General features: G+C 69.1%; 54 protein-coding genes (1 of these 54 running past the window's edge). 25 read left to right on the top strand and 29 right to left on the bottom strand.

The genetic code is table 11. The features are described from left to right. On the top strand, positions 1-227 hold the 3' portion of the coding sequence (locus BM013_RS37350; protein WP_093135103.1) for a GlxA family transcriptional regulator. Its footprint begins 748 nt before the window's first position; 227 of the gene's 975 nt are visible here — the last part of the coding sequence; its start codon lies off the left edge, out of view; its stop codon occupies positions 225-227. A 27-nt stretch (positions 228-254) separates the two neighbouring features. Here BM013_RS37350 and BM013_RS37345 read toward each other — a convergent pair whose 3' ends face one another. The 6 genes from BM013_RS37345 to BM013_RS37320 are packed head-to-tail and all read right to left on the bottom strand — an operon-like array spanning position 255 to position 7,192. After that, the gene (locus tag BM013_RS37345; RefSeq protein WP_093135100.1) at positions 255-653 is read right to left on the bottom strand and encodes a RidA family protein; all 399 of its coding nucleotides are present in this window, start codon (positions 651-653) and stop codon (positions 255-257) included. Beyond that, positions 650-2,272 carry an AMP-binding protein gene (locus BM013_RS37340; protein WP_093135097.1) on the bottom strand — a complete coding sequence of 541 codons (1,623 nt, stop codon included), beginning with the start codon at positions 2,270-2,272 and terminating at the stop codon, positions 650-652. Before BM013_RS37340 ends, BM013_RS37345 begins: the two co-directional genes overlap by 4 nt. 5 nt (positions 2,273-2,277) lie before the next feature. After that, positions 2,278-3,471 carry an acyl-CoA dehydrogenase family protein gene (locus BM013_RS37335; protein WP_093135095.1) on the bottom strand — a complete coding sequence of 398 codons (1,194 nt, stop codon included), beginning with the start codon at positions 3,469-3,471 and terminating at the stop codon, positions 2,278-2,280. A 4-nt stretch (positions 3,472-3,475) separates the two neighbouring features. Continuing rightward, the gene (locus BM013_RS37330; protein WP_093135092.1) at positions 3,476-4,330 is read right to left on the bottom strand and encodes an enoyl-CoA hydratase family protein; all 855 of its coding nucleotides are present in this window, start codon (positions 4,328-4,330) and stop codon (positions 3,476-3,478) included. Further along, positions 4,327-4,806, bottom strand: a complete 480-nt coding sequence (locus tag BM013_RS37325) for a MarR family winged helix-turn-helix transcriptional regulator (RefSeq protein WP_093135090.1) — start codon at positions 4,804-4,806, stop codon at positions 4,327-4,329. The genes BM013_RS37330 and BM013_RS37325 overlap by 4 nt, the downstream gene beginning before the upstream one ends. 1 nt (position 4,807) lies before the next feature. Further along, positions 4,808-7,192 carry a bifunctional salicylyl-CoA 5-hydroxylase/oxidoreductase gene (locus BM013_RS37320; protein ID WP_093135087.1) on the bottom strand — a complete coding sequence of 795 codons (2,385 nt, stop codon included), beginning with the start codon at positions 7,190-7,192 and terminating at the stop codon, positions 4,808-4,810. Positions 7,193-7,320: 128 nt separating this feature from the next. Here BM013_RS37320 and BM013_RS37315 point away from each other — a divergent pair, with 128 nt between their 5' ends. Continuing rightward, positions 7,321-8,592: a class I SAM-dependent methyltransferase gene (locus BM013_RS37315; RefSeq protein ID WP_093135180.1), complete on the top strand. Its 1,272-nt coding sequence runs from the start codon at positions 7,321-7,323 to the stop codon at positions 8,590-8,592. A 12-nt stretch (positions 8,593-8,604) separates the two neighbouring features. After that, positions 8,605-8,928: a DUF1840 domain-containing protein gene (locus BM013_RS37310; RefSeq protein WP_093135085.1), complete on the top strand. Its 324-nt coding sequence runs from the start codon at positions 8,605-8,607 to the stop codon at positions 8,926-8,928. Between the two features lie 6 nt (positions 8,929-8,934). Here BM013_RS37310 and BM013_RS37305 read toward each other — a convergent pair whose 3' ends face one another. Then, positions 8,935-9,975: a Bug family tripartite tricarboxylate transporter substrate binding protein gene (locus BM013_RS37305; protein ID WP_093135082.1), complete on the bottom strand. Its 1,041-nt coding sequence runs from the start codon at positions 9,973-9,975 to the stop codon at positions 8,935-8,937. Between the two features lie 62 nt (positions 9,976-10,037). Beyond that, a complete protein-coding gene (locus BM013_RS37300; RefSeq protein WP_093135080.1) occupies positions 10,038-10,964 on the bottom strand; it encodes a LysR family transcriptional regulator in 927 nt (308 codons plus the stop codon). 112 nt (positions 10,965-11,076) lie between these two features. Between BM013_RS37300 and BM013_RS37295 the strand changes: the two genes are divergently transcribed. After that, positions 11,077-11,862: an SDR family oxidoreductase gene (locus tag BM013_RS37295; RefSeq protein WP_093135077.1), complete on the top strand. Its 786-nt coding sequence runs from the start codon at positions 11,077-11,079 to the stop codon at positions 11,860-11,862. 43 nt (positions 11,863-11,905) lie between these two features. Here BM013_RS37295 and BM013_RS37290 read toward each other — a convergent pair whose 3' ends face one another. Further along, positions 11,906-12,811 (bottom strand): LysR family transcriptional regulator, encoded by a 906-nt coding sequence (locus BM013_RS37290; protein ID WP_093135074.1) that lies wholly within the window; start codon positions 12,809-12,811, stop codon positions 11,906-11,908. A 125-nt stretch (positions 12,812-12,936) separates the two neighbouring features. Between BM013_RS37290 and BM013_RS37285 the strand changes: the two genes are divergently transcribed. Then, entirely contained in the window at positions 12,937-13,617 is a 681-nt protein-coding gene (locus tag BM013_RS37285; protein ID WP_093135071.1) for a peroxiredoxin-like family protein, read from the top strand. 6 nt (positions 13,618-13,623) lie between these two features. Here the strand turns inward: BM013_RS37285 and BM013_RS37280 are convergent, their stop codons facing one another. The 3 genes from BM013_RS37280 to BM013_RS37270 are packed head-to-tail and all read right to left on the bottom strand — an operon-like array spanning position 13,624 to position 16,037. After that, positions 13,624-14,046, bottom strand: a complete 423-nt coding sequence (locus BM013_RS37280; RefSeq protein ID WP_093135068.1) for a MarR family winged helix-turn-helix transcriptional regulator — start codon at positions 14,044-14,046, stop codon at positions 13,624-13,626. 12 nt (positions 14,047-14,058) lie between these two features. Then, positions 14,059-15,024: an alpha-ketoacid dehydrogenase subunit beta gene (locus tag BM013_RS37275; protein ID WP_093135065.1), complete on the bottom strand. Its 966-nt coding sequence runs from the start codon at positions 15,022-15,024 to the stop codon at positions 14,059-14,061. After that, a complete protein-coding gene (locus BM013_RS37270; protein WP_093135063.1) occupies positions 15,015-16,037 on the bottom strand; it encodes a thiamine pyrophosphate-dependent dehydrogenase E1 component subunit alpha in 1,023 nt (340 codons plus the stop codon). Before BM013_RS37270 ends, BM013_RS37275 begins: the two co-directional genes overlap by 10 nt. A 404-nt stretch (positions 16,038-16,441) precedes the next feature. Here BM013_RS37270 and BM013_RS37265 point away from each other — a divergent pair, with 404 nt between their 5' ends. The 4 genes from BM013_RS37265 to BM013_RS37250 all read left to right on the top strand — a co-directional run bounded on the left by BM013_RS37265 (position 16,442) and on the right by BM013_RS37250 (position 19,794). Continuing rightward, complete coding sequence (locus BM013_RS37265) at positions 16,442-16,753, top strand: ParD-like family protein (RefSeq protein WP_093135060.1); 312 nt, start codon at positions 16,442-16,444, stop codon at positions 16,751-16,753. Further along, the gene (map, locus tag BM013_RS37260; protein ID WP_093135058.1) at positions 16,750-17,544 is read left to right on the top strand and encodes a type I methionyl aminopeptidase; all 795 of its coding nucleotides are present in this window, start codon (positions 16,750-16,752) and stop codon (positions 17,542-17,544) included. The genes BM013_RS37265 and map overlap by 4 nt, the downstream gene beginning before the upstream one ends. A 311-nt stretch (positions 17,545-17,855) precedes the next feature. Beyond that, positions 17,856-18,488 carry a response regulator gene (locus BM013_RS37255; RefSeq protein ID WP_093135055.1) on the top strand — a complete coding sequence of 211 codons (633 nt, stop codon included), beginning with the start codon at positions 17,856-17,858 and terminating at the stop codon, positions 18,486-18,488. A 25-nt stretch (positions 18,489-18,513) separates the two neighbouring features. Beyond that, positions 18,514-19,794 carry a phospholipase D-like domain-containing protein gene (locus tag BM013_RS37250; RefSeq protein ID WP_093135053.1) on the top strand — a complete coding sequence of 427 codons (1,281 nt, stop codon included), beginning with the start codon at positions 18,514-18,516 and terminating at the stop codon, positions 19,792-19,794. 10 nt (positions 19,795-19,804) lie between these two features. On the opposite strand, the gene BM013_RS37245 is transcribed toward BM013_RS37250, so the two are convergent. Next, entirely contained in the window at positions 19,805-20,209 is a 405-nt protein-coding gene (locus tag BM013_RS37245) for a surface-adhesin E family protein (protein WP_093215648.1), read from the bottom strand. 278 nt (positions 20,210-20,487) lie between these two features. On the opposite strand from BM013_RS37245, the gene BM013_RS37240 reads away from it, so the two are divergent. Next, positions 20,488-21,153, top strand: coding sequence for an alpha/beta hydrolase family protein (locus BM013_RS37240; RefSeq protein ID WP_256221859.1), 666 nt, complete (start codon positions 20,488-20,490; stop codon positions 21,151-21,153). A gap of 225 nt (positions 21,154-21,378) precedes the next feature. Beyond that, on the top strand, positions 21,379-21,879 hold the full coding sequence (locus BM013_RS37235; RefSeq protein ID WP_093135048.1) for a ferritin-like domain-containing protein: 501 nt from the start codon (positions 21,379-21,381) through the stop codon (positions 21,877-21,879). Positions 21,880-21,940: 61 nt separating this feature from the next. On the opposite strand, the gene BM013_RS37230 is transcribed toward BM013_RS37235, so the two are convergent. Next, positions 21,941-22,210: a hypothetical protein gene (locus BM013_RS37230; RefSeq protein ID WP_143098462.1), complete on the bottom strand. Its 270-nt coding sequence runs from the start codon at positions 22,208-22,210 to the stop codon at positions 21,941-21,943. 282 nt (positions 22,211-22,492) lie between these two features. On the opposite strand from BM013_RS37230, the gene xylF reads away from it, so the two are divergent. The 4 genes from xylF (at position 22,493) to BM013_RS37210 (ending at position 26,931) form a co-directional block, all read left to right on the top strand. Continuing rightward, a complete protein-coding gene (gene xylF, locus BM013_RS37225; protein WP_093135042.1) occupies positions 22,493-23,515 on the top strand; it encodes a D-xylose ABC transporter substrate-binding protein in 1,023 nt (340 codons plus the stop codon). Positions 23,516-23,707: 192 nt separating this feature from the next. After that, entirely contained in the window at positions 23,708-24,898 is a 1,191-nt protein-coding gene (locus BM013_RS37220; protein ID WP_093135040.1) for a sugar ABC transporter permease, read from the top strand. 1 nt (position 24,899) lies between these two features. Further along, entirely contained in the window at positions 24,900-25,733 is an 834-nt protein-coding gene (locus tag BM013_RS37215; RefSeq protein WP_093135037.1) for an ATP-binding cassette domain-containing protein, read from the top strand. 1 nt (position 25,734) lies between these two features. Then, positions 25,735-26,931 carry an ROK family transcriptional regulator gene (locus BM013_RS37210; RefSeq protein ID WP_093135035.1) on the top strand — a complete coding sequence of 399 codons (1,197 nt, stop codon included), beginning with the start codon at positions 25,735-25,737 and terminating at the stop codon, positions 26,929-26,931. Positions 26,932-26,951: 20 nt separating this feature from the next. On the opposite strand, the gene BM013_RS37205 is transcribed toward BM013_RS37210, so the two are convergent. Beyond that, positions 26,952-28,214 carry a helix-turn-helix domain-containing protein gene (locus tag BM013_RS37205; RefSeq protein WP_093135032.1) on the bottom strand — a complete coding sequence of 421 codons (1,263 nt, stop codon included), beginning with the start codon at positions 28,212-28,214 and terminating at the stop codon, positions 26,952-26,954. A 144-nt stretch (positions 28,215-28,358) separates the two neighbouring features. Between BM013_RS37205 and BM013_RS37200 the strand changes: the two genes are divergently transcribed. Then, on the top strand, positions 28,359-30,488 hold the full coding sequence (locus BM013_RS37200; protein ID WP_093135029.1) for a PQQ-dependent dehydrogenase, methanol/ethanol family: 2,130 nt from the start codon (positions 28,359-28,361) through the stop codon (positions 30,486-30,488). A gap of 51 nt (positions 30,489-30,539) precedes the next feature. On the opposite strand, the gene BM013_RS37195 is transcribed toward BM013_RS37200, so the two are convergent. The 3 genes from BM013_RS37195 to BM013_RS37185 all read right to left on the bottom strand — a co-directional run bounded on the left by BM013_RS37195 (position 30,540) and on the right by BM013_RS37185 (position 34,855). Further along, the gene (locus BM013_RS37195) at positions 30,540-32,978 is read right to left on the bottom strand and encodes a hypothetical protein (protein ID WP_093135027.1); all 2,439 of its coding nucleotides are present in this window, start codon (positions 32,976-32,978) and stop codon (positions 30,540-30,542) included. Further along, complete coding sequence (locus BM013_RS37190; RefSeq protein WP_143098461.1) at positions 32,975-33,757, bottom strand: hypothetical protein; 783 nt, start codon at positions 33,755-33,757, stop codon at positions 32,975-32,977. Before BM013_RS37190 ends, BM013_RS37195 begins: the two co-directional genes overlap by 4 nt. 123 nt (positions 33,758-33,880) lie before the next feature. Continuing rightward, a complete protein-coding gene (locus BM013_RS37185) occupies positions 33,881-34,855 on the bottom strand; it encodes a tripartite tricarboxylate transporter substrate-binding protein (protein ID WP_093135022.1) in 975 nt (324 codons plus the stop codon). Between the two features lie 206 nt (positions 34,856-35,061). Between BM013_RS37185 and BM013_RS37180 the strand changes: the two genes are divergently transcribed. After that, positions 35,062-36,279, top strand: coding sequence for a M48 family metalloprotease (locus BM013_RS37180; protein WP_093135019.1), 1,218 nt, complete (start codon positions 35,062-35,064; stop codon positions 36,277-36,279). 217 nt (positions 36,280-36,496) lie between these two features. Beyond that, positions 36,497-37,066 (top strand): type 1 glutamine amidotransferase domain-containing protein, encoded by a 570-nt coding sequence (locus BM013_RS37175; RefSeq protein WP_093135016.1) that lies wholly within the window; start codon positions 36,497-36,499, stop codon positions 37,064-37,066. On the opposite strand, the gene BM013_RS37170 is transcribed toward BM013_RS37175, so the two are convergent. After that, positions 37,011-38,255 (bottom strand): citrate synthase, encoded by a 1,245-nt coding sequence (locus BM013_RS37170; protein ID WP_093135014.1) that lies wholly within the window; start codon positions 38,253-38,255, stop codon positions 37,011-37,013. The genes BM013_RS37175 and BM013_RS37170 overlap by 56 nt on opposite strands. 81 nt (positions 38,256-38,336) lie before the next feature. Between BM013_RS37170 and BM013_RS37165 the strand changes: the two genes are divergently transcribed. Together BM013_RS37165 and BM013_RS37160 are read left to right on the top strand one after the other, a co-directional pair. Then, on the top strand, positions 38,337-39,485 hold the full coding sequence (locus tag BM013_RS37165) for a citrate synthase/methylcitrate synthase (protein WP_093135012.1): 1,149 nt from the start codon (positions 38,337-38,339) through the stop codon (positions 39,483-39,485). 88 nt (positions 39,486-39,573) lie between these two features. Further along, positions 39,574-40,599: a hypothetical protein gene (locus tag BM013_RS37160; RefSeq protein ID WP_093135010.1), complete on the top strand. Its 1,026-nt coding sequence runs from the start codon at positions 39,574-39,576 to the stop codon at positions 40,597-40,599. Here the strand turns inward: BM013_RS37160 and BM013_RS37155 are convergent. The 7 genes from BM013_RS37155 to BM013_RS37120 form a co-directional block, all read right to left on the bottom strand. Next, complete coding sequence (locus tag BM013_RS37155) at positions 40,590-41,837, bottom strand: phenylacetate--CoA ligase family protein (RefSeq protein WP_093135007.1); 1,248 nt, start codon at positions 41,835-41,837, stop codon at positions 40,590-40,592. The genes BM013_RS37160 and BM013_RS37155 overlap by 10 nt on opposite strands. A 67-nt stretch (positions 41,838-41,904) precedes the next feature. Then, positions 41,905-42,717, bottom strand: coding sequence for an ABC transporter ATP-binding protein (locus BM013_RS37150; protein ID WP_093135005.1), 813 nt, complete (start codon positions 42,715-42,717; stop codon positions 41,905-41,907). A 105-nt stretch (positions 42,718-42,822) separates the two neighbouring features. Continuing rightward, positions 42,823-44,154, bottom strand: a complete 1,332-nt coding sequence (locus BM013_RS37145) for an ABC transporter substrate-binding protein (RefSeq protein WP_093135002.1) — start codon at positions 44,152-44,154, stop codon at positions 42,823-42,825. Between the two features lie 73 nt (positions 44,155-44,227). Next, positions 44,228-45,292 carry a branched-chain amino acid ABC transporter permease gene (locus BM013_RS37140; RefSeq protein WP_093135000.1) on the bottom strand — a complete coding sequence of 355 codons (1,065 nt, stop codon included), beginning with the start codon at positions 45,290-45,292 and terminating at the stop codon, positions 44,228-44,230. Between the two features lie 5 nt (positions 45,293-45,297). Continuing rightward, entirely contained in the window at positions 45,298-46,227 is a 930-nt protein-coding gene (locus BM013_RS37135) for a branched-chain amino acid ABC transporter permease (RefSeq protein WP_093134997.1), read from the bottom strand. Between the two features lie 474 nt (positions 46,228-46,701). Continuing rightward, on the bottom strand, positions 46,702-47,487 hold the full coding sequence (locus BM013_RS37125; protein ID WP_093134992.1) for an ABC transporter ATP-binding protein: 786 nt from the start codon (positions 47,485-47,487) through the stop codon (positions 46,702-46,704). Further along, positions 47,484-49,439, bottom strand: a complete 1,956-nt coding sequence (locus BM013_RS37120; protein ID WP_093134990.1) for an AMP-dependent synthetase/ligase — start codon at positions 49,437-49,439, stop codon at positions 47,484-47,486. Before BM013_RS37120 ends, BM013_RS37125 begins: the two co-directional genes overlap by 4 nt. An 84-nt stretch (positions 49,440-49,523) precedes the next feature. Here BM013_RS37120 and BM013_RS37115 point away from each other — a divergent pair, with 84 nt between their 5' ends. The 4 genes from BM013_RS37115 to BM013_RS37100 all read left to right on the top strand — a co-directional run bounded on the left by BM013_RS37115 (position 49,524) and on the right by BM013_RS37100 (position 51,935). Next, positions 49,524-50,300 (top strand): Crp/Fnr family transcriptional regulator, encoded by a 777-nt coding sequence (locus BM013_RS37115; RefSeq protein WP_093134987.1) that lies wholly within the window; start codon positions 49,524-49,526, stop codon positions 50,298-50,300. After that, a complete protein-coding gene (locus BM013_RS37110; RefSeq protein ID WP_093134985.1) occupies positions 50,297-50,779 on the top strand; it encodes a hypothetical protein in 483 nt (160 codons plus the stop codon). Before BM013_RS37115 ends, BM013_RS37110 begins: the two co-directional genes overlap by 4 nt. An 86-nt stretch (positions 50,780-50,865) precedes the next feature. Continuing rightward, entirely contained in the window at positions 50,866-51,639 is a 774-nt protein-coding gene (locus BM013_RS37105; RefSeq protein WP_093134982.1) for an SDR family NAD(P)-dependent oxidoreductase, read from the top strand. Positions 51,640-51,677: 38 nt separating this feature from the next. Further along, entirely contained in the window at positions 51,678-51,935 is a 258-nt protein-coding gene (locus BM013_RS37100; RefSeq protein WP_093134980.1) for a hypothetical protein, read from the top strand. Between the two features lie 141 nt (positions 51,936-52,076). Here the strand turns inward: BM013_RS37100 and BM013_RS37095 are convergent, their stop codons facing one another. Both BM013_RS37095 and BM013_RS37090 read right to left on the bottom strand, forming a co-directional pair. After that, complete coding sequence (locus BM013_RS37095; protein WP_093134977.1) at positions 52,077-53,147, bottom strand: MBL fold metallo-hydrolase; 1,071 nt, start codon at positions 53,145-53,147, stop codon at positions 52,077-52,079. A 60-nt stretch (positions 53,148-53,207) separates the two neighbouring features. Further along, complete coding sequence (locus BM013_RS37090; protein ID WP_093134975.1) at positions 53,208-54,215, bottom strand: tripartite tricarboxylate transporter substrate binding protein; 1,008 nt, start codon at positions 54,213-54,215, stop codon at positions 53,208-53,210. A 239-nt stretch (positions 54,216-54,454) separates the two neighbouring features. Here BM013_RS37090 and BM013_RS37085 point away from each other — a divergent pair, with 239 nt between their 5' ends. Continuing rightward, the gene (locus BM013_RS37085; protein ID WP_093134972.1) at positions 54,455-54,832 is read left to right on the top strand and encodes a VOC family protein; all 378 of its coding nucleotides are present in this window, start codon (positions 54,455-54,457) and stop codon (positions 54,830-54,832) included. A gap of 28 nt (positions 54,833-54,860) precedes the next feature. On the opposite strand, the gene BM013_RS37080 is transcribed toward BM013_RS37085, so the two are convergent. Further along, positions 54,861-54,971 (bottom strand): Fe-Mn family superoxide dismutase (locus BM013_RS37080; RefSeq protein ID WP_218153631.1); only part of this gene is annotated, 111 nt, incomplete at its 5' end.

Below are 54,971 nucleotides of genomic sequence, written 5' to 3'. Positions count from 1 at the left end.
TCGCGCGGTTGTTCAGGCAGGAGGTCGGGGTCACACCCGCGGGGTGGGTGGAAGACATTCGCGTGGCGGCCGCACGGCGCCTGCTGGAGGCTGGCGACGTCGCACCCAAGCAGGTGGCGCCCCTTTGCGGTTTCGCCGATGCCGACACGTTGCGCCGCGCGTTCCAGCGGCAGGTCGGCATCACGCCGGCGGAATACCGCAAGCGTTTCGCGCACGCCATCGTCTGAAGAACGAGGGCGGTGCGCGCGGGCGCATCAGTCCGGAACGACCGCCGTCACTTCGATCTCGACCTTCGCGCGGTGCTCGACCAGCGCGGCCACCTGCACGCAGGTCATGGCCGGGAAGTTGCGGCCCATCGCATCGCGATAGACCGGGCCGAGCTCGGCGAGCCGGCGCGTGTACTCGTCGCGGTCGGTCACGTACCAGGTCATGCGCACCATGTGCTCGGGACCCGCGCCGCCGGCGCGAAGCACCTCGGCGATGTTGCGCAGCGCCAGGCCGCATTGGTCGATGAAGTCGTCCGACTCGAACTGCTGCTGCGCGTTCCAGCCGATCTGGCCGCCGACGAACAGCATCGTGCCGCGCGCGGCAACGCCGTTCGCATAGCCCTTGGGAGGCAACCAGCCTTCAGGCTGCAGGAGTTTGTTGATCATGGTGTGGTGTTGAGTTGTCTCAGTTTGAATCGCTGGAGCTTGCCGGTCTCGGTGCGTGGAAGCACCGTCACGAACTCGATCTCCCGCGGGTATTTGAACGGTGCAATGGTCGCCTTCACATGGTCCTGCAGCGACTTCACGAGGGCCGCGTCGCCTTCGTTGCCAGGCTTGAGCACGCAGAACGCCTTCACGATCATGCCGCGGTCGGCGTCGGGCTTGCCGATCACGCCGCACTCGGCCACGGCCGGGTGCTTGAGCAGCGCGTCCTCGACCTCGGGGCCGCCGACGTTGTAGCCGGCCGTGATGATCATGTCGTCGGCGCGCGCCTGGTAGAAGAAGTAGCCGTCGTCGTCCTGCACGAACGAATCGCCGGGGTAGTTCCAGCCGTTCTTCACGTAGTCGGCCTGGCGCACATCGTCGAGGTAGCGGCAGCCCACGGGGCCTTGCAGCGCGAGTTTGCCGACGGTGCCGCGCGGCACCTCGTTGCCTTCGTTGTCCACCACCTTCGCGGTGAAGCCTGGCACGACCTTGCCGACCGCGCCGCGGCGCACGTCGCTGCCGGCCGCGGAAATGTAGATGTGGAACACCTCCGTGCCGCCGATGCCGTCGAGCATCTCGATGCCAGAGGCCTCTTTCCACAGCTGGCGCGTGGCGTCGGGCAGCGCCTCGCCCGCGCTCACGCTGATGCGCAGGCTGGGCATGCCGTGCTGCTTCACGAACGGCGCCATCTGGCGGTAGAACGTGGGCGCCGTGTAGCAGATGGTCGCGCCCACCTCGTTGATGAGCTTCACGAGCCCTTCGGGCGTGAACGGCGCATCGGCGAAATAGATCGACGCGCCGGCCCACATCGGGAACACCAGCATGCCGCCCAGGCCGAAGGTGAACGCCAGCGGCGGCGAGCCCACCACAATGTCGTCGCTGCGTGCGCGCAGCACATGGCGCGGCCAGGTCTCGCACATCGCCAGCACATCGCGGTGCGTGGTCACCGGCGCCTTCGGCTTGCCCGTGGTGCCTGAGGTGAACGCGAGCAGCGCGATGTCGTCCGATGCCGTGGGGCAGGCCGTGAACACGCCGCTCTTCTTCGCGGCGCGCGCGGAGAGCGAGTCCGGTGCATCGGGCTTGTTGAACGCGATCACTGCGGCAAGCACGGGGTGCTCGCGCTGTGCGATCACGAGTTCGTCGAGCAGGCGGCCATCGCACAGCGCGGCCACAGGGCGCGACTTCTCGATGATCTCGCCGAGTTCCTTCGCGCGCAGCAGCGGCATCGTCGCCACGGCGATCAAGCCGGCCTTCACCACCGCGAGCCACGACAGCGCCATCGCCACCGAGTTGCCGCCGCGCAGCAGCACGCGGTTGCCCGGCACCAGCCCGAGGTCTTCCGTCAGCACCTGTGCGATGCGATTGACCTCCACGGCCGCTTGCGCGTACGTCAGCGTGCCTTGCGGCGAGCGCAGCATCGGCTTGTCGCCGAAGCCTTTCGCCTCGGCCTTGTCGAGCAGCTCCTCGACCAGGTTCAGCTGGTCGGGCAGCTGCAGCTCGGGCAGCTCATAGCGAAAGACGGGCAGCTGCGCGGCAGGCGGCAGGCGGTCATGAACGAAGCGGTCGACTTGGGCAGACACGGTATTTATCCCCGCAGAACGGATTTGCCAATGATCAGTTGTTGAACCTCCGTCGCGCCTTCGTAGATGCGCAGCGAGCGGATGTCGCGGTAGAGGCTTTCAATCTTCGTGCCAACCTTCACGCCGAGGCCGCCATGCATCTGCAGCGCCATGTCGATCACGCGGCTCGCGTTCTCGGTGGCGCACATCTTGGCCATGGCTGCGGCGGCCGACACGTCGCCCACCGCGGGCGCGCCGCGCTGTTCGGCGTCGTCGCGCATCCATGCGGCGCGGTAGGTGAGCAGTGCGGCGCTGTCGATCAGCGCGGCCATCTCGCCGAGCTTGGCTTGCGTGAGCTGGAAGTCCGCAAGCGTCTGGCCGAACATGCGGCGGTTCTTCGAATGCGAGATGGCTTCGGCCAGCGCGCGGCGGCCCATGCCGAGTGCGGCCGCAGCCACCGACGCGCGGAAGATGTCGAGCGTGCGCATCGCCAGCTTGAAGCCGCCGTTGAGTTCGCCGAGTTGCGCGGTGCGCGGCACCACGCAGTTCTCGAAACGCAGCGTGGCCAGCGGGTGCGGCGCCATCACGTCGATGTGCTCTGAAGTGTCGAGGCCCGGCGTCGTCGCGTCGACGATGAACGCGGTGATGCCGCGCGTACCGCCCGTGGGGTCGGTCTTCGCGAAGACACAGTAGAAGTCGGCGATGCCGCCGTTGCTTATCCAGGTCTTCTCGCCGTTGAGCTTCCAGCCGTCGGGCGTGGCTTCGGCGCGCATGGCCATCGCGCCCACGTCGGAACCCGCTTCGGGTTCGCTGAGCGCGAAGGCGGCAATCTTGCTGCCCTTGGCCACGGCCGTCAGGTAGTTCGCATGCTGATCGGGCGTGCCCGCGAGCGTGATCGCGCCGCTGCCCAGGCCTTGCATGGCGAACGCGAAGTCGGCCAGCGGCGAATGGAAGGCCAGCGTTTCGCGCAGCAGTACGAGCGCGCGCGAATCGAGGCGCTCGAGCGCGCCGCCCGACGAGCCCGGCACGGCATAGCGCAGCCAGCCACCGGCGCCCAATCGCTGCACCCAGTCGCGGCAGGCCGCGCGGTCGTCGTGTTCGTCGATCTCTTGCGATGCGGCCCAGGGCAACAGGCCCTCGGCCAGTTCATGGTGCGCCGCATCGAAGAAGGGCAGCGCGAGGTGCGTGGTCGATGGCGGTGCGGGTGCTTTGGTCATCATCGCTTCAGTCTCCGCCGAACACGGGCTTCTTCTTGGCCGCGAAGGCTTCGTACGCCCGCTTGAAGTCTTCGGTCTGCATGCAGATGGCTTGTGCTTGCGCTTCGGCCTCGATGGCCTGGTCGATGGTCATCGACCATTCCTGCGCCAGCATGGTCTTGGTCATGCCGTGCGCGAAGGTCGGGCCTTCGGCCAGGTCACGCGCCACCTTGGTGGCGGCTTCGAGCAGTGCGTCACTTTCGTGCAGCGCGTTGAAGAAGCCCCAGGCATGGCCTTCCTGCGCGGTCATGGCGCGGCCGGTGAACAGCAGCTCCGACGCGCGGCCCTGGCCGATCACGCGCGGCAACAGTGCGCAGGCACCCATGTCCGCACCGGCAAGGCCCACGCGTGTGAAGAGGAACGCGGTGCGCGTGGCCGGCGAGCCGTAGCGCAGGTCGCAGGCCAGCGCGATCATCGCGCCGGCACCGGCGCACACGCCGTCGATGGCGCCGACGATCGGCTGCGGGCACGCGCGGATGGCCTTCACCAGGTCGCCCGTCATGCGCGTGAACTCGAGCAGCTCGGGCATGCGCATGCCGGTCAGCGGTCCGATGATCTCGTGCACGTCGCCGCCCGAGCAGAAGTTGCCGCCCGCGCCGGTCACCACGATCACCTTCACGTCGGTCGCGTAGGTCAGCGCGCGGAACAGGTCGCGCAGCTCGGCGTACGAGTCGAAGGTGAGCGGGTTCTTGCGCTCCGGCCGGTTCAGCGTGATGGTGCCGACGCCGGCTTCAAAACTCCATGCGAAGTGTTCGGCCTTGTAGGCTGCCTTCGCTTCGAATTGCGCGCGCATGGGGTTGCCTGCGCCGATGTAGTGCTTCATTCCGTCTCCGCCATCGATTGGTTGTGTGAGTGTTGCTTGACCTTGCCGAGCAGCTTGTGAAGCTGCGCGATCTCCTTGCCGCTGAGGCCCGAGAAGGCCCCGACGATCCAGTCTTCGTGCTGCTGCGCCATGTCGTTGAAGAGCTTGCGCCCGCGCGGCGTGAGGCGCACGCGCCATGCGCGGCGGTCGCCCTCGACGTTGATGCGTTCGACCAGCCCTTCGGTCACGAGCTGGTCGGTGATGCCGGTCACGTTGCCGCCCGTCACCATCATGCGGCGCGAGAGCTCGTTCATCTTCAGGCCGTCGGGCGAGCGCTCGAGTTGCGACATGAGGTCGAAGCGCGGCAGCGTCGTCGCGAACTGCGAGCGCAGTTCGTTGCGCACCTGCTTCTCGATGAGCTGGGTACAGGTCAAGAGGCGCAGCCAGAGCCGCAAGGCTTCGGGGTGTTCGCTGTGCGCGCGCGCTTCGAGGTCCATGTCAGTGCGTCTCCTCGCTGTTCTGGGCAGCCACGGCGGCATTCGCCGCGGCGGCCATCTGCTGTTGCTTGGCGATCTCGCGGTACATCTGGTCACGCCCGCTCAGGTACTGCCTGGGCCATTCGACGTCGCGGCTTTGCAGCTTGGCCGCTTCGTGCAGCGTCCACGCCGGGTCGGCCAGGTGCGGGCGCGCCACGGCACACAGGTCGGCGCGGCCGGCCGCGATGATGCTGTTGGCCTGGTCCGCGTCGGTGATGGCGCCCACGGCAATGGTCGAGATGCCGACCTCGTTGCGGATGCGGTCCGAGAACGGCGTCTGGTACATGCGGCCATACACCGGCTTGGCGGCGCGCGTGGTCTGGCCCGACGACACGTCGATGAAGTCGGCGCCGGCGTCCTTGAAGAGGCGCGCGACCACGATCGCGTCGGCGTCGGTATTGCCGCCCGGTGCCCAGTCGTGCGCGGAGATGCGCACGCTCATGGGCTTGTCTTCGGGCCACACGGCGCGCATGGCGCGGAACACTTCGAGCGGGTAGCGGCAGCGCGCTTCGATGTCGCCGCCGTATTCGTCGGTGCGCTGGTTGGTGAGCGGGCTGATGAAAGCCGACAGCAGGTAGCCGTGCGCGCAGTGCAGCTCGAGCCAGTCGAAGCCGGCCTCGCGCGTGCGGCGGGTCGAGTCGACGAACTGGTCGCGCAGCGTGTCCATCTCGGCGCGGGTGATGGCGGCGGGCAGCTGGTTCTGTTCGCCATACGACACGGCGCTCGCGCCGAGCACCGGCCAGTTGCCGTCTTCGAGCGGCTCGTCGGTGCCTTCCCAGCCCACGCGCGTGGAGCCCTTGGGGCCGCTGTGGCCGAGCTGCATGGCGATCTTCGCGCTGGACTGCGTGTGCACGAAATCGACGATGCGCTTGAACGCGGCCTGCTGCGTGTCGTTGTACAGGCCCGTGCAGGCCGGCGTGATGCGGCCTTCGGGCGTCGGGCTGGTCATTTCGACGAACACCATCGCGGCGCCGCCGAGCGCGCGTGCGCCCAGGTGCACCAGCAGGAAGTCCTGCGGCACGCCGTCGACCGCGCTGTAGGTGGCCATCGGCGACACCAGGATGCGGTTCTTCAGCGTGAGCCCGCGCACCTTGTAGGGCATGAGCATCGGCGCCATGGCCTTGCCGCCCGCGAGCCATTGCTCGTAGCCGCCGAGCCATTGCGTGTCGCGCACGCGCAGGTTCTCGTGGCTGATGCGTTGCGAGCGCGTGAGCAGCGAATACGCGAACTGCTCGATCTGCATGCCCGTGTAGCGCGGCACGTTCTCGAACCATTCGGTGGAGTTGCGCGCGGCGTTCTGGATCTTCAGCACCTCGACGCTGCGGCGCGCCTCGTAGCCTTCAAGCACGTGGTCGACCGTGCCGCCCTGCGCGAACTCGTTCGCCAGGTCGATCGCGTCTTCCAGCGCGAGCTTGGTGCCCGAGCCGATGGAGAAGTGCGCCGTGTGCGCGGCGTCGCCCATGAGCACCACGGGCACCGAGCGGCCTTCGACGTCGATGCGGTGCGTCCAGCGTTCGCACACCACGCGCGGAAAGCGGATCCAGTTGGCCGAGCCACGCAGGTGCGTGGCGTTGCTGATGAGCGCGTGGCCGTCCAGGTATTTGGCGAAGAGCTTCTCGCAGAAGGCGACGGCTTCGGGCTGTTCCATCTGGTCGAGGCCGTGGGCCTTCCACACGGCCTCGGGCGTCTCCACGATGAAGGTCGAGGTCTTGTCGTCGAACTGGTAGGCATGCGCCTGGAACCAGCCGTGCTCGGTCTGTTCGAAGGCGAAGGTGAAGGCGTCGAAGGTCTGGTGCGTGCCCAGCCACACGAAGCGGCAGTTGCGCAGGTCGACGTCGGGCTTGAACACGTCGGCGTAGCGCTGGCGGATGCGGCTGTTCAGGCCGTCGCTGGCAATGACCAGGTCGGCGTTGTACTTTGCGGCAATCGCCTGGTCGTCGGTGGCGTCGGTTTCGAACACCAGCGCCACGCCGAGCTCGAGGCAGCGCTCCTGCAGGATGTTCAGCAGCCGCTTGCGGCCGATGCCGCAGAAGCCGTGGCCGCCCGAGCGCACCTGGCGGCCCTTGAAGAAGACCTGGATGTCGTCCCAGTGGTGGAACTCGTTGCCGATGAGCGCGGCGGTGGGGCCGTCGGCCGCGCGCAGGTTGCCCAGCGTCTGGTCGCTCAGCACCACGCCCCAGCCGAAGGTGTCGAACGGGCGGTTGCGCTCGACCACGGTGATCTGCAGCGCGGGGTTGCGCGCCTTCATCAACAGGGCGAAGTACAGGCCGGCAGGCCCGCCGCCGATGCACAGGATGCGTTGGAGGTCCGAGGCGGGGGCGGGTTTGACCGTGCTGAGGCTGTTCATGGTTGAATAGTTTAGGCATAAACAATCTGCTGTCAATGCGGATTCGTAACCAGGGCCGCGGGGTACCCCGTGCCGCTGCCGGAGCGGCAGTCATGCAAAAACTTGCAAAAATCAATACCATGGGCCCCATGCAAAACTTGATACCCAAGATCGAGTCGCAGCTGGCTTCGCTGCCTGTCCCCATCGCGCTGGAACTGCCGGATGGCCGGCGCGTTGCCCAGGCCGGGGCCCGCGTCACGCTGGCTTTCAAGGAGTGGACGGTGCTCGCCAAGCTGGCGGCCCGGCAGGTGGGGGCCATCGGCGAGGCCTACGTCGAGGGCAAGGTGCAGATCGAGGGCGCCATGCGCGACCTGATCGACGCCACGGTGGGCATGCTGCCGGGCAATCCGGCGGAGACCGACACCAGCTGGTGGAGCCGCCTGCAGCACCGCACGAAGTCGCGCGGCTCGCATTCGCTGCGCAAGGATGCCGCGCAGATCGAGTTCCACTACGACGTTTCCGACGACTTCTACGCGCTGTGGCTCGACCCGCGCCGCGTGTATTCCTGCGCCTACTTCCGCACGCCCGAGCTCACGCTGGCGCAGGCGCAGGAAGCCAAGCTCGACCACATCTGCCGCAAGCTGATGCTGCAGCCGGGCGAGCGCTACCTGGACATCGGCTCCGGCTGGGGCGCATTGCTGCTGTGGGCGGCCGAGCACTACGGCGTGGACGCCACCGGCATCACGCTGTCGAAGAACCAGCACGCGTACGTGCAGCGCCTGATCGAGGAAAAGGGCCTGCAGGGCAGGGTGCGCGTGGAACTGCGCGACTACCGCGAGCTGCCCGACACCCAGCCTTTCGACAAGATTTCATCGGTGGGCATGTTCGAGCACGTGGGCGCGGCCAACATGCCGACCTACTTCCGCAAGATCCACACGCTGCTCAAGCCCGGCGGCCTGGTGCTCAACCACGGCATCACCTCGGGCGAGCTCAACTACCGCCAGCTGGGCGCCGGCATGGGCGACTTCATCGAGAAGTACATCTTCCCGGGCGGCGAGCTGCTGCACGTGACGCACGTGCTGCGCGAGACGGCTGCGGCCGGGCTGGAAATGGTCGACACCGAGAGCCTGCGCCCGCACTACGCGCGCACGCTGTGGGCCTGGTCGGACGCGCTCGAGGCGCAGCTCGGCGTGGCGCTTGAAGTGCTGCAGCGCAACGGCGGCCGCCAGGCCGAGAACGCCGAGCGCGTGCTGCGGGCCTACCGCCTGTACCTGGCGGGTTCGGCCATGAGTTTCGAGCAGGGTTGGATCTCCCTGCACCAGATGTTGTCGACAAAGCCTGACGGCAATGTAGGGCGCGAAGGCGTCTTGCGCGGTGCGCAATCGGTGTACCCTTTTGCCCGTGACTTCATCTACAAGTGAGTGAGAAACACCATGCTCTATCGATTCCAGTCCCGTGCTTCTCCCGATTTCGTGATGCTCGAAGTGCATGCGCGCCAACTGCTCGACATCGTCGGCAAGTCGATCGCGCCGCAGGGCATCATCACCGTCGAGCAGATTCCCGGTGCCATCTCGGCGCTCGAGGCCGCGCTGAGCCGCGAGGGCGGCAACGCCCACAACCATGACGACTACGCCGTCGAAGGCCATGCCAACGATGCCGAGAAGCAGCATGTGGGACTGCACCAGCGTGCAGCCCCCCTGCTTCACATGCTCAAGGACTCGCTCGCCGAGAGCAAGGACGTGACCTGGAAGACCTGAGCGCGCTCAGTCGACCTTCGCGCCGGAGTCCTTGACCACCTTCGCCCACTTCACGTGTTCGCTCGCAATGAGCTTCGTGAAGTCGGCGGGTGAGTTCCCGCTGGGCAGCGCGCCCTGCGCGAGCATCTTTTCCTTGATGGCCGGCGTGCCCAGCGACTTGGCCACTTCCTGCTGAATCCGGTTCACGATCTCGGGCGAGGTGCCCGCCGGTGCCAGCAACCCGAACCACGAGCTTGCCTCGAAGCCCTTGAGCGTCGGGCCGCCCACTTCGGCCACCGTCGGAATGTCGGGCAGCGCGGGCGAACGCTGCGCGCTCGTCACGGCCAGTGCCGTGAGCTTGCCGGCCTTGATCTGCGCCATCGACGAAGGCAGGTTGTCGAACATCACGTCGGCGTTGCCGCCCACCATGTCCAGCAGCGCCGGGCCCGATCCCTTGTACGGGATGTGCGCCATGAACGTGCCCGTCATGCTCTTGAACAGCTCGCCCGCCAGGTGGATCGAGGTGCCGCTGCCGCTGGACGCCATGTTCAGCTTGCCGGGATTGGCCTTGGCGTACTTGATGAAGTCCTGCACGTTGTGGATGTTCAGCGTCTTGGCCTTCTCGGCGTTCATCTCCATCACGTTGGGCACGGCGGCCACCAGCGTGATCGGCACGAAGTCCTTGATCGGGTCGAAGGGCAGCTTGGGGTACAGCGCGCGGTTGATGCCGTGCGTGCCCACCGTGCCCATCAGCAGCGTGTAGCCGTCGTTGGGTGCGCGCGCCACCAGTTCGGCGCCCACGTTGCCGCCGGCGCCCGCGCGGTTGTCCACGATGAACTGCTGGCCGAAGGCCTTCGAGAGCTCGGGCGCCACGGCGCGCGCCAGGATGTCGGTGGTGCCGCCGGCCGCGAACGGCACGACGATGCGAACCGGCTTGGTCGGCCAGGTGGCCTGGGCCCACGCGGGGGCGGCCATCAAGGTGACTGCGGCGGTGACCGAAGCGGCCAGAACGGTGCGGCGCGTGGGCCGCAGGGTGGACTGGAGAGAAGAGGAAAAGAGAAAAGTCATGCGCGCGTTTGTACAGGGGCGCGCCGTGGGCGTCGCGGGTGAAAACCCCGTGAGCCGCGCGGTCAGCCCACCTGCATCCGTTGTGCGAACCTCTCGTTGCGAAAACGCTCGAGCACGAAGTCGATGAACACGCGCGTCTTCGGCGGCAGCAGCTTCTTGCTCGGGTAGTAGAGCCACACCGCGCCCGCGTCCTGGAACCACTCGGGCAGCAGCCGCACCAGCTCGCCGCCGCGCAGTCCGCGCTCCACGAAAGGCATCGGCAGCATCGCCACGCCCAGGCCCATCAACGCGGCGTGCGCAATGGCTTCGGGGTCGTTGAAGATCGCGCGCGGGCGCGGCAGATCGACGGTGGCCTCTTCGCCGCGCGAATGCCGCAGCGTCCAGCTGCGCACCCGGCCCGTGGGCGAGGAGCGGCGCAGCAGCGTGTCGAGCGCGGCCAGCTCCGAGGGATGCCGCGGCCGCTTGCGGCCTTCCATGTACGCGGGCGAGGCCACCGCCACCACGTGGATGCGCGCCAGCTCGCGCGCCACCAGCCCGGCCGGCAGCTCGATGCCGCCGCCGATGGCCGCGTCGAAGCCTTCGCCCACCAGGTCGACCTGCTGGTTGTCGAAGTGCCAGTCCGGCAGGATGGCCGGGTAGCGCGCCAGGAAGTCGCCCATCATCGGCAGCACATGCTCGCGCCCGAAGGCCTGGCCCATGCTCACCTTGAGCGTGCCGGCCGGCTGGCCGTCGTCGGTGTCGATGCCGGCCACGGCCTCCTGCAGCGTGGCCAGCGCGCCGCCGATCTGCGCCAGGAAACGCTCGCCGCCCTCGGTCAGCGTGAGGCGGCGCGTGCTGCGCTGGAACAGCCGCACGCCCAGCCGCGCCTCCAGCCGCGCGACGTTCTTGCTGACCGCCGCCGGCGTCAGCCCCAGGCGCCGGGCGGCCGCCGAGAAGCTGCCGCCGTCGGCGCTTTGCACGAAGGATTCGAGGTGATTGAGCGGTTCCATGCCGCCATTTTCAACCAAAGGTTGAATTTGATTGGCCGAATTGCTGGCTACCGGGAATGCAATCGAACGCCCAAACTCGAGCCCTTCCCACACACAACCCCAAGGAAAAATCATGGCCTCGAACACTTCTTCTGCAGCTTCTTCTGTTGCTTCCACCCCCGTCCTGGCCGGCAAGGTCGCCTTCGTCACCGGCGGCTCGCGCGGCATCGGCGCGGCCATCGTGCGCCGCCTGGTGCGCGACGGCGCCGCCGTGGCCTTCAGCTACGGCAGCTCGCAAGCGGTCGCCGACGAACTCGCGCGCACCATCGAGGCCGAAGGCGGCCGCGCGCTGGCGCTGAAGATCGACAGCGCCGACGCCGACGCGCTCAAGGCCGGCATCGACCAGGCCGCCAAGCACTTCGGCGGGCGCATCGACATCCTGGTCAACAACGCCGGCGTGCTGCACCTGGGCCCGGTCGAGCAGCTCACGCTGGCCGATTTCGACCGCACCATCGCCGTCAACGTGCGCGCCGTGTTCGTCGCAATCCAGGCCGCGCTGGCGCACATGGGCAAGGGCGGGCGCATCGTGAACATCGGCAGCACCAACGCCGAGCGCATGCCCTTTGCCGGCGGCAGCATCTACGCCATGAGCAAGTCGGCGCTGACCGGCCTGGTGCAGGGTCTGGCGCGCGACCTCGGCCCGCGCGGCATCACGGTCAACAACGTGCAGCCCGGCCCGGTCGACACCGACATGAACCCCGCCAACGGCCCGATGGCCGCCACCATGCACAGCTTCATGGCCATCGAGCGCCACGGCCATGCCGACGAAATCGCCGGCATGGTGGGCTACCTGGCCAGCCCCGAAGCAGCATTCGTGACCGGCGCGGGCCTGAACATCGATGGCGGCTTTGCAGCCTGAACGTCAACGGCGGCTTCGCCGCCCGAGGCCGCGCGGTGGAGGCTCAGCCGGCGCGCGCGCTGCCCGCCGGGTCTTCCACCGCCGCAATTTCCGCCAGGTGCTCGGCCAGGGCGCGCGCCGCGGGCTTGGCGGCCCGCCCCGCGGGGAACACCGCATGGAGCTCGACCGGCGCCATGCGCCAGCCGGCGAGCACCGGCACCAGCGTGCCGCTTGCCAGCTCGGCGCGGCAACCCAGGCGGCTGGTCGAGGTGATGCCCAGGCCCGCCACGGCCGCGGCAACCGAGCCCTCGTTGATCGAGACGCTCAGCTTGCCTTCGACGCGCACGGACACCGTGCGCCCGTCCCGCTCGAGGGTCCAGCTCACGCCGCTCGGCCCCGCGATCACCGCATGCCCCGCCAGTTCGCCCGGCGCGCCCGGCGTGCCGGCCCGCGCCAGGTAGGCCGGCGAGGCCACCAGCACGCGCTCGAACGCGCCGAGCCGGCGTGCCGTGGCGCTCGAATCGGCCAGCTTGCCGAAGCGCAGCGCCACGTCGGCGCCCGCGCTCACCAGCTCCTGGTGCAGGTCGCTCATGAGCAGCTCGATGCGCAGCGCCGGATGCCGCGCCATGAAGGCGGGCAGCCGCGGTATCGCCTCGCGCACCGCGAAGCTCGACGACATCGCCACGCGCAGCACACCGCGCAGCTCGCCCGTGCCGCGCGCGGCGTAGTCGGCCTCTTCCAGCGCCGCCAGGATCGGCTCGATGCGCGCGAGGTAGTCGCTCCCCGCCTCGGTCAGCGTGAGCGCGCGGGTGGTGCGCGTCAGCAGCGCGGCACCCACGTCCTTCTCGAGCGCGGCGATCACGCGCGAGACCGAGGGCTGCGACATCCCGAGCTCGCGCCCCGCGCGGGAAAAGCTCCCCGCGTGGGCGACGCGCGCGAAAAGCTTGAGGGCGGACAGGCGGTCGCTCATGCCGAGGGATTCATGCAGATCATGGATATATCTTAGTCAAACGGGCCGGCTACCGCGCATGCGGCGAATGAAAGACAGTGAGCTCACGGCACCGCTTCCGGCGCCGGCCTCACTGGAGATTCCCCATGTCATTGCCCGAAAAACTCGCAGCCTTCCGCGCCAACTTCGAAGCCGGCGGCCCGCCCTGGAACGCGCCCGCCTGGGTGCACGAGCCGATGCACCGCGCCACCGCCGAACTCGTGGCCGCCGACGCCGCCGGCCACGCGCTCAAGGCCGGCGACACCGCGCCCGCCTTCACGCTGCAGGACGCCGACGGCGCGGCGCATTCGTCGACCGGCCTGCTGGCGCGCGGCCCGCTGGTGCTTACCTTCTGTCGCGGCGTGTGGTGCCCGTACTGCAACATGGACCTGCAGGCCTTGCAGGAGGCCCTGCCCGCGGTGCGCGAGCGCGGCGCCGAGCTGGTCGCGGTGTCGCCGCAGACCGCGTCGAACAGCCGCAAGTCGGCGCGCGACAACAAGCTGGCGTTTCCCATCCTCTCGGACCCCGGCAACGAGGTGGCGGCCGCCTTCGGCCTGCGCTTCAGGCTGCCCGACTACCTGATCGAGCTCTACCGCGACGCCTTCAAGAACGACCTGACCGTGGTCAACGGCGACCCGGGCTGGACGCTGCCGATGCCGGCGCGCTACGTGATCGCGCCCGACGGCACCATCGCCTATGCCGAGGTCAACCCCGACTACACGAACCGGCCCGACCCGTCGGAGCTGCTGCCGGTGCTCGACAGCCTGCGGCGCGCGGCGGCGCGCTGAGCAAGCTCAGGGCCGGCCCGACACCGACAGGATCAGCTTGTCGAGCGTGGCGCCGAGCCGCGCGAGTTCGCCGGCATCCACGCCCGCGAACAGCGCGGCCTCCCGCTCCCGGCCCAGCGCGCCCACCGTTTCATGCAGCGCCTTGCCGGCCGCCGTGAGGTAGAGCCGGCCGCTGCGCTGGTCGGTCGGGTCTTCGTGGCGCTGCACGCGCTTGTGGCGCTTCAGGCCGGCCAGCGCGCGGCTCACCGCCATCTTGTCGAGGCCGGTCTGCTCGGCGACCTGCGTGGCGTTGAGCCCGGGCTGCGCGCCCAGCACCGCCATCGTTCGCCATTCGTTCAGCGTGAGCTGGTGCTCGCGGCCCACGCGCTCGTGAAACGGCCGCGCCGTGAGGTTGACCACCCGCACCAGCTTGAAGAAGAGCGGGTCCATGCCGGGGCGCTGTCAGCCGGCCAGCTTCCTGACGGCCGCGGCGATGGCGTCCACCCCCACCCGCGACTGCGCCTCCAGCACCGGCGCGTAGCCCACCGGAATGCGCGGCGCGCCCAGCCGCGCCACGCGGCAGCCCGTGGCCTCCGCCGCGCTGGCCGCGATCTCCGCGCCGAAGCCCGCGGCCTGCACCGCCTCGTGCACGACCAGCAGGCGCCCCGTGCGCGCGCACGACGACAGCACCGTCTCGCGGTCCCACGGCCACAGCGTGCGCAGGTCGATCAGGTCGACCGCGATGCCCTCGGCCGCCAGCGCGTCGCAGGCGGCCGTGCAGGCCTGCATCTGCCGGCTCCAGCTCACCAGCGTGAGCGCATTGCCCTCGCGCACGCGCGCCGCCTGGCCCAGCGGCACGGCAATGTCCTCGTCGACCTCGCCGCGCACGCCCCACAGCGTCTTGTGCTCGATGTAGACCACCGGGTCGCCGCACTGCAGCGCCGCGCGCAGCAGGCCGTGGTTGTCCTGCGGCGTCGACGGGCACACCACCACCACGCCCGGCAAGTGCGCGAACCACGCCTCCAGCGACTGCGAATGCTGCGCCGCCGAGGCGTCCCAGATGCCGCCCGGCATGCGCGCCACCAGTGGCACGCGGCCCTGGCCGCCGAACATGAAGCGGTTCTTGGCGGCCTGGTTCACCAGCTCGTCCATGCCGCACAGCGCGAAGTCGACCACGCGCATCTCGACCACGGGGCGCAGCCCGGCCAGCGCCATGCCCACGCCGGCGCCCATGATCGCGGCCTCGCTGATCGGCGTGTCGATCACGCGCTCGGCGCCGAAATGCTGCTGCAGTCCCGTGTACTGCCCGAAGATGCCGCCGCGGCCCACGTCCTCGCCCAGCACCACCACGCGCGGGTCGGCCTCCATCTCGCGCTGCAGCGCGAGCACGGCGGCTTGCGAATAGCTCAGGTCTTTCTTCAATGCCATTGGCCGGCTCCCGTGGTCTGAACGTCGGTGAAGGCGGCGCCGGCCTCGGGCCAGGGCGCCGCGTCGGCGATGGCCAGCGCGGTGTCGACCTCGTCGCGCGCCGCGTTCTCGATGGCGTCGAGCGCCGCCGCGGCAACGCCCGTCGACAGCAGCCGGCCGCGCGCCCGCGCGATCGGGTCGGTCTCCAGCGCGGCGGCCAACTCGGCCGGGTCGCGGTAGGCCGCGAGGTCGACCGACACATGGCCCTTCACGCGGTACGTGAGCGCGTGCAGCAGGCGCGGGCCGCTGCCGGCGCGCACCGCGGCCACCAGCGTGGCGGCGGCCTCGTGCACCGCGAACACGTCGTTGCCGTCGACCTGCGTGGCCGCGATGTCGAGCGCCTCGGCGCGCGCCGAGGCACCGTCGCCCGCCGTCATCGGGCCGCTGGCGGTGGTCGCGCTCCAGCGGTTGTCCTCGCAGACGAAGAGCACGGGCAGCCGGTACACGCGCGCCCAGTTGAGCGCTTCGAGGAACGGCCCGCGGTTGATCGCGCCGTCGCCGAAGAAGCAGACCGTGATGTCGTCGCGCGTCTTCAGCAGCTTCTGCGCATGCGCGGCGCCCACCGCGATCGGCAGGCCCGCCGCCACCACGCCGTTGGCGCCCAGCATGCCGACCGAAAAGTCGGCGATGTGCATCGAGCCACCCTTGCCGCCGTTGAAACCGGTGGCCTTGCCGAACAGCTCGCACATCATCCGCGTGAGGTCGGCGCCCTTGGCCAGCGTGTGGCCGTGGCCGCGGTGCGTGGAGGTGAGGTAGTCGCTCGCGCGCAGGTGCGCGCACACGCCGGCCGGCACCGCCTCCTGCCCTGTCGACAGGTGCAGCGGCCCGCGCACCTTGGCGGCGCCGGCGGCCTGCTGGCCATAGGCGCTCACGCCGCCCTGGCTGGCCGCCTCGGCGGCGTTCTCGAAGGCGCGTATGCGCACCATGACGCGGTACAGCGCCTGGGCGGCACGGTGGGATGTGCTCGAGTCCATCTTGTCTCCAACGCGCTTCAAACGGGCGCTTTGGCAAAAATCGTATCAAGCGAGATCGAATCGACGTACCGGGCTAACCCTCCGCTTTCCGCCGCCGTGCGGGCCGCGTGGCTCCCGCCTTCTTCTCTACTTATTTCTCTTATTTAAGTTAGTAGTAGTAGATAAGGGTAAACCCCTGCTGTGGACAGTGCGCTTTTTTCCTTGGCTGACAACGACTTGTCACACCTGAGTCACTGTGTGCTCCCGTGCTTTCGCGGTGCGCCTGAAAAATGAACAACTCGCGCGCATGCGCTCCCTCTGTGGATAACCGTGCCCTTGTGCGGAAACTGTCCCCAGAGTTTTCCCGGCGCGCGATGCTTGATATGATTCATATACGTTTCGTATATAAATTTCAGAGATCCACCATGGGCATCGTCAAGATTTCAGACCTCATGCACGAGAACCTGCGCGTCGCGGGCAATGCGTTGAGCCGTTCCATCAACGCGCAGGCCGAGCACTGGATGCGCATCGGCATGCTGGCCGAGCTGCACCCCGCGCTCGACCACCGCGAGATCTGCCAGCTGCTGATCCGCGCCGAGCAGGCCGGCGGCTTCGACATGGCGACCGTGTCGGCATCGCTGGCACCGGCACCGGCACCAGCACCAGCGTCGGCACCCACGCCCACGCGCCGGCCGGCCGCCGCACCGCGCAAGGCCACGGCGGACGCGCGCGCATGAGGGACGGCGTCAAGCTCAAGTCGCCCGAGGAGATCGCGATGTCCCGCGCGGCGGGCCGGCTCGCGGCCGAGGTGCTGGCCATGATCGGCCCGCACGTGAAGCCCGGCGTCACCACCGAGGAACTCGACCGCCTGTGCCACCGCCACATCGTCGAGGTGCAGGGCGCCATCCCGGCCAACATCGGCTACCAGGGCTACCCGAAGACCGTGCTCACCTCGGTCAACCAGGTCGTCTGCCACGGCATTCCGTCGGCGCAGAAGGTGCTGAAGAAGGGCGACATCGTCAACATCGACGTGGCCGTCGACAAGGACGGCTGGTTCGGCGACTGCAGCCGCATGTACTTCGTGGGCGAGCCCGGCGCGCTGGCACGCCGGCTGGTGGAAACCACCTACGAGGCGATGCGCGCCGGCATCCTGCAGGTGCGCCCCGGCGCCACGCTGGGCGATGTGGGCCATGCGATCCAGAGCGTGGCGCAACGCGAGCGCTTCAGCGTCGTGCGCGAGTACTGCGGCCACGGCATCGGGCAGGTCTACCACGACGATCCGCAGGTGCTGCACTACGGCCAGCCCGGCCAGGGCCTGCGGCTGGAGGCCGGCATGGTCTTCACCATCGAGCCGATGCTCAACGCCGGCCGGCGCGAGACCCGGGAACTGCCCGACGGCTGGACCGTGGTCACGCGCGACCACTCGCTGTCGGCGCAATGGGAGCACATGGTGGCGGTCACGGCCGACGGTTTCGAGGTGCTCACCGCGTGGCCCGACGGCCCGGGCAGCTACCCGGCCATCGCCTGACGGGGCGCCTCAGCCGGCATCGCGGTGGACCGCGCAGCGGTGCGCGCACTATGAAGATCGAAGAGCGCGCTCACGCGCTCGTTCGGGCAATTCACTCACGCCGCTCCAGACGCCTGGCCCCGCGCGCGGCGCCTGCGTGTCGCCCGTGTCCGACGCCCGCGACGGCCAAGCCTGCGTTGGCGTGCAGGACAACGCCGCATCCTGCGTTTCGGGCCTCCGGCGGGGCTGTGCGTGTGGCATCGTGACTCCCCTGTCGCGCCGAACCCCCGGCGCCCACCGTTCAAGCACAGAGATAGAGCAGGAGCAACACCATGATCAAGATCGGCATCGTCGACGACCACGCCGTCGTCCGCACAGGCCTCAAGGCGTTCTTCTCCACCTTCGTCGATTTCCGCGTCGTCGGCGAGGCCGGCACCGGCCGCGAGGCCATCGACCTCGTTCGCACCGCCGACATCGACGTGCTCGTGATGGACCTCTCCATGCCCGGGCAGAGCGGCATCGATGCGCTGGCCATGGTGCGCGCCAAGGCGCCCGACCTGGGCGTGCTCATCCTGAGCGGCTACCCGGAAGAACACTACGCGGTGAACCTGATCCGCCAGGGCGCCTCCGGCTACCTCAACAAGGAATGCGAGCCCGAGGAAATCGCCAAGGCCATCCGCACCGTGGCGCTGGGCCGCCGCTACATCTCGCCCTCGGTGGCCGAGCTGCTGGCCGGCCAGCTGGAGCGCAAGGACAACGCGCCGCCGCACAAGCACCTGTCGGAGCGCGAGTTCCAGGTGTTCCTGAAGCTGGCCAAGGGCGAGTCGGTGGGCGCCATCGGCGAGGCGCTGTCGCTGTCGGTGAAGACCATCAGCACCTACCGCACGCGCCTCATGGAGAAGATGAACCTCTCCACCAACAGCGACCTGACCTACTACGCGATCAAGACGCAGCTGATCGACTGAACGCGGTCCAACGAGCCGTCCTGACGTGCGCCACCGCGGGACACTCAAGGCCGTCGTCTGGACTTTCGTCCTGACGCTGGCCGCCACGCTGCTGGTGCTCAACTTCACCAGCGGCGAGAAGAAGCTCGACGAGCAGGTCAAGCGCGAATACGCGCTGCACGACCCGCAGTACCAGCGCGCGCTGGGCGTGATGCTGGGCCCGCCCATCACCGGCGGCAACCGCTTCGAGGCCTTCCAGAACGGCGACAGGATCTTTCCGCCGATGCTCGCGGCCATCCGCGGCGCGAAGCAGAGCATCACCTTCGAGACCTACATCTACTGGTCGGGCGACATCGGCCGCACATTTGCCGACGCGCTGTCGGAGCGCGCGCGCGCCGGCGTGAAGGTGCACGTGCTGCTCGACTGGGTCGGCAGCGCCAAGGTCGACGCCGACTTCATCCGCGAGATGGAAAGCGCCGGCGTGGAGATCCGCAAGTTCCACAAGCCCGGCTGGTACGACATCGCCCGCATGAACAACCGCACCCACCGCAAGCTGCTGGTGGTGGACGGGCGCACCGGCTTCACCGGCGGCGTGGGCATCGCGCCCGAATGGACCGGCCACGCGCAGGACCCGGACCACTGGCGCGACTCGCACTACAGGGTCGAGGGGCCGGTGGTGGCGCAGATGCAGGCGGTGTTCATGGACAACTGGGTCAAGGTGTCGGGCGACGTGCTGCACGGGGAGCGCTACTTTCCGCCGATTCCTTCGCTGGGCGAGGGCCGCGCCCAGGTGTTCAGCAGCTCGCCCTCGGGCGGCAGCGAGAGCATGCACCTGATGTACCTGCTGTCGATCGCGGCGGCCACGAAGACCATCGACCTGTCGAGCGCGTACTTCGTGCCCGACGACCTCACGGTGGGCGCGCTGGTGGCCGCCATGAAGCGCGGCGTGCGGCTGCGCATCATCACGCCGGGGCCGATCATCGATTCGCAGACCGTGCGCGGCGCCTCGCGTGCGGCCTGGGGGCCGTTGCTGGAGGCGGGCGCGGAGATCAGCGAATACCAGCCGACCATGTTCCATTGCAAGGTGTTCACGGTCGACGGCCTGCTGGTGTCGGTGGGCTCGACCAATTTCGACAACCGCTCGTTCCGCCTCAACGACGAGGCCAACCTCAACATCTACGACGAGGCCTTCGCCGCCGAGCAGACCGCGCAGTTCGAGGCCGACCTGCGCCAGTCGAAGCGGCTCACGTTCGCGCAATGGAAAGACCGCCCGCTGCACGAGAAGGCGCTGGAGCACCTTTCTTCGTTGCTGTCGTCACAGCTTTGAGCTTTCGCTGCTAGCTGGCGCGAGGTCGGCAGGCCGCGCGCACGATGCGCGCCGTGGGGTTGGGCTTCATGTCACGGAACAGCACGGGCTTGGGCGCGTCCGTGTAGTCGGCCACGTGGTGCGCCTCGCCCTGCCACAGCGGCTGGATGTAGAAGCGCGCGGCCACGTAGCTGGCGCGGCGCGCCTGGCAGTCGAACACTACACGCGATTCGTACGAACGGTAGGCAATGCCGTCCCAGTTGAAGCGCGCGGTCGCGCGGTTCACGCGCAGGTTCATTTCCTTGGCGCTCTCCGCGGGTGCGACCCGCGCGGGGTCGACCTGCACGGTGTCGGCCACCTTGTCCTGCGGATCGCCGACCACCGTGAACCAACCAGGCTGCGCGTGGGCCGCGCAGCCGATCATGCCGATTGCCATCAACAGGTGACTCACACGCCTCACGACGAAGACTCCAAGGTGAAAAAATGAAAGGAGGGACTCTACAAGCCGATACAGCGGCCGACTTGAGAAACATCAATTTACATCGACCGTGCTGCCGTGCGTGTCAGACGGCGCCGAAGACGCATGCTTTCTGCCGCATTCGCCAGACAGCAGGCAGACACCAGGCCAACACGGCACACCGTCCTTGGCACACTGGCGCGGTGAACACCTCCCCGAACACCTCCCCGAACCTTTCTCGGAACCTCTCCATTTCCGTGGCGCCCGACCTCAGCGTGTCCGCCATCGCGGTATCGCCGCCGTCGTCCGACACCGCAGAGGCCTGCTGTGTGCTGGCGCACGGTGTCGGCGCGGGCATGGCGCACCCGTTCATGCAGGCCGTGGCCGAAGGCCTCGCGCAGCGGCGCTTCGCCACGCTGCGCTACCAGTTCCCCTACATGGAGCAGGGCAAGAAGCGCACCGACGCGCCCGCGCTGGCGCACGCCACGGTGCGCGCGGCGGTGGCCTGCGCGTCGGCGCATTTCGGCGGGCTGCGCCTGTTTGCGGGCGGCAAGTCGTTCGGCGGCCGCATGACGTCGCAGGCCCAGGCATTGGCGCCGCTGCCGGGTGTCCAGGGGCTGGTGTTCCTCGGCTTTCCGCTGCACCCCTCGGGCACGCCCGGCGCCGCGGCCGCGCGCGCGGCGCACCTGCAGCAGGTCGATGTGCCCATGCTCTTCGCGCACGGCCCGCGCGACACATTGGCCGAGCCCGCGCCGTTTCGCACCGCCGTCGGCGCGCTGGGGCCGCTCGCCACCGTGCTGGAGATCGACGGCGCGGACCATTCCTTCCACGTGCTCAAGCGCAGCGGCCGCACCGACGCGCAGGCGCTGGACGAACTGCTCGACGGCGTGGCCGCGTGGATGCAGGCCTGGCGCATCGGCTGAACTGCGCGTTCGGGTGTTCGGGGGGTGGGGGGTCGGGCCAGGGTCGTCCTTCGCCTACGCCCGCTTGCCCGATGGGACGACGCGGCGCGGCCGCGAAGCTTTCAACCATGGGTTTTCGATCAGCAGCGATGCCGATGCACAGCTGCACAGCAGATGCAAGGCAACGCAAGCGCTGAAAGTACCAACCCCGTCCTGTCATGCAGACAGGCAATGAAAGGACCCGACATGGCTTACAACGACGCGACCGTCGACACCCTCAACACCGGCCCCGTGCTCGCCAACGGCGACGTGGTGGACGTCCTGAACGACCTGCTCGAAAACTCCCGCGACGGCGAATACGGCTTCCGTGCCTGCGCCGACGAAGTGAAGAGCCTTGCCGCCAAGCAGCTGTTCGCCAGCCGCGCCGAGCAATGCAAGAAGGCCGAAGCCGAACTCGTCGCGCTGATCAGCGCCTATGGCGGCACGCCGGCCGACGGCGGCACCGCGAGCGGCGCATTGCACCGCGGCTGGGTGCATGTGAAGGGCTCGCTGGGCGCCAACAGCGAGCTGTCGATTCTCGAGTCGTGCGAGCGCGGCGAGGACACCGCGGTGGCGCGCTATCGCAAGGCGATGAAGCAGAACCTGCCGACCGACGTGCGCGCGGTGGTGGCCATGCAAGCCGAAGGCGCGCAGCGCAACCATGACCAGATCCGCGACCTGCGCAATGCCGCGCGTGCGCGCGATTGACGCGGTGACTGGCTGACCCCAGGCGCCGCCAGATGCGTGGCGCCCGGTGTCTTCAACCGCCTCACGAAAAGGCCGGGACCTCCCGGCCTTTTTCGCGTGCGCTTTCGCCCGGATAGCCCACGCACTGCAGTTCTTCGAAACCCTTCTGCGTCACGGCCAGCACCTGCACCACGCGAAAGCCCGGCATCTTCGCGAGGTCGGCGGCCGAGGGCGTGATCGCGAGCACCAGGCCCGCGGCGCGCAACCGCAGCACCGCCTCGACATCCTTCGGCGAGGACATGACCAGGGGCAGCCGCGAGGCGGCAATCTGCTTGAGCATTTCGGTGGACATGGTGGCTTCCTTGTTGTTGGTTTGGGCGGCGTTGTTCTGTGGCCCTGGCATCGCATGGTGCGGGGCGCAGCGGAACATACGGGCCCGCCCGTGCACGCCGCGTAGGACCGCATCCCCCCGCGCGCAGCCAAAAAGCACATCCGCTTTGCACGCGCCCGGCGCTCCGGGAATTCCCGGATGCCCAGAGCCCCGGGCCGATGGGATAGTTAGTTCGCCCTTCAAACTAACTAATTTCTTACACCGTTGAACGCTGCAGGGCGCACCAACACTGGAGAGACATCGATGCAACTCAAACACACCCTGGCCGCCGTGGCCTTCGGTCTTACGGCTGTGGGCGCGATGGCGCAGACCGTGGTCGGCGTGAGCTGGTCCAACTTCCAGGAAGAACGCTGGAAGACCGACGAGGCGGCCATCAAGGCCCAGCTCGAGAAGCTCGGCGCCAAGTACATCAGCGCCGATGCGGGCGGCTCGCCCGAGAAGCAGCTCGGCGACATCGAGGGGCTGATGTCCAAGGGCGCCAAGGCGCTCATCGTGCTGGCGATGGACAAGGATGCGATCCTGCCCGCCGTCACCAAGGCCACGCGCCAGAAGGTGCCCGTGGTGGCGTACGACCGGCTCATCGAAGCGCCGGGCGTCTTCTACATCACCTTCGACAACGTCGAGGTCGGCCGGATGGAAGCGCGCGAGGTGCTCAAGGTCAAGCCCAAGGGCAACTACGTGATCATCAAGGGCTCGCCGAGCGACCCCAACGCCGACTTCCTGCGCGCGGGCCAGCAGGAGGTGCTTGCCGACGCCGTGAAGAAGGGCGACATCAAGATCGTGGGCGACGAATACACCGAAGGCTGGAAGCCCGAGGTCGCGCAGAAGAACATGGAGCAGATCCTCACCAAGAACGGCAACAAGGTCGACGCGGTGGTGGCGGCCAACGACGGCACGGCCGGCGGCGCGGTGGCGGCGCTCACGGCCAAGGGCCTGCGCGGCATTCCGGTGTCGGGCCAGGACGCCGACTTCGCGGCGCTCAACCGCATCGCGCTCGGCACGCAGACCGCGACCATCTTCAAGGACTCGCGCGAACTGGGCCGCGAAGCCGCCATCGCGGCCGTCGCCATGTCGCAGGGCAAGCCGGTCGACAAGGCCGCGACCTGGGCCAGCGGCCCGAAGAAGGTCTCGCTGCAATCCCGCCTGTTGACGCCAGTGCCGGTCACGCGCGACAACCTCGACGTGGTGGTCAAGGCCGGCTGGATCAAGAAGGACGAGCTCTGCAAGGGCGTGACCGGCGCGAGCGCGCCCGCGGCCTGCAAGTAACGCAACGGCGGGCGCGGGCGGCACCGGCCGGCGCGCCCGCCCCGGTGCTTCCCGCACGCCTTCGGGCACTTCCTTGCGTATCTCTTTCGCGTCGTTCGACGCATCTTCCCGCGCTCCGCAGTCCACGGCCGGCCCCTTGCGGAGCCGGGCGCCGGACGGTCGCGCACCCGCAGTCCTGAGAGGGTTCGAAAAATGAGCGATCCAACACCGGGTTGGTGGCGCCGCACGGGCATCGACCTGCGGCTGATCCTGATGTGCTTGCTGCTGGTCGTCATGGCGGTGGTGTTCAGCGTCATGTCGGACGGCGTGTTCCTCTCGCCCGAGAACCTCTACAACGTCGCGCAGCAGACGGCCGTGGTCGGCATCGTGTCGACCGTCATGGTGCTGATCATCGTGGCGCGCCACATCGACCTGTCGGTCGGCTCGGTGATGGGCTTCGTGGGCGTGCTCATCGCCTACCTGCAGTACACCTCGGGCTGGTCGTGGCCCACGGCCTGCCTCGCGGGGCTCGCGGTGGCGCTGCTGGTGTCCATCTACCAGGGCTGGCTCACGGCGATGCTGGGCGTGCCGTCGTTCGTGGTCACGCTGGGCGGCCTCATGTCGTTCCGCGGCGCGGCCTTCCTGGTGGCCGACGGCAAGACGCAGCCGGTGAACGACGAGTTCTTCCAGCGCCTGGGCGGCGGCTACGACGGCGGCATCGGCGTCACCGCGAGCTGGGTGATCGCGGGGCTGGTGGCGCTGGTGCTGTTCGCGCGCATGGTCCAGAAGCGCCGCGCGCGCGCCCGCCACGAGATGCCCAACGAGCCGCTGTGGCTCGAGCTGCTGCTCACGGCGGTGCCCGCGGCGGTGGTGATCGGCTTCGCGGCGGTCATGAACCACTACAAGATCGATTCGAAGGACGCGCCGCAGGGCATCCCGATCCCGGTGCTCATCTGGGCGGCGGTGGCCATCGTGCTGTCGTTCATCGTGCACCGCACGCGCTTCGGCCGCTACATCTTCGCGATGGGCGGCAACCCCGACGCAGCGGCGCTGGTGGGCATTCCGGTCAAGCGCGTCACGCTGATGCTGTTCGCGCTGCTGGCGGTGCTGGTGACCATCGCGGCCATCGTGTCGATCGCGCGGCTCAACGCGGGCACCAACTCGCTGGGCAACGGCATGGAGCTGTACGTGATCGCGGCGGCCGTCATCGGCGGCACGGCGCTGGCGGGCGGCAGCGGCTCGATCTTCGGCTCGGTGCTGGGCGCGCTCATCATGCAGTCGCTGGACAGCGGCATGCTGCTGCTGGACGTGCCCATCGGCAAGCGCATGGTCATCATCGGCCAGGTGCTGATCGTGGCCGTGGTGTTCGACGTGCTGTACCGGCGCAAGTTCGGGGAGAACTGAAATGGCCACCGACAACCCCAGGAACACAGACGCCTCCAGGCCGCTGGTCGAGCTGAAGGACATCCGCAAGTCCTTCGGCGGCGTCAAGGCCGTGGACGGCGTGAGCGTGAACCTCTACCCCGGCGAAGTGGTCGCGCTGCTGGGCCACAACGGCGCGGGCAAGTCCACGCTGATGAAGATGCTCGCGGGCGCCTACCCCATCGACGCGGGCGACACGCTCATCGCGGGCGAGAAGGTCAACATCCGCACACCCGCCGAAGCGCAGGCGCAGGGCATCGAGACCATCTACCAGACGCTGGCGCTGGCCGACAACCTCGACTCCGTGGCCAACCTGTTCCTGGGCCGCGAGAAGATGACGGCCTGGAACACGCTGGACGACCACTTCATGGAAGTGCAGGCGCGCAAGGTGTTCCAGCGCCTGAACAAGAACTTCAGCAACATCCGCATCCCGGTGCGGCGCCTTTCGGGTGGGCAGCGGCAGGTGGTGGCCATTTCGCGCGCGCTGTATTTCAACGCGCGCATCCTCATCATGGACGAGCCCTGCGCGGCGCTGGGCCCCGAGGAAACCGCGATGGTCGGGCGCCTGGTGAAGCAGCTGAAGGACGACGGCGTGGGCATCTTCCTGATCACGCACGACATGCCCGACGTGTTCTCGCTGAGCGACCGGCTCGCGGTGATGAAGAACGGCAAGCTGGTGGGCACCTACCGCACCGCGGACGTGACCGAGGACGAGGTGCTCGGAATGATCATTGCGGGCAAGCGGCCCGAGGGCAAGGCGCAGGCGCCGCACGCCATCACCGCGGCCACTGGCGCCACTGTCACTGCCACGGCCTGACGTGACGACCATCGGCGACCAGCAGCTGCTCAAGCGCATGAACCGCAGCGTGCTGCTGCGCCTGCTGCGCGCGCAGCCCGGCCTCTCGCGCGCGCGCCTGGCCGCCGAGAGCGGCCTCACCAAGTCGACCGTGAGCCTGCTGGTGCGCGAGCTGATCGACGAAGACTGGCTCAGCGAGGGCGGTACCGCGGTGGCCGACGGGCTCGGCCGGCCGTCGACGCCGCTGCGGATCAACGTCGGCGTGCGCGCGCTCATGGGCGTGGAGATCGCCGTCGAGACGGTGCGCCTGGTGTGCGTGTCGCTGCAGGGCGAGGTGCTGTACGCGGACACGCATGCGCTCACCGACGGCTCGCCGGCCGGCGTGTGCGCGCAGGTGGCGCGCATGGCCGCCGCCGCCAACGCGCAACTCAAGAAGGGCGGGCTGCGCGTGTCGAGCATCGGCGTGTGCGTGCCCGGCGCGGTGGACGACTGCACCGGCGTCGTGCGCTTCGCGCCCAATCTCGGCTGGCGCAACGTGAGCCTGCTGCCGGCGCTGGAGGAGGCCTTTGCCGCCGTCGGCCTGCCGGGCGTCACGGTGCAGCTGCAGAACGACGCCGACGCGGCCGTGCTCGGCGAGTACGAGTTCGTCGCGAGCGAATACAAGCTCGCTGCCAATGAAAACAAGCTCGCCTCCGGCGAGGGCGAAGACCCTCTGATCTTCGTCAACTGCGACGTGGGCGTGGGCGCCGGCGTGGTGCTGAACGACCGGCTCTTCACGGGCGCGCAAGGCATGGCCGGCGAGATCGGCCACACCATCCTCGAGCTCGACGGGCCGCTGTGCTCGTGCGGGCGGCGCGGTTGCGCCGAGGCCTTCTTCGGTTCGCGCGTGCTGGAGCGCGAGGGCGCCGACACGCAGCGCGCCGCCGCGTTCTTCGGCGTGCTGCTGCAGAACCTGTGGGTCACTTTCAATCCACGCGCCATCGTGCTCGGCGGCAAGGCCTGCGCCGAGCACCGCGGCTTTGCGCAGGCCGCGTTCGAGAGCGTCAAGCGCCATGCCGACGGCGCGGGCATGCCCGCGCCGGCCCTGCGCACCGCGCGCTACGACGAGCTGGCGCCCGCCGTGGGCGCGGCGGCATTGGCGTTGCACGAGTACCTGCGGCCGCTGCAGCCCGACGCGAAGGCGCGCCGCGCGCGGGCGTTGGCGCGCGCGGTGGCCTGAGCCGGCCCGGGCCTGACAGGTCAGCTCGGCGCGGCTTCTTCGGCGTCGGCCTCGCCGTCGCCCCATGCACGCAGGCGCCGGTACAGCGTGCCGCGCGACACGCGCAGCTGCCGCGCCGCCTGCGACACGTTGCCGCCGTGCGCGGCAAGCGTCTCCTCGATCAGCTTGCGGCTGTGCTCGCTCAGCGTTTCCGCATGCGGCGCGGGGTCGCTCCCGTCCGCGGGCGCACCGGCGTCGAAGGCGGGCGCGTCCGCATGGCGTTCGATGGCGATAGGCGCCGCTTCCGCGGGCACCGCCACCGCATGCCGGAAGTCCGTGCCGTCGGGGCTCTTCAGGTGCGCCTGCACCCACACGCCCAGGCCGCTCGCAAGCCGCAGCGGTTGCGCCGCCTCGCGCCGCCCGAGCCGCAGCAGGCTGGCGAGGTCGTGGCCCAGCAGGCACTCCACATCGCGCTCGTCCGCCGCCTCGGGCAGCCGCCCCAGCAACCGCGCGCCGGCGTTGTTGAGCCACGCGATGGTGCCGTCGGGCGCGATGCCCGCGAGCGCCTCCAGCGGCGTGCCCAGCAGCGTGGGGCTGGCCTGGAAGCGCAGGATCAGGTGGTCGCGCGACTGCGCCTGCAGCAGCCGGTTCTCGATGGTGGTGGCATAGAGCGCCACCATCGACGCCGCATCGAAGCCGAAGCGCCGCGCCTCCACCGTGAGGTCGAGCACGCCGGCCAGCTCGCCCGTCACGCCGCGGATCGGCGCGGCCGCGCATTGCATGTGGCACAGCACGTCGAAGTAGTGCTCGGCGCCGTCGACGGTGCAGGCCTGCCCGGTGGACGCCACGATGCCCGGCGCCGTGGTGCCGACCACCTGCTCGGAGATGTTCACGCCCACGCGCGCGGTCTTGCGCAGCACCGGCTGGTGCGCGGCGGCGGGCTGGTGGGTGACGTGCACCAGCACGCCGTCGCTGTCGGTGAGGATCACGCGGCAGTCGGTGCCCGCGAGCGCGTGCTCCATCTGCACCAGCTCCTTGCGCGCCACCTCGAGCAGCTCGCGGTTGCGCGCCAGCGTGGCGTGCAGCCGGCTCGGCGTGACCGTGTCGAAGGGCACGATGCGCTGGCGGTCGGCGTGCGTGCGGCTGCAGCGCATCCACGACTGGATCACCGCCTCGCCGATGAGGCCCGAGGGGCGCACGCCTTCCTCGAAGAACTGCTGCCGCGCGAGCGCCACGCGCTGCGCGGGCGTGCTGGCGAAGAGCTGGCGCGGCGCATCCGGCGTGCCGATTCTGTCGAGGGTCATGGGTTCGTTGCCTCCCTGCGTGGGGTCGGGGGTCGGGACCAACGCTGAATGTGTTCCGCAATGGAACAGCACCGGACTGGGGAAATCCCCAAGATGAACGCGAAGCCCGTGCGGAAGATCCTTGCGGCACAAAGGAGACCTGCGATGACAAAAACACACCCCGGGCTGCGGATGCTCGCCGGCGCATTGCTGTGCCTGGGCGTATCGACCGCGGCCACGGCCCAGAACGCACCAGGCGCACCAGGCGCACAAGATCGCGCGGCGGCCGCGGCGAAACGCGTCGATGGCAACTTCATCCGCGCCAATGCGGCGCAGAAGACGCCCGACTGGCCCAGCATCGGCCTGGACTATTCGGAGTCGCGCTTCAGCAAGCTCGACCAGGTCAACGCCGGCAACGTGAAGCAGCTGGGCCTGGTCTGGTCGTACAACCTCGAGTCGACGCGCGGCGTGGAAGCCACGCCGCTGGTGGTGGACGGCATCATGTACGTCACCGCCTCGTGGAGCGTGGTGCACGCGATCGACACGCGCACCGGCCAGAAGCTGTGGACCTTCGACCCCGAGGTGGACAAGTCCAAGGGCTTCAAGGGCTGCTGCGACGTGGTGAACCGCGGCGTGGCGCTGTACGAGGGCAAGGTCTACGTGGCGGCCTACGACGGCCGCCTGATCGCACTCGACGCGGCCACCGGCCAGAAGGTCTGGGAGAAGGACACGCTCGCGGGCCAGAAGGGCAGCTACACCATCACCGGCGCGCCGCGCGTGTTCAAGGGCAAGGTCATCATCGGCAACGGCGGCGCCGAGTACGGCGTGCGCGGCTTCGTCACCGCCTACGACGCGAAGACCGGCGACCAGAAGTGGCGCTGGTTCGTGGTGCCGGGCGACCCGGCCAAGCCCTTCGAGGACGCTTCCATGGCCAAGGCCGCCAAGACCTGGGACCCCGGCAGCAAGTACTGGGAAGCCGGCGGCGGCGGCACCGCGTGGGACAGCTTCGCCTTCGACCCCGAGCTCAACCTGATGTACGTGGGCACCGGCAACGGCTCGCCGTGGTCGCACAAGGCGCGCAGCCCCAAGGGCGGCGACAACCTCTACCTGGGCTCGGTGGTGGCGCTCGACCCCGACACCGGCAAGTACAAGTGGCACTACCAGGAGACGCCCGGCGACAACTGGGACTACACCTCCACGCAGTCGATGATCCTGGCCGACGTGAAGGTCGCGGGCAAGGCGCGCAAGGTGCTGCTGCACGCGCCGAAGAACGGCTTCTTCTTCGTGATCGACCGCACCAACGGCAAGTTCATCTCGGCGAAGAACTTCACCGAGGTGAACTGGGCCACGGGCTACGACAAGAACGGCCGGCCCATCGAGGTCGCGTCGGCGCGCGACGGCACCAAGCCCAACGACGCCATTCCGGGCCCGTTCGGCGCGCACAACTGGCACCCGATGTCGTTCAACCCGCAGACCGGCCTGGCCTACCTGCCCTCGCAGCACGTGCCGATCAACCTCATGGACGACAAGGACTGGAAGTTCAACGAGGACGTGCCGGGCCGCCCGCACGCGGGCCTGGGCTGGAACCTGGCCAAGTTCGCCAACGTGGAGCCGCCGAAGAGCAAGCCCTCGGGCCGCCTCGTCGCCTGGGACCCGGTGGCGCAAAAGGAGGCGTGGGGCGTGGACTACGTGTCGCCTTGGAACGGCGGCACGCTCAGCACGGCCGGCAACCTGGTGTTCCAGGGCACGGCCGACGGCCGCCTGCTGGCCTACAACGCGAAGACCGGCGAGAAGCTCTGGGAAACGCCCACCGGCACCGGCGTGGTGGCTGCGCCCTCGACCTACATGGTGGACGGCAAGCAGTACGTGTCGGTGGCCGTGGGCTGGGGCGGCGTGTACGGCCTGGCGCAGCGCGCCACCGAGAAGCAGGGGCCGGGCACGGTCTACACCTTCGCGGTGGGCGGCACGGCCAAGATGCCCGACTTCGTGGAGTACCGCATGGCCAAGCTGGTGCAGGGCGTGAAGTACGACCCCGCCAAGGTCCAGGCCGGCACCATGCTCTACGTGAGCAACTGCGTGTTCTGCCACGGCGTGCCGGGCGTGGACCGCGGCGGCAACATTCCCAACCTCGGCTACCTGGACGCGGCCTACATCGAGAACCTCGACAAGTTCATCCTGAAGGGCCCGGCCATGGCGCGCGGCATGCCGGACTTCACCGGCAAGCTCTCGGGCGACGACATCGAGAGCATCAAGGCCTTCATCCAGGGGACGGCGGACGCCGTCCGGCCGAAGTAGCCGGCAGCCTGAAAAAGGGGAGGGCGCTTGCGCCCCTTGCCCTTGCCTTGCTTATCGGCCGCCGTACCAGTACGGCGTGCTGGCGGCCCAGGTCGACTTCGGGTAGTTCGCGTGCAGGGCCTGCAGGCCCTTGCGCGACCAGTCGCCCACCGTCTTGTCGGGGCAGGTGTAGCGCGCCATCTTCACCGCCACCGAGAGCGCCTGCGGCACCAGCGCGTCGGCCTTGTCGCGCTGCATCAACGCCAGGCTTTCCTGCGTGAAGTAGACCGAGTCCTGCGGCACGCTGCGCAGCCGCGCCACCAGCGCGGCCTGCTGCTTGCGCTCGGCCTGCGGCACGAAGGCGGGCATCTCGAAATCGGCGGCGCCGGCCGCCTGCGGGCCCGAGGTCTGCACGCCCAGCGGGCTGCACCACTTGCCATAGGTGCCGGGCGTGGTACCGCGCTGCGCGGCCATGTCCTGCGCGGGCCGCAGCGGCGTGGGGCGGATGTCCCAGCCGGCGTTGGGCCAGTGCGGCGGCTGCAGCGTCTCGGTGGTGCTGACCATGCGCTCCAGCAGCAGGCGGTGCCACGCGGCGGTGTCGGTGGCGGCCAGCGAGACCGAGCGGCGGATGCCCGCGAGGGTGTCGGGCCCCTTGACCGATGCGGCCGGCGCGGAGGCCACGCGCAGCTGCGCGGCGCGGCGGGCGGTGGCGTAGTCCTCGGCCAGCACGGCGCGCGTCCATGCGGTTTCCAGCAGCGTGTCGCGCAGCGCGGGCGACAGCGCCGGGTCGGCGGCCAGGCGCAGCCACATCGCGAGCGGCGCGCGCGTGTTCAGGAAGCGCACCACGTCGTCGTCGAACGCGCTGGCCAGCGGCACGGCGCTGGGTTTGGCCTCCATCGCCTCGGGGTCGCTGTGCGCGACCACGGGGCGGATCGCGAGGCGGCGCCACTCTTCTTCCGACGCGGCGGTGGGCAGCAGCAGCGCCTTCACCAGGTTCTGGCCCGAGAGGCTGTGCGCGATCAGCGGCGAATCGGCCGTGCCGGCGACCAGCTCGCGCGCCTCCTTGAAGCGCCCCTGCGCGAACAGGCGTTGCGCCCGCAGCTGCGTGGCGGCGAAGCGCGCGGGGTGGTCTTCGGGCACGGCGGCCAGCGCGGCCTGCAGCTCGGCCTCGCGCTTGTCGTCGGCGGTCGTGGCCGCGGGCACCAGGCTCGCGGCGGCCATGAGCCAGGCGAGGTCGTGCGTGCGCTGGTAGCTGCTCCAGCTGAACTTTTCTCGCCACTTGTCTTGCGCCGTGAGGCCGCCCGAGGGGCCGTCGAAGCCGCGTACCGTGCTGAGCCACTGCACCAGGTCCGGCTTCTGCTCGGGGCCGACGTACGCGCAGCCCGCAATGGCGCAAGAGCGGAACTCGTGGTTCAGCAACAGCAGCCTGGCGGCGGCCACGTCGGGCGCGCCCATCGTCTTCAGGCCGTCGGCCAGGCGCTGCAGCCGCGTGCCGGGCGTCAGGTGGCGGATGCGCAGCGACTCGGCCAGCCGGTGCACCGACGCGTGCAGCGCCTGCAGGCGCGGGTTCTTCAGCAGCGGCAGCGCGATGGCGTCGACCGCTTGGGTGAGCTCGGCCTGCTGCTTGAGCGCCTCGGGGCTTTCCTTGCCGGGGCCATCGCGCTCCGAGTACGAAGGCTCCCCGCCCGGGTTCTGGCGTGCGAGCACGCGCAGCCGCATGTAGGCGGCAAGGTCGCGCCAGGGGCTGGCCTTGTCGCTGGCGATGGCGCTGAAGGCGGTGTCGGCGCCGTCGAGGTCGCCGGCGTAGAAGCGCTGCGCGGCCAACTGGTAGGCGTGGTCGGCCTTGAGCCAGGCGGGGGCGCGCTCCGGCAGCGCGGGCAGGGCGGATGGCTTGGCAGCGGCCTTCTCGTCGCAGGTGTCGAACACGGCGTCCTGCACCTGCAGCCAGTGCAGCACGAAGGGGCCCGCGGCCTTGTCGCCGCCCGCGCGTTCCATGCGCTCGGCCAGCGTCTTCGCGGCGTTGCGGAAGGCGTCGCCGTAGAAGCAGTTGGGGCTCGCCTGCAGGCTGTCGGCGTTCCACTGCGGCGTTTGCTGCGAGGGCGGCGTGGCGGGTTTCGCCGGCGCGGGCAGCGGATGCCCCAGCTTCGCGTAGGCCTCGCTGCGCGCCTGGCGCCAGCCGGTCCAGGCGGTGTCGGTGTCGTCCATGCCGTTGTCCTCGCGCGGCAGCTTCTCCAGCAGCTCGGAGAAGGCGCGCACCGCCTCGGGCGAGAACGACTGCCCGTGCAGGCGCCAGTACCAGAGCACCTGGTAGGGCACGAGGTAGTCGGTGTAGTAGCCGGCCGGCCGCTCGATGAACTCGCGCACCGGCTGGTCGGGCCGGGTGGTGGCGAAGAACAGGTCCACGGGGTCGTAGCCGCCGCTGGCCTGCGCCGCGGCGGCGCCGAGCGACGCGGCCAGCGTGAGCAGCCTGAAGCCGGCGCGCAGCGCGCGGGCGGTGATGGGTGAGTTCATTGGTTCGCGTCCCTGGTGTCGATCTTCTTGAAGTCTTCGTTCTTCCACGTGCCCGTGTGGAACACGTAGCGCCGCTTCACGCCGCCCAGCACGGGCCACGGTTCGCCCAGCAGCAGGCCCGCCGCGTCACGGCAGGCCGGCACCGTGGCCGCGCCCGTGGCCTGCAGCCGCTGGCGGATGCGCGCGGCGTCCGCCCCCATGCGGAAGTACATCGGCACCACCTCGTCGAGCAGCCCGGCCGGCAGCCACGGGTCGCCCATGCACCACGAGGCCAGCGCCGTGGCCGACAGCCGCACCCCGCGCTCGCGCAGCGGCTGCAGCCGCTCGAGCAGCGCGGCGTAGGCCTCGCGCTGGCTGCGGCGCGCCTCGAAGTCCAGCTGCACCCAGCCCGAGCGGTTGTGCGCCGCGGCGTGTTCCAGTGCCGCGGCAATGGCCTGCTGCTGCGCCTCGTCGACGGGCGAGGGCGCGAGGTTGTCGAGCGTGACATGCACCACCGGCACCACCGTGACGCCCGGCGCGATGCGCAGCGGCCACTGGCGCCAGATCGTGCGGGCCTGGTCGCCGCTCAGCCGCACCGTGGCATGCAGGTAGGCGATGCCCACGCCGGCGGGCGGCGAAGAAAAGAGCTGGGGCCGGTCCCACATCCACAGCAGCGTCTGCGGCGTCTGCAGTGTGCGCGGGCCCGGCTCCCGGGCCATGCCGTCATGCGCGAGCAGGGCCAGCAGGGCCAGCAAGGCCAGCACAGGCAGGGTGCCGCGAAGACTGCCGCGAAGACGCATGGAAGAAGAGCGAGGGGGTGGGCGTGGAAGAAAGCCCGGCGAGCATAAACAAAAAAGCCGCCTGGCCCCGGGGGGCTCAGGCGGCCTTGCGGCTGCTTCGCTGCTGTCTGGCAGGCGCGGTGATCAGTCGGCGTACACGCCGGCGGACTTGATGATCGGGCCCCACTTGGCGATTTCGGCCGCGACGAACTTCTTGTGTTCGGCCGGCTCGGTGCGCTTGTCGGTGGTGATCACCGCGCCCAGCGCTTCTTCACGCTTGATGAAGCCCGGGTCCTTCATGGCCGCGAGGATGGCTTCGTTGAGCTTCTTCAGCACCGGCGCGGGCGTGCCCTTGGGGGCGTACACGCCGTGCCAGATCGACACTTCGAAGCCCTTCACGCCCGACTCGTCCAGCGTCGGCAGGTCCTTCAGGGCCGGCGTGGTCAGGCGCTTGGCCGTGGTCACGGCGTAGGCCTTGACCTTCTTGGCCTCGATCTGCGAGGTGGTGTTGGTGGTCTGGTCGCACAGCAGGTCGATCTGGCCGCCCAGCAGGTCGGCGATGGCCGGTGCCGTGCCCTTGTACGGCACGGGCGTCATCTCGACCTTCAGCGCGCTCTGGAACAGCAGGCCGCACAGGTGCGACGCGGCGCCCAGGCCGGCGTTGCCCAGGTTGATCTTGCCCTTGTTGGCGGCGATCCAGGCCGTCAGTTCCTTGTAGTTGTTGGCCGGCAGCGTGGGCTTGCCGATCAGCGTCATGGGCACTTCGTTGACCATGCCCAGGTACTCGAAGTCGGTCTCGACGTTGAAGGGCAGCTTGCGGTACAGCGCGGGCATGGTGGACATGCCGATGTGGTTCAGCAGCAGCGTGTAGCCGTCCGGGTTGGCGCGCGCCACCTTGGCGGTGCCGATGGAACTGCCCGCGCCGGCGGTGTTGTCCACCACGATCGTGGTGCCGAGCGTCTTCTGCATGGCTTCGGCGAGGTCGCGCGCCACACGGTCGGTCGGGCCGCCGGCCGCGAAAGGCACCACGAGCGTGACGGTCTTGCCCGCGGGGAAGTCCTGGGCGTGAGCACCGACAGCTGCGGCGGCAATCGCCGCGAGGGCGAACAGTTTCTTCATGTCGTCTCCGATTTCTGTGACAGGGGTAAAAAGGCCGCGATCTTATCGGCTGACCAGGGCCTGACCTATACCGAATAGCCCTTAGGCGGTCATCGAAATACGCACCTTGCTGGGGCATGATGCAGCGCTGCAAGGCGCGCCGGAGGGGCGCGAAGAACAACCACAAACCAGGCGGTCTTCCAGGCCGCACCGAGGAGGAATTTCCAATGGATCCATGGGTCTATCCGCGCGAGCGCTGGCTCGGCAACATCACGCTGGGGCTCGGCCTGCTGGTCTGGCTGCTGCTGATCGTCGGCACGCTGGGCATTGCGCTGGTCTACGTGCTGCTGGGCTTCATCGGCTACGTGTTCGCGCAGTCGGCCGTCATCGCCTGGATCAAGGGCACTGGCGTGAAGCTCTCGCCCACCCAGCTGCCCGAGCTGCATGCGCGCTTCGAGGCCTGCTGCGGCTTCCTCGGTGTCGAGAAGCCGCCCGAGGCCTACCTGCTGCACGGCGACGGCATGTTCAACGCCTTTGCCACGCGCTTCTTCGGGCGCAACTTCGTGGTGCTGCTGTCCGACGTGGTCGACGCCATGGAACGCCAGCCCGACGGCGTGAACTTCTATATCGGCCACGAGCTCGGCCACATCCGGCGCGGCCACCTCACGGGCCACATCTGGCGCGCCCCGGTGCTGTGGCTGCCGTTGCTGGGCGCGGCCTATGCGCGCGCCAAGGAATACACCTGCGACCTGCACGGCGAGGCCTGCTGCGAGGAGCCCGACTCCGCGCCGCGCGCCCTGGTGGCGCTGGCCGCCGGCGCGCAGCAGTGGCGCAACGTCAACCTGCAGGCCTATGCCGCGCAGTCGGCGGGCAACAGCGGCTTCTGGGCGTCGTTCCACGAGCTGATCGCCGGCTACCCGTGGCTCACCAAGCGCGTGGCGCGCGTGCTCGATGCGAACGCGAAGCTGCCCAGCCGCAACCCGCTGGCCTACCTGCTCGCGATCTTCGTGCCCTACACCGGGCGCGCGGGCGGCGGGGCCCTCGGCGCGATGATCACCGTGGCCGTCATCGGCGTGCTGGCCGCCGTGGCCATTCCGGCCTACCAGGACTACACCAGCCGCGCGGCCGTCGCACAGGCCTGGAGCGAAGGCGCCGCGGTGCGCGAGGCGCTCGGCAACTACTACACCGAGAAGGAAGAGATCCCCGCGTCGCTGGAGGCCGCGCGCGTGCCCGACACGCTGCCCGGCGGCGCCACGCTCACGCTCGATGCGCAGAGCATGGTGGTGGAGGCCAGCCTGCCGAAGCGCGGCGGCATGAAAGGCATGGGCGCCACGATGGGCACGCTGCGCATGGAACCCTCGGAGGGCGACAACGGCATCACGTGGCACTGCGTGGCGGGCGACGACCTGCCGGAGAAGACGCTGCCCAGGAGCTGCCGCAAGTAACGCGGCTTCCGCGCGCCAACATATGTGCCGTGTCGGCCATGCCGGCCATGCCGGCCATGTCTGCCGTGTTGGTACCCGATGAACAAGGCCGGCAAGTCGTAAGGGAAGTTTGCCGCCCGTCGACTTGTCCGACAGGCGGACCCGGCGCCGGACGATGCGGCGGGCCGCGCGGCCTTCTACGGTGAAGCATTGAACAACCTCGAAGGAGTGCTTTCACATGCCCACCACTGTCTCTTCGCTCGACGGAATGAAGGTCGCGATCCTGGTCTCGGACGGCTTCGAACAGGTCGAGCTGACCGAGCCGCGCAAGGCGCTCGACCTGGCGGGCGCACAGACGCGCATCGTCTCGCCCGTCGAAGGCTCCGTGCGTGGCTGGCATCACCACGACCCGGCCGACAGCTTCGCGGTCGATGTGCCGCTGGACAGCGCCTGCGCCGACGACTTCGACGCGCTGCTGCTGCCCGGTGGCGTGGTGAATCCCGATGCGTTGCGCATCGACGAGAAGGCCGTCGGCTTCGTGCGCGCCTTCCTGGAAGCCGGCAAGCCCATTGCGGCGATCTGCCACGGGCCGTGGACGCTCATCGACGCGGGCGGCGTCAAGGGCCGCAAGATGACGTCGTGGCCTTCGCTGCGCGCGGACCTGAAGAACGCGGGCGCCAAGTGGAGCGACCAGGAAGTGGTGGTCGACCACGGGCTCGTCACGAGCCGCAAGCCCGACGACCTGCCGGCCTTCAACCGCGAGATGACGAAGCTGTTCGAAGTGGCTTACGAGTCGGAGCTTCAGTAGCAGCAGCAGCGAGCGCACCGGGCCCGGGCCCGGTGTAGCGGGCACGGGGTCGGATCAGCTGCCCCGTTGCCTGCTGCTCCAGCACATGCGCGGTCCAGCCCACGGTGCGCGCCAGCGCGAACAGCGTGAGCGGCGCGCCGGCCGGCAGCTTGTGCACCGCGGCCAGGGCGGCCAACGCAAAGTCGATGTTCACGGCCTCGCCCAGCAACCGGCTGCCCACGTCCCGCAGCTCCTCGAAGGCCGGCGGCAGGCCGATGCCTTCCAGCAGCGCGTGGCAACGCACGTCGCCATTCGGATAGAGCGGATGGCCGAAGGCCGCCAGCGGGCGGTCGTGCGCGAGCCATTCGCGCACGGCGGCGTCGGTGCCGATGGCGGCTGCGTTGCGCATCAGCGCCTGCACCGCGGCCGAGGCGCCGCCGTGCAGCGGCCCCGTCAATGTCGAGAGACCCGTGAGCAGGCAGGCCGCGACCGACGCGCCGGTGGAGGCCGTCACGCGCGCCGCGAAGGTCGATGCATTGAGTTCGTGGTCGGCCAGCAGCACCAGCGCGCGGCGCAGGTGGTCCGCCGCGCGCGGACGCCGCCATGCCGATGCCAGGCGCATGTGCAGCGGCATCGCACGCGCCGGCGGTGCAGGTGCAGGCCCCAGCAATGCATCGGCCAGCGTGCCGATCACGTCCGCCGCCTCGGCTTGCAGCACCGCGCGCGAGCGGCCGCGTGAAGGCAGGTCGGTGGCGGCGCGTGCGGCGAGCGCGAGCAGGCCCGCTTGCAGCGGCACGGCGTCCGTGTGCGCGACGGCCGCCGGCATGGCCGCGGCAAAGCATGGCGTCGCGCTCTCCCAAAGCAGGCCCGCCACCTCTTCCAGCGTGGCGTGCGCGGCCAGCGCGCAGGCGTCCTGCCCCCGGTAGAGCAAGCGCCCCTCCGCCACCGTCGACACGCCGGAGGCCAGCACCGGCTCGCCCCACTGGATCGCCTCGCTCGCCACCGCCTCGCTGCTGCGCCGGCCGCGCGCGCGTGCCGCGATGCGCTGCACGTCGTCGCGGTGGTAGAGGCTGCGGCGCGGGTCCGTCGCGTCGGGCTTGGCGCGGATGCGGCCGCGGCTCACGCTCGCGTACAGCGTCTGCGGGCGAACCTGCATCAGTTCGAGGGCGTCGGCCGCCGGGAGCCACAGCGGCGCTTTGGTTGCGGTCATGTTGACAGAATAAATCAAGATTGACGTCAATATCCGCGTGGCCAGAATCGGCTTCATCGTGACAACCCTGGAGCAAAGACGATGAACAACGATGACGACGGCAGCCTCGAAGGCGTGGTGGCCGCGCACACGGTGCTGTCCGAAGTGGACGGCGCGGCCGGGCGGCTGGTGATCCGCGGCCATGCGCTCGACGAGATCGCGCAGCGCTGGCGCTATGAAGACGTGGTGGCGCTGCTGTTCGAAGGCTTCTTCGACACATGGCCCCAGGCCGACGGCCTGCGTGCCGCCATCGGCCGCGCGCGCCGCGAGGCCTTCGAGCGCCTGCAGCCCAACGACGATGCGCTGCTGCGCCGCCTGCCGCCCATCGAGGCCGTGCGCGCATTGCTCGCGCGCCTGCCCGACGGCGACGACCTGCCGACCGCGCTGCGCCTGGTGGCCGCGCCCGCCGTGTACACCGCCGCCGTCATGCGCTGGCGGCTGGGCGTGCAGGCGCTCGCGCCCGACGAGACCCTGCCGCACGCCGCCGACATGCTGCGCATGCTGCACGGCCGCACCCCCACGGCCGCGCAGGGTGCGGCGCTCGACACCTACCTCGTCACCGTGTGCGACCACGGCCTGAACGCCTCGACCTTTGCCGCGCGCGTGGTCGCGTCGACCGGCGCGGGGCTTGGGTCGGCGGTGCTCGCCGGCATCAGCGCACTCAAGGGGCCGCTGCACGGCGGCGCGCCCGGGCCGGTGCTCGACGCGCTCGACGCCATCGGCACCGCCGCCAATGCGCGCGCCTGGCTCGAGGAGGCGGTGGCCGACGGCCAGCGCCTGATGGGCTTCGGCCACCGCATCTACCGCGTGCGCGACCCGCGCGCCGATGCGCTGAAGGGCGCGCTGCGCCGGCTCGGCGCCGAAGGCAGTGTCGACGCCGGGCGCCTCGCGCTGGCCGAGGCGGCCGAGCAGGCCGCGCTTGCGATCCTGCGCGAGAAGAAGCCCGGCCGCGCGCTGGAGACCAACGTCGAGTTCTATACCGCGCTGCTGCTCGAGGCGCTGGGTTTCGGGCGCGAGAGCTTCACCTGCGTGTTCGCGGCGGGCCGCGTGGGCGGCTGGCTGGCGCACGCGCGCGAGCAGGTGCGCAAGGGGCGGCTGATCCGGCCGCAGTCGGTGTACGTCGGGCCCGCGCCGAAAGAGGCCGCGGCCCCCGTGACCCTCCAGACGCCCGAACCCGTACTCGCGCACTGAACCTACACGGCGCGCGCGCCGTCATCCGATACCCTCGCTGTGTTCGCGTGCCCGCAAGGCACGCCCGATTCAAAGCGAAAGTATTCCCATGTCGGCGACCCCTTCCTACGTGCGCGCGCTGCGCCTGCCCCGCGACTTCGCGTCGATCGCGGTGGGCCTCGACGCGATCGTGTTCGCGATCAACATGACCGTGCTGCTGGGCCCCTTCAGGCCGGAGGCCGAGCAGCTGCGCAGCGCCTACGCCACGCCCGGCGTGTGGGTCACGCTGCTCGTCGGCATGGTCATGTCGTGGACGATGGTCGCCACGCTGGCATGGAGCCACGGGCGCAACGCGCTCGAGCGCCGGGGCATGGCCCGCGTGGCGCTCGCGCACGATGCGCGGCTGCGCTTCGGCGGCGTGTGGGTGCTGGCGCTGGTGCTGAACTACTACGCGCTGACGCCGCTGTTCTACGAGTTCCAGGTGATGTTCATGCCCGGCGGCCGCTTCGAGGACGTCTTCGCCTACTCGCCGCGCATCTACCTGGGCGTGGCCATGCTGCTGCAGTCGCTCGTGCAGCTGCTGGTGCTCGTGCTGGGTGTGTGGCTGGCGGCGCGTGTCGCGCTGGCGAAGAGCCGCGTTGCGCAAGGAGATGCGGACCTCACCGATGCCGTCGATGCGCCCGAGGCGCTGGGTGTGCCGCCGCGCCGCGCCGTCGCCCTCGTGGTCGCCGCCATGTTCTCCGCGCTCCAGCTGTGGGGCAGCCTCGCCGCGACGCGCTGGGCGTTCCCGGCGCCGGACCTGAGCGTGCTGGTGCTGCTGCTGACCTGGGGGCTGCCGGTGGTGATCGGCTTCGCGCTGGCCTGGTGGGGCGGCTGGCTCGGCACGCGGCCCGCGCTGCCGGTGGTGCGCCCGTTCAGGGCGGTGGCCGCGGCCGTGTCGTCCTTCGTGCTGGTGCAGGTGGGCTGCATCGTCATTGCCATCGCGTGGCTGTTCCTGGCGGCGAAGTCGTCGTTCAGTTTCTACAGCGGCGGCGGCATCGTCGGTTTCGTGCTCGCGCTGGTGCTGGTCTACATGGCGCTGGTGGTGGCACTCACGCGCACCGTCACGCGCCGGCTGTACCGAAGCTACTTGTAGCTGCGGGCGTCCTCGATCACCTTGCCGTCGTTGGGCAGGCTGCCCGGCGCCACCTGCTCGATGGTGCCGCGCAGCTTGGTCACTTCGCGCACGGCATCGGCAACGTGCGCATCGAGCCCTTCGGGCGCGTTCGCGCATTCGAGCTTCAGCGTCATCCGGTCGTCGCCCATCTCGCCCGACACCACGAGCCGCGCGCGCTGCACTTCCGGAAAACGCCGCACCACCTCCGCCACCTGCGAGGGGTGCACGAACATGCCGCGCACCTTGGTGGTCTGGTCGGCGCGGCCGAGCCAGCCCTTGATGCGCTTGTTGGTGCGCCCGGTGGGGCAGGTGCCCGCGAGCACGGCCGAGAGGTCGCCGGTGCCGAAGCGCACCAGCGGGTAGTCGGGGTTGAAGGTGGTGACGACGATCTCGCCCACTTCGCCGTCGGGCACCGGGTCGCCGGTGCCGGGCCGCACGATCTCGACCAGCACGCCTTCGTCGAGCACCAGGCCTTCGCGCGCGCTGGTTTCATAGGCGATCAGGCCCAGGTCGGCGGTGGCGTAGCACTGCATGCCCTGCACGCCGTGCGCGGCAATCCAGTCGTGCAGGCTCGGCGGAAAGGCCTCGCCCGACACCAGCGCCTTGGTGAGCGAAGGCAGTTTCAGCCCTTTTTCCTCGGCCTTCTCCAGCAGGATCTTCAGGAAGCTCGGCGTGCCCGCATAGCCTTCGGGCTTGAGGTCGGCCATGGCTTCGAGCTGCTGCTCGGTCTGGCCGGTGCCGCCCGCGAACACGGTGCAGCCCATGGCGCGCGCGCCGCTTTCCATGATCGAGCCCGCGGGCGTCATGTGGTAGCTGAAGCTGTTGTGAATCAGCTCGCCGCCGCGAAAGCCCGCCGCATGCAGCGCGCGCGCGGTGCGCCAGTAGTCGCGCGCCTCGCCTTCAGGCTCGTAGATGGTGCCGGGGCTCGCGAACACGCGCGGCATGCGCGCGCCGCGCGCGATCGACGAGAAGCCGCCGAACGGGTCGTCGCCGCGGCGTGCCTTCTGCAGCTCGAGCAGTTCCGACTTGCGCGTGACCGGCAGCCGGGCCAGCGCCTCGCGCGTGCCGATGTCGGTAGGCTTCACGCCGTCGAGGATCTTCGTGAACGCCGGTGCGGCGGTCTGTGCCTGCGCGATCTGCCGGGGCAGCGCGGCCAGCAGGTCGCGCTCGCGCTCGGCGGGGTCGCGGATCTCGAGCGTGTCGTAGTGGTCGGTCATGTCCGTACCCTTCATCTTTCAATTCTGTTGCCGCGGTCAATCGAAGCGCAGGCGCCCGGCGGGAGCATCACGCCAGCCACCGCTTGCGCCGCTTGTAGCTCTTCACGTCGCGAAAGCTCTTGCGGTCCGCGCCGCCCACGCCGAGGTAGAACTCCTTCACGTCCTCGTTCTCGCGCAGGCTCTGCGCCGCGCCGTCCATCACGATGCGGCCGTTCTCCAGGATGTAGCCGTAGTCGGCATAGCGCAGCGCCATGTTGGTGTTCTGCTCGGCCAGCAGGAAGGTCACGCGTTCCTTGGTGTTGAGGTCCTTCACGATCTCGAACACCTCCTCCACGATCTGCGGCGCCAGCCCCATCGACGGTTCGTCGAGCAGCACCATGGTCGGGTTGGCCATCAGCGCGCGGCCGATGGCGCACATCTGCTGCTCGCCGCCCGAGGTGTAGGCCGCCTGCGAGCTGCGCCGCGTCTTCAGGCGCGGAAAGTAGGCGTAGACCTTCTCCAGCGTCTGCAGCACCGCGGCCTTGCCGTCGGTGCGCGTGTAGGCGCCGGTCATCAGGTTCTCCTCGATGGTCAGGTGGGCGAAGCAGTGGCGGCCTTCCATCACCTGGATCAGCCCGCGCTTGACCAGCTCGGCCGGCGACAGCGCCTCGATGCGCTCGCCGCGCAGCTCGATGGTGCCCTTGGTGACGGCGCCGCGTTCGCCCGCGAGCAGGTTGCTCACCGCGCGCAGCGTGGTCGTCTTGCCCGCGCCGTTGCCGCCGAGCAGCGCCACGATGCCGCCGTCGGGCACCGTGAGCGAGACGCCCTTGAGCACCAGGATCACGTGGTTGTAGATGACCTCGATGCCGTTGACGTCGAGGAGGATGTTGGGTTCGCTCATGGTGTGGTCCGAAGCATTCGCAAGAACAGCGCGACAGGGCGATCGCGCGCCGGGCTGTTCTTGCGAATGGCGGCTCTCGCGAGCCGCCACGGCACGCTCAGTGCATCAGGACTGGCAGTCGGCTGCCTCGCGGCGCGTCAGCTTCTTCTCGCTGGCGTACTTGTCGGCGGCGGCCTTGGTCATCGGCTTGATGATCTGTTCGTCGGCCTGGTACCAGTCGGGCGCGATGTTCCACTTGGCGCCGTCCCAGGTTTCCATGCGCGCCCAGGTCGAGCCGATGTGGTCCTGGCACGAGGTGCTCACCGGGCGCATCACGCCGGCGAAGCCCAGCGCGTCGAGCTTCTTCTGGTCGAGCGCCAGGTTCTCCAGGCCCCAGCGCACCTGCTCGCCGGTCATGACCTTGCCCTTGCCGAAGCGCTCCTGCGCGCGCTTGACCGCCTCCACCCCCAGCATGGAGATGATGGCGCCGCGCGTGTACAGCACCGAGCCCACTTCCTCCTTCGGACCGGTGCCCTGGCCCTTGTCGTGCACCTGCTTCAGGATGTCCTGGATCACCTTGTTGTCGGGACCCGAGCCGTTCAGCGCCAGCGCGTTGTAGCCCTTGGCGTTGGCGCCCACGTCCTTCACGTCGGGCTCGGCGCCGGCCCACCACACGCCGTACATCTTCTCGCGCGGGAAGCCGGTGGCCACGGCCTCCTTCAGCGCGGTGGAGTTCATCACGCCCCAGCCCCACAGCAGCACGAAGTCGGGGCGCTGCTGGCGCACCTGCAGCCAGGCCGACTTCTGTTCCACGCCGGGCGCGGTGACCGGAATCAGCGACAGGTCGAAGCCGTGCATCTTCGCGCGCTCCTGCAGCAGCGGAATCGGCTCCTTGCCGAACGGCGAGTCGTGGTACACGAGGGCGATCTTCTTGCCCTTGAGCTTGTCCATGCCGCCCTCTTTCTTGCCCAGGTGCTGGATCAGGATGTCGGCCGCGGTCCAGTAGGAGCCCATCAGCGGGAAGTTCCACTTGAACACGCCGCCGTCCTGCGAGGCGGCCAGGCCGTAGCCCAGCGTGACCAGCGGGATCTTGTCGGTGGGCACCTTGTCGGTCAGCGCGAAGGTGATGCCGGTGGCCTGCGGGTCGAACAGCGCGACGCCGGGGCGGCCCTTCAGGCGTTCGTAGCATTCCACGCCCTTGTCGGTGGCGTAGCCCGTTTCGCATTCCTCAAAGGTGATCTTCACGCCGTTGATGCCGCCTTGCGCGTTGACCAGCTTCAGGTAGTCCTGCTTGCCGTTGGCCCAGGGCGTGCCGTTGGGCGCATAGGGGCCGGTGCGGTACACCAGCAGCGGGAAGAACTGCTCCTTGGCCTGCGCCTGCGCGAGGGATGGCGCGAGCATGGCGCCGAGGGTGCTGGCCACCAGGGCGGCGGTCAGAGCGAGCGATTTCAGTTTCATGCCTGTCTCCTTATGTGGGCACCTCGGTGCCGGGTTTTTGCGAACGGGAACTCTCGGGACTCTCGGAACTTCGTCAGTGCGGGAAGGGCCACAGCCGCAGCTTTTCCTTCGCCGTGGACCACAGCCGCGCCAGGCCGTGCGGCTCGACGATCAGGAAGAACACGATCAGCGCGCCGAAGATCATGGTCTCCAGGTGCGAGGCCAGCGCAGTGGAAATCGAGAAGCCCAGCCACGCGGGCAGCTGGTTCAGAAAGAGCGGCAGCAGCACGATGAACGCGGCGCCGAAGAAGCTGCCCATGATCGAGCCGAGCCCGCCGATGATCACCATGAACAGCAGCTGGAACGAGCGGTCGATGCTGAACGCCGCCGGCTCCCACGCGCCCAGGTGCACGAAGCCCCACAGCGCGCCGGCCACGCCGACGATGAAGCTGCTCACCGCGAAGGCCGTGAGCTTGGCGTACACCGGGCGGATGCCGATCACGGCGGCGGCCACGTCCATGTCGCGCATGGCCATCCATTCGCGGCCGATGGCGCTGCGCACCAGGTTCTTGGCCAGCAGCGCGAACACCACCACGAAGGCCAGGCAGAACAGGTACTTCTGCACCGGCGACTCGATCGGCACGCCGAACACGTTCAGCCCCGCCACGCTCACCGAGCCCGACGACGAATTGTTGGTGAACCACTGGATGCGCAGGAACGCCCAGTCGGTGAAGAACTGCGCGGCCAGCGTGGCCACCGCCAGGTACAGGCCCTTGATGCGCAGGCTCGGAATGCCGAACAGCACGCCCACCACCGTGGCGCACAGACCGCCCAGCAGCAGCGAGGCGATGAGCGGCATGCCGTCGATGCGCACCTGGAAGTTGTAGGCCGCGTACGCGCCCACCGCCATGAAGGCGCCCGTGCCCAGCGAGATCTGCCCGCAGTAGCCCACCAGGATGTTCAGGCCCAGCGCCGCGAGCGACAGGATCAGGAAGGGCGTGAGGATGGCGCGCATCCAGTAGTCGGACACGCCGAGCGGAACCACGATGAACGCCACGAGCAGCAGCACCAGGATCGCGATGCGGTCCTGCGCGATCGGAAAGATCTGCTGGTCGGCGCGGTAGCTCGACTTGAACTGGCCGTTTTCTCTGTAGAACATCGCGTTCAGACCCGGTCGATGATCTTTTCGCCGAACAGCCCCTGGGGCCGCACGAGCAGGAAGACCAATGCAAGAACATAGGCAAACCAGATCTCGATGCCGCCACCGAGCATGGGGCCGAGATAGATTTCGGACAGCTTCTCGCCCACACCGATCAGCAGGCCGCCGATGATGGCGCCCGGGATCGAGGTGAGCCCGCCGAGGATCACCACCGGCAGCGCCTTCAGCGCCACCAGCGACAGCGAGAACTGCACGCCCAGCTTCGATCCCCAGATGATCCCGGCCACCAGCGCCGAGAAGCCGGCGACCGACCACACGATGACCCAGATGCGCTTGAGCGGAATGCCGATCGACTGCGCGGCCTGGTGGTCGTCGGCCACCGCGCGCAGGGCGCGGCCGGTGGCGGTCTTCTGGAAGAAGATGGCCAGCACCACCACGAGGCCCGCGGCCACCAGCGCGGCCACCAGGTCTTCCTGGCTCAGCAGCAGGCCGCCTTCGAAGGTGCCCTGCAGCACCATCAGCGGCTCCTTGGGCATGCCCACGTCGATCTTGTAGATGTCGTTGCCGAAGATGGTCTGGCCCATGCCGTCGAGAAAGTAGGCGATGCCCAGCGTGGCCATCAGCAGCGTGATGCCTTCCTGGTTCACCAGCTTGCTGAGCGCGAGCCGCTCGATGAGCCAGGCCACCACCACCATCACCGCCATGGCGGCAACGAAGGCCAGGATGTTCGCGAGGATCTGGCTCTGGAAGCCGAACCACAGCGGAAACCACTCCGAGAAGCGTGCCATGGCCAGCGCCGCGAACAGCACCATCGCGCCCTGCGCGAAGTTGAAGACGCCCGAGGCCTTGTAGATCAGCACGAAGCCGATGGCGATCAGCGAATAGAGCATGCCGACCATGAGGCCGCCGAACAGGGTTTCGAGGAAAAAGCCCATGGTCAATGTCTCTCTTGTTTTTCTCCCTCCCCTTCCGGGGGAGGGTTGGGGTGGGGGCACGCGGCGCTCGATGTGGCGCTGCCGTGTGGCGAGGGCCGTCGTGCCCCCATCCCAGCCTTCCCCCGGGAGGGGAAGGAGCAATGCATCGGGGGCCGGCGTTGCGTGCCCTGTATTTCTCCCTCCCCTTCCGGGGGAGGGTTGGGGTGGGGGCATGCGGCGCTCGATGGGGCGCTGCCGTGTGTCGAGGGCCGTCGTGCCCCCATCCCAGCCTTCCCCCGGGAGGGGAAGGAGCAATGCATCGGGGGCCGGCGTTGCGTGCCCTGTATTTCTCCCTCCCCTTCCGGGGGAGGGTTGGGGTGGGGGCATGCGGCGCTCGATGGGGCGCTGCCGTGTGGCGAGGGCCGTCGTGCCCCCATCCCAGCCTTCCCCCAGAGGGGGAAGGAGCAATGCTTCGTGGCGAATGGCGGCATGGCGTCAGTGCTCCACGCCCAGGTACGCCCGGATCACGTCTTCGTTGTTGCGCACTTCGTCCGGCGTGCCGTCGCCGATCTTCTTGCCGTAGTCCAGCACCACCACGCGGTCGGAGATGTCCATCACCACGCCCATGTCGTGCTCGATCAGCACGATGGTCGCGCCGAACTCGTCGTTCACGTCGAGGATGAAGCGGCTCATGTCCTGCTTCTCTTCCACGTTCATGCCGGCCATGGGCTCGTCCAGCAGCAGCACCTGCGGCTCCATGGCCAGCGCGCGGCCCAGGTCCACGCGCTTCTGCAGGCCGTAGGGCAGGCGGCCCACCGGCGTCTTGCGGTGCGCCTGGATCTCCAGGAAATCGATGATGTGCTCGACGAACTCGCGGTGGCGCAGCTCCTCGCGCTCCGCCGGGCCCCAGCGCAGCGCCTGCGCCAGCAGGCCGCTCTTCATCTTGAGGTTGCGCCCGGTCATGATGTTGTCGAGCACGCTCATGCCCTTGAACAGCGCCAGGTTCTGGAAAGTGCGCGCCACGCCCATCTCGGCCACCTGGCGCGAGTTCATGTGCTTGAAGGTCTGGCCGCGGAAGGTGATGGAGCCCTGCTGCGGCCAGTACACGCCGTTGATGCAGTTCAGCATCGAGCTCTTGCCCGCGCCGTTGGGCCCGATGATGGCCCGCACCTCGTGCTCGCGCACGTTGAAGCTGATGTCCGTCAGCGCCTTCACGCCGCCGAAGCTCAAGCTGATGTTCTGCACGTCGAGCACGACGTCGCCGGTCTTGCGCGCGCTCATGCAGCCGCCTTCACGATGGGGAAATTCTTTGCCTCGACGACCTTCAGCGTGGCGCTCACCACGCCCGTGCGGCCGTCCTCGAACTTGACCTGGGTCTCGATGAACTGCTCGGCCTTGCCGCCGTAGAGCGCATCGACCAGCACCGCGTATTTCTCGGCGATGAAGCCGCGGCGCACCTTGCGCGTGCGGGTGAGCTCGTCGTCGTCGGGGTCGAGCTCCTTGTGCAGCACCAGGAAGCGCGCGATCTGCGTCTCGCCCATGCCGTCCTCGCCCGCCAGGTCGGCGTTGACCTTGCCGATGCACTCGGCAATCAGCGTCAGCACGTCGGGCTTGCCGGCCAGGTCGACGTAGCCGCCGTAGGCCAGCCCGCGCCGCTCGGCCCAGTTGCCCACGGCCTCGAAGTCGATGTTGATGGCCGCGCACACCTGGTCGCGCGCATTGCCGAAGCACACGGCTTCCTTGATCTGCGGGAAGAACTTGAGCTTGTTCTCGATGTAGTTGGGCGCGAAGATCGCGCCGCCCACGAGCCGGCCCACATCCTTCGCGCGGTCGATGATGCGCAGGTGGCCCTCGCTGTCGAGCACGCCCGCGTCGCCGGTGTGGAAGTAGCCGTTGGCGTCCAGCACCTCGGCGGTGGCGTCGGGGCGCTTGTAGTACTCCTTGAGCACCGACACGCCGCGCACCAGCACCTCGCCGTCTTCGGCGATCTTCAGCTCGATGCCCGGCGCGGCCGTGCCCACGGTCTGCAGCTTGACCTTGCCGTCCTGCTGCAGGCACACGTAGGCGCAGGTCTCGGTCTGGCCGTAGAACTGCTTGAGGTTCACGCCGATGGAGCGGTAGAAGCGGAACAGGTCGGGCCCGATGGCCGCGCCCGCGGTGTACGCCACGCGGATGCGGCTCATGCCCAGCACGTTGCGCAGCGGGCCGTAGATGAGCAGGTTGCCCAGGCCGTACAGCAGCCGGTCGACGGTGCTCACCGGCGCGCCGTTCAATATGTCGGCGCCCACGCGCTGCGCCAGCGCCATGAACCTGGCATACAGCCAGCGCTTGGGCGCGGCCGCGTCTTCCATGCGGATCGACACGGCCGTGAGCAGGCCCTCGAAGGTGCGCGGCGGGCCGAAGTAGTAGCTCGGGCCGATCTCGCGCATGTCGTTCATCACCGTCTCGCTCGACTCGGGGCAGTTCAGCGTGAAGCCGCCCACCAGCCACTGCGCCACCGAGAACAGGTGGTCGCCCACCCACGCCATCGGCAGGTAGCTCATGATGTTGTCGCCGGGGCCGAGCCGGTCGGTCTCCACGCCGCCGCGGCCCGCCGCGATGAAGCTGGCATGCGTCTGGCACACGCCCTTGGGGCGGCCGGTGGTGCCCGAGGTGTAGAGGATCACGCCCACGTCGGTGGCCTCGCCGCTGGCCACCGCGCGGTCGTAGTAGCCCAGGTGGGCCTTGTCGAACTCGCGGCCCAGCGCGCGCAGCTGCTCGTAGCTCATGAGCCCGGGCTGGTCGTAGTGGCGCAGGCCCTTGGGGTCGTCGTAGATGATGTGGCGGATCGCGGGGTAGCGCTCCTTCTGGATCTCGCGGCACTCCAGCAGCTTGTCGACCTGCTCCTGGTCCTCGACGATCACGAACTCGATGCTCGCGTCCTGCAGCATGAACACCATCTCGCCGGCCACCGCGTCCTGGTACAGCGGCACGGGCACGCCGCGCAGGCTCTGCGCGGCGACCACCGCCATGTACAGGTGCGGCCGGTTGGCGCCGACGATGGCCAGGTTGTCGAAGGCCTTGAAGCCGAGGCTCGCCAGGCCGCAGGCCATTTCGCGCACCTCCTGCGCCACGGCGTTCCAGGTCCAGGTTTGCCAGATGCCGAGGTCCTTTTCGCGCACGGCGGGCGCCTCGGGCTGGGCCTCGGCATGCGCGAGCAGCAGACGGGGGAAGGTGGGGGCGGTTGTTTGCACAGTGGGCGGATCGTAGGTCCCACTTTGACGCCCGGTTGTCGTTCCAACGACAATCCTAGGGACACTACTCCCCGGAGTTTCCCGATGCCTCACGGCGACCTCAACCACAACCACGTGCTCGGCGGTTCCATCAAGGACCGCGTGCGTCCCCCCAGCGGCGCCGAACTCGACAGCATCCCCTGGCTGCACACGCTCACGCCCGCCGAGCGCCGCCGCGCCGAGGCCACGCTGGTGGTCGGCGAGGCCGAGCCCGGCGACCTGGTGTGCCGCGTCGGGCGCTCGCCCACCTACTGGTTCGGCGTGGTCGAGGGCCTGCTGAAGATGAGCAACGACAACGCCGACGGCGGCTCCGTCACCTACACCGGCGTGCCGCCCGGCGGCTGGTTCGGCGAGGGCACGGTGATGAAGCGCGAGCCCTACCGCTACAACATCCAGGCGCTGCGCCGCAGCGTGGTGGCGGGCCTGCCCATCGAGAGCTTCCACTGGCTGCTGGACCACTCCATCGGCTTCAACCGCTTCGTGATGAACCAGCTCAACGAGCGGCTGGGCCAGTTCATCGCCGCGCTGGAGATCGACCGGCTCAACAACCCCGACGCGCGCGTGGCGCGCAACCTGGTGTCGCTGTTCAACCCGGTGCTGTACCCGGGCGTGGGCGAAGTCCTGCGCATCACGCAGCAGGAGCTGGCCTACCTGGTGGGCCTGTCGCGCCAGCGCGTGAACGAGGCGCTGAACGGCCTGTCGGCGCAGGGGTTGATCCGCGTGGAGTACGGTGGCCTGCGCGTGCTCGACCTGCCGGGCCTGCGCGCGACCGCGATGTCGAACAAGAAGAACCAACCCTCCGCGGAAACGGAAACCCAATGAGCCTCAAAGACCAGATCCAGATCGTTCCCGCCAATGAGCAGGCCGCCTTCGCTGCACCGCCCGAGCCGCCCGAACCGGCGAAGAAGGCGAAAGCCGCAGACGCCGGCCCCACGCTCGAAGAAGCCCTTGCGCACAACGAGCGCCTGGCCGAGAAGATCGAGGCGCTCGACGCCGTGCTGGCCAAGCCGCTCAGCGAGATCCTGGCCGACCGCGAGAAGGCCGACGAAGCCGCGCTTGCGTGGGACCGCTTCGGCGCCATGTGGATGCTGTCGCAGCGCGCCATGCGCCGCGTGGCGCTCGACCTGGCGGCGCAGCTCGGCGTGAGCGAGGAAGAGGTGGTGGCGCGCGCCATGGTCAACGCCAATGCCGTGCTCAACGGCGCGGACGAAGTCGACCTGGGTGGCACCGTTGCGCCCGCGCAGCTGCAGCACATTGCCCGCCACCGCAACTTCCTGCGCAAGCAATTCCGCACCGGTTGAGCCGCGAGGCTTTCCCCAAGGCTTGCCCGCAAGGCTTTTCATTACCCCTTAACCTCCTCGCCTTCTTTCCAGAAAGTCCTTTCCCGATGACCGCTTCCCACCTCACCCTCATCACCGGCGCCTCGCGCGGCCTGGGCCATGCCATGGCCGAACAGCTGCTGCAGGCCGGCCACGTGGTGCTCGGCATTTCGCGCAAGCAATCGCCCGAGCTGGCCGCGGCCGCGGATTCGGCCAAGGCCGCCGGCGCCGAGCTCACGCAATGGGAGCAGGACCTGTCCGACCCCGTGGCCGCCGCGGCCCGCCTGTCGGCCTGGCTGCAGACCGTGGACGGCCAGCGCTTCGACAGCGTCACGCTCATCAACAACGCCGGCACCGTGGGCAACCCCGCGCCGCTGTCGCGCGCGGTGGCGTCCGAGCTGTCGCTGGCGCTGCGCATCGGCCTCGAAGCGCCGATGCTGCTCACGGCCGCGTTCCTGGGCGCCACGCGCGAATGGCGCGGCGCGCGCAAGGTGCTGAACATCTCGTCGGGCCTGGGCCGCAACGCCATGGGCAGCCAGGCGCCGTACTGCGGCGCCAAGGCCGGCATGGACCACTTCTCGCGCGCCGTGGCGCTCGAGGAAGCGCAGGCGCCGAACGGCGCGCGCATCGTGTCGCTGGCGCCCGGCGTGATCGACACCGACATGCAGGTGCAGCTGCGCGGCGCCTCGGCCGACAAGTTCCCGGACCGCACGCGCTTCGAGAAGATGAAGAACGAAGGCATGCTCGACAGCCCCGCCACGGCCGCCGCCAAGGTGCTGAAGTACCTGGCGCGCGCGGACTTCGGCGCGAACCCCGTGGCCGACGTGCGCGACCCGGCCTGAACGCGCACGCAGCAACGCATCGAAACGGGACGCACACCATGGCCACAGCCAAGTCGATCGACACCAACGACTACAAGCTCTTTCCGTCGCCGAGGAACGTGCACCGCATCATCTTCGAACACCAGGTCTTCGTGCCTTACCCGTACGCACTGATCGTGATGGACGAGTTCTACTTCAAGGGCCGCTTCAGCCTGTTCTCGGCCTGCCGCATGAGCGACGGGAAGATGGGGCAGGTGGCGACGTTCGAGCTGGCGTCGGACGTGGAGATCTTCAACACGAAGTTCGTGCCCGACTGAGCCCGCGGTATTTGCATGTCTCCCTCCCCTTCCGGGGGAGGGCAGGGGTGGGGGCCAGCGGCGCATCCATCGCCACGGCTTTTTCAAACGCCGTCAGCCCCCATCCCAACCTTCCCCCGAAGGGGAAGGCGCAAGACGGGCTCACTGCATCGCAAACCTGTCCCGCTGCGCCTGCGCGCATTCCCCCATCACGCTCAACGCCCGCTCCACCACCGGCGTGCCCATCACGAACGGATTGGGTTGCGCCGGCTGCTGGCGCAGCGCCGCCAGCTTGCCCTGCGAGCCGTCGATGTTCGAGTGGTTCGACAGCATCACGTCGATCTTCTGCGCCGACACCACCGTGTCCATGCGCTGCGTGGCGGCGATGTAGCTGTTCAGGCGCGGCACGTCCTTGCCGAAGTTGAAGCCCGTGCCGCCCCACAGCATGGCGCGGTGCTTCTGCTTGCCCGAGGCCACGTCGAACACCGGCGAGATGGTGCCCATGGTGTGGCCCGGTGTGATGTACAGCGTGAGGGTGGTGTCGCCCAGCGTGAGGCGGTCGCCGTCCTTCACCGAGATGTCGCGCGGACCGCGCTTGGGCGGTGCGCCCCAGATCGGCGTGGCGAACTCCAGCTTGGTCTCGGTCATGGTCCAGTCGGCTTCGCTCATGACCACGCGCGCGTGGTACTTCTGCGCCAGGTAGGGCGCGCCGCCGTAGTGGTCGCCGTGGCCGTGCGTGACCAGCACGTACTTGATCTGCGCGGGGTCGAGGCCCAGCTTGCGCATCCCGCCTTCGATCAGCGCGGCGGCCTCCACCTGGTTGTTCAGCGCATCGATGAGGATGATGCCGTCCGAGGTCTTCACTGCCCACGCGCTGACCCAGTCGGCACCCACGAAGTACAGGTTGTCGAAGGCCTTGCCGGGCGGCGGCGCCGGCTTGTCGATGAGGGCGGTGAGGCTGCGGTCGAGTTCGGCCTGCTGCGGCCGCGCGTCGGCGGCGGGCTTGCACAGCGTGAGCAGCGCGCCGAGGTCGGTGCCCGCGGTCTTCGTGGCCGCCGAGACGTGGGCGGCGACGGTGGCGTTGGAGGGCGCCGGCGAGGCCGATGCCTGTGAGGCCGATGCCTGCGAGGCCGGGGTCTGCGCGCACCCCTGGACGAGGGCGGCAACCGCGGCCAGCGCGGCTGTCTTCAGGAACGGTGAACGGGAAGGAAAGCGGGAAGGGAAAAGAACCATCGGTGTCTCCATGCCGTCGCTGCGGCTTGTTCCGGAGACACCATTCTGCGGCGCGCAGGCTTATTCGATTGTCGCGCCCGAGGCTTGCACGATGCCCTTCCACTTGTCGTAGTCGGTCTTCAGCAGCGTGCCGAACTGCGCCGGCGTCATGCCCTGCGGCTCCGCGCCCTGGGCAATGATGGCGGCCTTCATTTCAGGCGTGGCCAGCAGCTTGTTCACTTCGGCGTTCAGCAGCGTGACCACGTCCTTGGGCGTGCCGGCCGGCACGAACAGGCCGTACCAGGTGGACACGTCGAAGTCCTTGTAGCCGAGCTCGGCCACGGTGGGCGTGTCGGGCAGCGAGGTGCTGCGCTTGGCCGAGGTGACGGCCAGCGGACGCAGCTTGCCGGCCTTGATCTGCGCCAGGGCCGAAGGCACCGACGACACCATCAGGTCGACGTTGCCCGCGAGCACGTCCATCATGGCCGCGTTGGAGCCCTTGTAGGGCACGTGGCGCATCTTGATCTTGGCGGCGCTGTCGAAGATCTCGCCGGCCAGGTGGATGGTGGTGCCGTTGCCCGGCGAGCCGTAGGTGACGGTGTCGGGCGCGGCGCGCGCGGCCTTCACCACGTCGTCGAGCGACTTGAACCTGGAGTTGGCCTGCGTGACGATCACCACCGGCGTGTAGGCCACGTGGGCCACGGCCGTGAGGTCCTTCACCGGGTTGTAGCTCAGGTTCTTGTAGAGCCAGGGCGCCACGACCATGTTGTCCTTCTGGCCCATCACGATGTCGTAGCCCGTGGGCGCGGCGCGCGCGGCCTCGGCGATGCCGATGGTGCCGCCGGCGCCGCCGCGGTTGTCGGGCACCACGGTCCAGTGGTTGGCCTCGGTGAGCTTCTGCGCGACCAGGCGCGCCAGGATGTCGGTGCCGCCGCCGGGCGGGAAGGGCACGACCATGCGGATGGGCTTGGCGGGGTAGGCCGCGGCGGATGCGGCTGTCTGGGCGTGGGCGGTGGCCGTGAGGGCCAGCGAGAAGGTGAGCGGCAGGGCCAGCGCAATGGCCAGCGTGCCGAGGTTTCTGCGGATCATGGGTTGTTGTCTCTTTGTCGTCTGTCGAAGCGAATCGGGGGTGCGGCGATGCCGTCACTGCACCGGGGGTGCAGTGTGCCGCAAGGCGCGCCGGAAGGATTTCTTCATTCGCGATGGGGCCCGTATCGAGGCGCGGGGGCTGTTTTGCGCGTGCCTTGACAGCGGCGCGCGAGCGGCGAATACTGCACCGGACGGTTGAGTAATCAAAGTTGAGTCATCAATTCTCGAAGGAGACGCTCATGCTCGGAAACATCGACGCGGTGGCCAATCTCGCGGTGAAGGACCTCGCGGTGGCCCGCCGCTTCTACGAAGACACGCTGGGCCTCGCGCAGGTCGACACGGAGGGCGACGAGGTCATCGTCTACCGCAGCGGCGGCACGCGCATCAACGTGTACCGCTCGCAGTTCGCGGGCACCAACCAGGCCACGGCCGTGACCTGGCAGGTGGGCAACGACATCGGGCGCATCGCCGCGGCGCTGAAGCAGCGCGGCGTGCGCTTCGAGCACTACGACATGCCCGGCACGACGCTCGAAGGCGACCTGCATGTCATGGGTGACATGAAGGTCGCGTGGTTCAAGGACCCGGACGGGAACATCCTGAACCTCATCAACGGCTGAAGCTTCAGCCGAAGGCTCAACTGAAGGCTCAGCCGAAGTTCTTTGCGGCGAAGTCCCAGTTGGCCAGCTTGGCCAGGAAGGTCTCGACGAACTTCGGGCGCAGGTTGCGGTAGTCGATGTAGTACGCGTGTTCCCACAC

This window comes from Variovorax sp. OK605 (genome assembly GCF_900115445.1).
Taxonomy (GTDB): Bacteria; Pseudomonadota; Gammaproteobacteria; order Burkholderiales; family Burkholderiaceae_C; genus Variovorax.
This window is presented reverse-complemented; position numbering and strand designations above follow the sequence as displayed.

Bases quoted from the DNA above. Each gene is read 5' to 3' on its own strand.
- BM013_RS37325 (WP_093135090.1), bottom strand. From the start codon at position 4,806: ATGGACCTCGAAGCGCGCGCGCACAGCGAACACCCCGAAGCCTTGCGG.
- BM013_RS37270 (WP_093135063.1), bottom strand. From the start codon at position 16,037: ATGGACTCGAGCACATCCCACCGTGCCGCCCAGGCGCTGTACCGCGTC.
- BM013_RS37265 (WP_093135060.1), top strand. From the start codon at position 16,442: ATGGGCATCGTCAAGATTTCAGACCTCATGCACGAGAACCTGCGCGTC.
- BM013_RS37215 (WP_093135037.1), top strand. From the start codon at position 24,900: ATGGCCACCGACAACCCCAGGAACACAGACGCCTCCAGGCCGCTGGTC.
- BM013_RS37135 (WP_093134997.1), bottom strand. From the start codon at position 46,227: ATGGGCTTTTTCCTCGAAACCCTGTTCGGCGGCCTCATGGTCGGCATG.
- BM013_RS37165 (WP_093135012.1), top strand. From the start codon at position 38,337: ATGAACAACGATGACGACGGCAGCCTCGAAGGCGTGGTGGCCGCGCAC.
- BM013_RS37110 (WP_093134985.1), top strand. From the start codon at position 50,297: ATGAGCCTCAAAGACCAGATCCAGATCGTTCCCGCCAATGAGCAGGCC.
- BM013_RS37115 (WP_093134987.1), top strand. From the start codon at position 49,524: ATGCCTCACGGCGACCTCAACCACAACCACGTGCTCGGCGGTTCCATC.
- BM013_RS37220 (WP_093135040.1), top strand. From the start codon at position 23,708: ATGAGCGATCCAACACCGGGTTGGTGGCGCCGCACGGGCATCGACCTG.
- BM013_RS37205 (WP_093135032.1), bottom strand. From the start codon at position 28,214: ATGACCCTCGACAGAATCGGCACGCCGGATGCGCCGCGCCAGCTCTTC.
- BM013_RS37190 (WP_143098461.1), bottom strand. From the start codon at position 33,757: ATGCGTCTTCGCGGCAGTCTTCGCGGCACCCTGCCTGTGCTGGCCTTG.
- BM013_RS37150 (WP_093135005.1), bottom strand. From the start codon at position 42,717: ATGAGCGAACCCAACATCCTCCTCGACGTCAACGGCATCGAGGTCATC.
- BM013_RS37170 (WP_093135014.1), bottom strand. From the start codon at position 38,255: ATGACCGCAACCAAAGCGCCGCTGTGGCTCCCGGCGGCCGACGCCCTC.
- BM013_RS37160 (WP_093135010.1), top strand. From the start codon at position 39,574: ATGTCGGCGACCCCTTCCTACGTGCGCGCGCTGCGCCTGCCCCGCGAC.
- BM013_RS37235 (WP_093135048.1), top strand. From the start codon at position 21,379: ATGGCTTACAACGACGCGACCGTCGACACCCTCAACACCGGCCCCGTG.
- BM013_RS37330 (WP_093135092.1), bottom strand. From the start codon at position 4,330: ATGAAGCACTACATCGGCGCAGGCAACCCCATGCGCGCGCAATTCGAA.
- BM013_RS37125 (WP_093134992.1), bottom strand. From the start codon at position 47,487: ATGAGCGCGCGCAAGACCGGCGACGTCGTGCTCGACGTGCAGAACATC.
- BM013_RS37255 (WP_093135055.1), top strand. From the start codon at position 17,856: ATGATCAAGATCGGCATCGTCGACGACCACGCCGTCGTCCGCACAGGC.
- BM013_RS37175 (WP_093135016.1), top strand. From the start codon at position 36,497: ATGCCCACCACTGTCTCTTCGCTCGACGGAATGAAGGTCGCGATCCTG.
- BM013_RS37320 (WP_093135087.1), bottom strand. From the start codon at position 7,192: ATGAACAGCCTCAGCACGGTCAAACCCGCCCCCGCCTCGGACCTCCAA.
- BM013_RS37295 (WP_093135077.1), top strand. From the start codon at position 11,077: ATGGCCTCGAACACTTCTTCTGCAGCTTCTTCTGTTGCTTCCACCCCC.
- BM013_RS37290 (WP_093135074.1), bottom strand. From the start codon at position 12,811: ATGAGCGACCGCCTGTCCGCCCTCAAGCTTTTCGCGCGCGTCGCCCAC.
- BM013_RS37140 (WP_093135000.1), bottom strand. From the start codon at position 45,292: ATGTTCTACAGAGAAAACGGCCAGTTCAAGTCGAGCTACCGCGCCGAC.
- BM013_RS37275 (WP_093135065.1), bottom strand. From the start codon at position 15,024: ATGGCATTGAAGAAAGACCTGAGCTATTCGCAAGCCGCCGTGCTCGCG.
- BM013_RS37285 (WP_093135071.1), top strand. From the start codon at position 12,937: ATGTCATTGCCCGAAAAACTCGCAGCCTTCCGCGCCAACTTCGAAGCC.
- BM013_RS37245 (WP_093215648.1), bottom strand. From the start codon at position 20,209: ATGGCAATCGGCATGATCGGCTGCGCGGCCCACGCGCAGCCTGGTTGG.
- BM013_RS37280 (WP_093135068.1), bottom strand. From the start codon at position 14,046: ATGGACCCGCTCTTCTTCAAGCTGGTGCGGGTGGTCAACCTCACGGCG.
- xylF (WP_093135042.1), top strand. From the start codon at position 22,493: ATGCAACTCAAACACACCCTGGCCGCCGTGGCCTTCGGTCTTACGGCT.
- BM013_RS37100 (WP_093134980.1), top strand. From the start codon at position 51,678: ATGGCCACAGCCAAGTCGATCGACACCAACGACTACAAGCTCTTTCCG.
- BM013_RS37345 (WP_093135100.1), bottom strand. From the start codon at position 653: ATGATCAACAAACTCCTGCAGCCTGAAGGCTGGTTGCCTCCCAAGGGC.
- BM013_RS37105 (WP_093134982.1), top strand. From the start codon at position 50,866: ATGACCGCTTCCCACCTCACCCTCATCACCGGCGCCTCGCGCGGCCTG.
- BM013_RS37315 (WP_093135180.1), top strand. From the start codon at position 7,321: ATGCAAAACTTGATACCCAAGATCGAGTCGCAGCTGGCTTCGCTGCCT.
- BM013_RS37300 (WP_093135080.1), bottom strand. From the start codon at position 10,964: ATGGAACCGCTCAATCACCTCGAATCCTTCGTGCAAAGCGCCGACGGC.
- BM013_RS37155 (WP_093135007.1), bottom strand. From the start codon at position 41,837: ATGACCGACCACTACGACACGCTCGAGATCCGCGACCCCGCCGAGCGC.
- BM013_RS37090 (WP_093134975.1), bottom strand. From the start codon at position 54,215: ATGATCCGCAGAAACCTCGGCACGCTGGCCATTGCGCTGGCCCTGCCG.
- BM013_RS37180 (WP_093135019.1), top strand. From the start codon at position 35,062: ATGGATCCATGGGTCTATCCGCGCGAGCGCTGGCTCGGCAACATCACG.
- BM013_RS37310 (WP_093135085.1), top strand. From the start codon at position 8,605: ATGCTCTATCGATTCCAGTCCCGTGCTTCTCCCGATTTCGTGATGCTC.
- BM013_RS37335 (WP_093135095.1), bottom strand. From the start codon at position 3,471: ATGATGACCAAAGCACCCGCACCGCCATCGACCACGCACCTCGCGCTG.
- map (WP_093135058.1), top strand. From the start codon at position 16,750: ATGAGGGACGGCGTCAAGCTCAAGTCGCCCGAGGAGATCGCGATGTCC.
- BM013_RS37145 (WP_093135002.1), bottom strand. From the start codon at position 44,154: ATGAAACTGAAATCGCTCGCTCTGACCGCCGCCCTGGTGGCCAGCACC.
- BM013_RS37085 (WP_093134972.1), top strand. From the start codon at position 54,455: ATGCTCGGAAACATCGACGCGGTGGCCAATCTCGCGGTGAAGGACCTC.
- BM013_RS37200 (WP_093135029.1), top strand. From the start codon at position 28,359: ATGACAAAAACACACCCCGGGCTGCGGATGCTCGCCGGCGCATTGCTG.
- BM013_RS37095 (WP_093134977.1), bottom strand. From the start codon at position 53,147: ATGGTTCTTTTCCCTTCCCGCTTTCCTTCCCGTTCACCGTTCCTGAAG.
- BM013_RS37305 (WP_093135082.1), bottom strand. From the start codon at position 9,975: ATGACTTTTCTCTTTTCCTCTTCTCTCCAGTCCACCCTGCGGCCCACG.
- BM013_RS37195 (WP_093135027.1), bottom strand. From the start codon at position 32,978: ATGAACTCACCCATCACCGCCCGCGCGCTGCGCGCCGGCTTCAGGCTG.
- BM013_RS37185 (WP_093135022.1), bottom strand. From the start codon at position 34,855: ATGAAGAAACTGTTCGCCCTCGCGGCGATTGCCGCCGCAGCTGTCGGT.
- BM013_RS37230 (WP_143098462.1), bottom strand. From the start codon at position 22,210: ATGTCCACCGAAATGCTCAAGCAGATTGCCGCCTCGCGGCTGCCCCTG.